Below are 56863 nucleotides of genomic sequence, written 5' to 3'. Positions count from 1 at the left end.
CTCGAAATTGAGCAAGGGCTCGCCCATGCCCATCATCACGACGTTGGTGAGCTTGCGGTCCTTGTGCGGGACATTGCCCAAGTGGCGCGCCGCGACGAACACCTGACCGATGATCTCGGCGGCGGTCAGGTTGCGATTGAAGCCCTGTGTCGCGGTGGAGCAGAACTGGCAGTTCAGCCCGCAACCGACCTGGCTCGACACGCAGAGCGTTCCGCGGTTCTTGTCCGGGATCAGGACGGTCTCGACGGCATTGCCCGCATCCATGCCGAGCAGCCACTTGTGCGTGCCATCGGTGGAGGGCTTGTCGAACATCACCTTCGGCGGGCGGGCCTCGCAGCGGTCTTCCAGCTTCGTGCGCAGCGCCTTGCCGAGGTCCGTCATGCCACCAAAATCGGTGACATGGCGGTGGTAGATCCATTTCATCACCTGGTGGGCGCGGAAGCGCTTCTCGCCTAGCTCGCGCTCGAAGAAGTCCTCCGCGGCCACCCGGTCGAGGTCGAGCAGGTTGACGCGCGCCACCGACGCCGGAGGAACCGGCGGCAGCACTACGGCAGGAGCGTCAACCGTACCCATCCGTGCTTCAGCGCGCGCAGAGCTCGGTGGCGCTGAAGAAATACGCGGTCTCGATCGCGGCGTTCTCGAGGCTGTCCGAACCGTGGACGGCGTTCGCGTCGATCGACTGCGCGAAATCGGCGCGGATGGTGCCCGGCGCGGCGTCCTTCGGGTTGGTGGCGCCCATGAGATCACGGTTCTTGAGGACGGCGTTCTCGCCCTCCAGCACCTGGATCATCACCGGGCCCGAGATCATGAACTCGACCAGCGCGTTGAAGAACGGGCGCTCCTTGTGGACCGCGTAGAAGCCTTCGGCTTCCTTGCGCGAGAGGTGCTTCATCTTCGCGGCGACGATCTTCAGGCCGGCGTTCTCGAAACGCGCGTAGATCTGGCCGATCACGTTCTTCGCGACGGCGTCGGGCTTGATGATCGAAATGGTGCGCTCTACAGCCATGTTTGCAAACCTTTGTCAATAGGGAAACAGCTAAGGCGGAGAGTATAGGCAGCGAATATCAAAAAAGACAGCGGGTTACGGCACATTCCGCAGTCCGGACTGAGGGTGTGAAGACGCCCGGAACCGCGCCGCGCCCGATGCCCCCCACCCCAAGGGAGGTTCGCGATCGTCCGCTTGATTCAATCAAGCACTTGACAGCCACCCATCCGCCGCCGGAGCATCGAACAAGCGTTTGAAACGAGGCCCGCATGAGCACCACCCACTTCAACACCAAGGAACGCATCCTCGGCGCCGCCGAGGAGCTGTTTGCCATCCACGGCTTCTCCGGGACCTCGCTCCGCCAGGTCACCAGCCGCGCCGACGTGAACATCGCCGCCGTCAACTACCACTTCGGCTCGAAGGAGAACCTCGTCAACGAGGTCTTCCGCCGCCGGATGGACGACATGAGCGAAAAGCGGCTGAAGCACCTCGTCGAAGCCCGGCAGGCCCATCCGGGCAACCTCGAGGCCGTGCTCCGCGCCTTCATCGAACCCCCGCTCGCGCTCACGCTGGATCGCCAGCACGGCGGCGCGGCCTTCGTGCGTGTCCTTGCCCGAGCGTTCGCCGAGAAGAACGACGGCCTGCGCAAGTTCCTCTCGGACAACTACGGCCATGTGCTGCGCGAATTCGCCAAGGCGATCGCCGAGTGCGTGCCGGGCCTGCCCAAGGAAGACCTCTACTGGCGCCTCGACTTTGTCGCCGGTGCCCTGACCTACGCCATGGCGGATTTCGGCCTGATCAAGCGGCCGGCCGGCACCAGCGAGAAGCAGCACTGCGAAAAGGCCGCCCAGCAGCTGGTGCGGTTCGCCGCCGCCGGTCTCCGGGCCGGCTGATTCCCGATCCGCGGTCACCCGGCCCCGGGTTGACCATACGGCGGCGTATCTTTAACGTACGGCGGCGTACGCTCCAGCGTTCCACACGATTTTCCCGTTCTCCTCCCCACCGGAGTTCCTCATGTCCCAGCTTCGTATCCGCAAAGTGGCGGTGCTCGGCGCCGGCGTGATGGGCGCGCAGATCGCCGCTCATCTTGTTAATGCCGACGTTGACACGCTGCTCTTCGACCTTCCGGCCAAGGAAGGCGACAAGAACGGCATCGTCCAGAAGGCCATCGCCAACCTCGGCAAGCTCTCCCCGGCCCCGCTGGCCGCCAAGGGCAAGGCCGCCGCGATCATCCCGGCGAACTACGAGCAGCACCTCGCGCTCCTCGCCGACTGCGACCTCATCATCGAAGCGATCGCCGAGAAGATGGAGTGGAAGAAGGACCTCTACGAGAAGATCGCCCCGCACGTGGCGCCGCATGCCATCGTCGCGTCGAACACCTCGGGCCTGTCGATCAACGGCCTCGCCGACGCCATGCCGGCCGCGGTGCGCCCGCGCTTCTGCGGCGTGCACTTCTTCAACCCGCCGCGCTACATGCACCTCGCCGAGCTGATCCCGTGCAAGGGCACCGAGGCCGGCGTGCTGGAAGGCCTCGAGACCTTCCTCACGACCACGCTCGGCAAGGGCGTCGTCTACGCCAAGGACACGCCGAACTTCATCGGCAACCGCATCGGCGTGTTCTCGATCCTCGCCGGCATGCACCACACCGAGCGCCTCGGCCTCGGCTTCGACGAAGTCGACGCCGTCACCGGCCCGCTGATCGGCCGCCCGAAGTCGGCGACCTACCGGACCTGCGACGTGGTCGGCCTCGACACGATGGCGCATGTGATCAAGACCATGCGCGACACCCTGCCGGACGATCCCTGGCACGCGTATTTCAACGCGCCTGCGTGGCTGCAGGCATTGATCGCCAAGGGAGCGCTTGGCCAGAAAACCGGCGCGGGCTTCTACACCAAGAAGGGCAAGGACATCCTCGTCCTCGATCTCGCCAAGCAGGATTTCCGCCCCAGTGGCGCGGAAGCGAATCCTGAAGTGGTCGAGATCCTGAAGATCAAGAACCCGGCCGAGAAGTTCGCCAAGCTGCGCGCGCACTCGCACTCGCAGGCGCAGTTCCTCTGGTCGATCTTCCGCGACCTGTTCCACTACGCCGCCTTCCACCTGCACTCGATCGCCGACACCGCGCGTGACGTCGACTTCGCCATGCGCTGGGGCTACGGCTGGAACCTCGGCCCGTTCGAGACCTGGCAGGCCGCCGGCTGGCAGCAGGTCGCCGCGTGGATCGCCGAAGAAATCGCCGCCGGCAAGACCATGGGCACGGCCCCGCTGCCGGCTTGGGTGACCGACGGCCGCGCCGGCGTGCACGGCAAGGACGGCAGCTTCAGCCCCGCCCGCAACGCTGCCCTGCCCCGCTCGGCGCTGGCCGTGTATGGCCGCCAGCGCTTCCCGGAAACCGTCATCGGCGAGGCCTCGGCCAACCCCGGCACGACGGTGTTCGAAACCGACGCCGTGCGCCTGTGGACCGACGGCGACGGCATCGCGGTGCTGAGCTTCAAGACCAAGATGAACACCGTCGGCGACGGCGTGCTGGCTGGCGTCCTGCAGGCGATCGACATCGCCGAGAAGGACTTCCGCGGCATGGTGATCTGGCAGCCGAAGGGACCGTTCTCGGCCGGTGCCGACCTGGCCGGCGCCCTGGGCGCCCTGCAGGCCGGCAAGCTGGACGAGTTCAATGCGATGGTCGCCACCTTCCAGGCGGCCAGCCAGCGCATCAAGTACTCGCTGGTGCCGGTGGTCGCGGCCGTTCGCGGCCTCGCGCTCGGCGGCGGCTGCGAGTTCCAGATGCATTCGGCTCGTACCGTGGCCCACCTCGAGAGCTACATCGGCCTCGTCGAAGCCGGCGTCGGCCTGCTGCCCGCGGGTGGCGGCCTGAAGGAGTTCGCCGGCCGTGCCTCGGCCAAGGCGAAGAACGGCGACGTGTTCGCCGAGCTGAAGCCGCTGTTCGAAGCCGTCGCGATGGGCAAGGTCTCGGCCTCCGCCCTTGAAGCGAAGGAACTCGGCCTGCTGCGCGACAACGACATCGTCGTCTTCCACGAGCACGAGCTGCTGCACGTGGCACGCCAGACCGCGCTGGGCATGGCCGAATCCGGCTACCGCCCGCCGCTGCCGAACCGCACGATCACCGCGGCCGGCGATGTCGGCATCGCCACCTTCAAGATGATGCTGGTGAACATGCTCGAGGGCCGGATGATCAGCCCGCACGACATGGAGATCGCCACGCGCATCGCGACCGTTCTCTCCGGTGGCGAGATCGACCGCGGTGCGACCGTGGACGAGGACTGGCTGATCCGCCTTGAGCGCGAGCACTTCGTCGCGCTCGCCCAGATGCCGAAGACGCAGGAGCGCATCGCGCACATGCTGAAGACCGGCAAGCCGCTGCGGAATTGACCCTTTGTGCCGGCGGCCAAGGCCGCCGGCGCGCCCGACTTCGGAGTTTCCTCCATGAGCAAGCAAGTTCAAGACGCCTACATCGTCGCCGCCACCCGCACCCCGGTCGGCAAGGCCCCGCGCGGCTTCTTCCGCAACACCCGCCCCGACGACCTGCTGGCCCACGTGCTGAAGAGCGTCGTGGCGCAGGCCCCGGGCATCGACCTCTCGCAGATCGACGACGCGATCATCGGTTGCGCCATGCCCGAGGGCGAGCAGGGCATGAACGTGGCGCGCATCGGCGTGCTGCTGGCCGGCCTGCCGAACACCATCGCCGCGCAGACCATCAACCGCTTCTGCTCCTCCGGCCTCCAGGCCGTGGCGCTGGCGGCCGACCAGATCCGCCTCGGCAACGCCGACCTGATGCTGGCCGGCGGCACCGAGTCGATGAGCATGGTGCCGATGATGGGCAACAAGGTCGCCATGGCCCCGAGCGTGTTCGACAACGAGCACGTCGCCATCGCCTACGGCATGGGCATCACCGCCGAGAAGGTCGCCGAGGAGTGGAAGGTCAGCCGCGACGACCAGGACGCCTTCGCCGCCGAATCACACCGTCGCGCGCTCGCCGCTATCGCCGCCGGCGAGTTCAAGGCCGAGATCTCGCCCTACGCCGTGCGCGCCCGCGTGCCGGTGCTGGGCGGCAACACGGTCAAGCTGATCGAGAAGTCCGTCGACACCGATGAAGGCCCGCGCGCCGACACCTCGGTCGAGGGCCTCGCCAAGCTCAAACCGGTGTTCCGCATGGGTGGCTCGGTGACGGCGGGCAACAGCTCGCAGATGAGTGACGGCGCCGGCGCGGTGCTGCTGGCCTCGGAGAAGGCCATCAAGCAGTACGGCCTGACCCCGCTCGCCCGCTTCGTCAGCTTCTCGGTCGCCGGCGTGCGCCCGGAAGTGATGGGCATCGGCCCGATCGAGGCGATCCCGAAGGCGCTGAAGCAGGCCGGCCTCACGCAGGACCAGCTCGACTGGATCGAGCTCAACGAAGCCTTCGCCGCGCAGGCGCTGGCCGTCACCCGCACCTGCGGCCTCGACCCCTCGAAGATCAATCCGCTGGGCGGTGCGATCGCGCTGGGCCATCCGCTGGGCGCGACCGGTGCGATCCGCACCGCGACGATCGTGCACGGCCTGCGTCGCCGCAAGCAGAAGTACGGCATGGTGACGATGTGCATCGGCACCGGCATGGGCGCGGCGGGCATCTTCGAAGCGCTCTGACCCCGAGCTGATCCGAAACGAAAAGGCCCGGCATCGCCGGGCCTTTCTCGTTCAAGGGCGCGCTGCCCTACCCTCGCGCCAGTCCTTCCACGCGTCCTTGGCCTGCAGCCACCAGTAGGTAGCCTGTGCGCCGGCGAAGCCCCAGGGCTTCATCGCGGAGGCGAGGCCGTAGGGCGCATAGGCCTGCCACGTGGGATCGCCCTCAGCGATCGCCGAAGCCAACACCTCGCCCGCGACCGTGGTCGGGGCCACGCCGTGCCCACCGAAGGCCTGCGCGTGCCACAGCCCCGCATCGAGTCGGCCAATCTGCGGCATCTCGTGGCGGGCGTAGCTCATCAGGCCGGACCAGGCATGATCGATGCGCACGCCGTCGAGCTGGGGAAACACGCGCAGCACGTCGCGTCGCAACAGGCGTTCGACCTCCATCGCCTCGCGATCGCGCACCGAGATGCGCCCACCCCACAGCAGGCGCGTGTCCGGGAGCAGACGGTAGTAGTCGAAGGCGAATCGCGTGTCGTAGACGGCGGCCTGCGTCTCGAGCACTTCCGCGGCACGCGGCCCCAAGGGTTCGGTCACGATCACGTAGGTCGCGATGGGCAGCACCGAGGCATCGACCTTGGGGACCAGCCCAGCGAGGTAGCCGCCACAAGCCAGCACCACATGCTCGGCATCCACCGAACCGTCCGGCGTCTCCACGCGCCAACCGCTGCCCTTGCTTCGAAGGCCGATTGCCGGGGTGGCGTCATGGACCGCCGCACCGAGATGACGGAGCGTTCCGGCCAAACCCCGCGCGTACTTGAGCGGGTGGAAGTGAAAGGCTTGGGGCTCGAACAGGGCCGCGCTGTAGCGCTCGCTCTTCACCTGCCGCCGCAGTCGCGCGCGGTCCACCGGCTGCCAGTGCGTGTCGAAATGCGTCTCCAGCAGGCGGCGGCGACGCTCCAGCACGTCGCCGTCGCGGAACCAGTTCGCCCACAGCACGCCACCGTCGATCCGGTCGCAGTCGATGGCGTAACGCTCGGTGCGGGAACGTACGAGGGCGACGGCATCCTGGGTCCGCCGGTACGCCGCCCGTGCCGCCTCGGGGCCGAGATCAGCGAGCAGGGCGGCTTCGCCACGCGAATAGCCCGCGAAGACGAAACCGCCGTTGCGCCCGGAGGCGCCGTAGCCGACCGCCTCGGCTTCGAGCACGACGACGTCGGTGACGCCGCGCTCCACCAACCCGAGCGCGGTGTTCAGCCCAGCGTATCCGCCGCCGATGATGCAGACGCGCGCTTCCGTGGCGCCGCGGAGCGGCGCGGCCTCCAAGCCGGGCCCGGCGGTCGAGCGGTAGTAGTCGGTGGCGGTGCGTTCAAGCATGGGCGGGTAGCGCGGGAGGCGATAGCATCAGGGCTCCCCTGCATCTTTCCCGCCGACGATGTCGCCATCAAGCCCACCGGACCGGACCCGCATGATCCTCGTCGCACTCGCCGGCGCCTGCGTGGTGGTCGGCCTGATGTGGGGCCTGCGATGGGTGTTCGAGGACCGCGTGCTGGCGGGGCGCTTGAGCCCTGAAGCGTCCCTCGAGGCGATGGCGGACTTCGTGGCGATGCTCCAGGGCCTCGCCGCGATGATCGCGGCCTTGCTGGCAGCGCTACTGGCGTGGATCGCGAGGCGCACGCGCGAGACGCGCCAATGGCCCCCCTCGGGCCGATGGCCGGCTCCGCGCGCCATCGGGGACCTCGAGATCCAGCGGTACACAACGCGCCTGCACGCCGGCGCCGTGGTGTCCGGCGCCGCGGCCATCGCGGCGCTTGCCGCGGCTCTCGGCTGAGTCGCGCCGTCAGCCCTTGGCCAAGGCCTGACGCATCAGCGCCTTCGCCGCATCGCGGAGGTCGGCGTCTTCGAGCGCGTACTGAAGGGTCGCTTCGATCAGGCCGATGCGGCTACCGCAGTCGAAGCGACGGCCTTCGAAACGATAGGCCAGCGTCTTGTGCGCCTTGAGCAGGGCCGCGATGCCGTCGGTGAGCTGGATTTCCCCGCCAGCGCCCGGTTTGGTCGACTCCAGCAGATCGAAGATTTCCGGCTGGAGGACGTAGCGCCCCACCACCGCGAGGGTGCTGGGCGCCTCCTCGGGCCGCGGCTTCTCGACGATGGCGCTGATTTCGCCGTGGCTTCCGGTGAAATCACGCGTCGCGACGATGCCGTAGCTGCGCGTTTGTTCGATCGGGACGTCCTGCACCGCGATCACGCTCGCCTGTTGCTGCGTCGCAAGTTCGACAAGTTGGCGGGTCGCGCCGGCACCCCGGCTCCAGATCAGGTCGTCCGGCAGCAGCACCGCGAACGGCTGGTCGCCGACCACCGGTCGGGCACAGAGCACCGCATGGCCGAGGCCAAGGGCTTCCGCCTGGGTCACGAACACCGCCCGAACATGGCGCGGCAACACGTCGCGGATCGACGCGAGCAGTTCGGACTTCCCCGCGCGCTCGAGCTTCTGCTCGAGCTCGTAGGCCTTGTCGAAGTAGTCAGCGACAGAGTGCTTGTAGCGGTTCGTCACGAAGACGAGCGTGTCGCAGCCGGCTTCGATGGCCTCGTCGACGGCGTACTGGATCAGCGGCCGATCGACGACCGGGAGCATCTCCTTCGGCACAGTCTTGGTGGCGGGAAGGAAACGCGTGCCGAGACCGGCGACGGGGAAGACCGCACAACGGACGCGCGCACTCATGGCGTGCGGCCGCCGCGGATGACCTGCGGGCGGAACGGCCCGGTGATACGGCTCGCGGCCGTGGCGGCGAATTCGGGGATGGCTTCGGCAATCACGCGTCGGATCTCACTGTCGTCGTCGCGCTGCACGGCTTGGCGCAGCGCCTTCAGGGTAGCGTCCACCTCGGCGAGGTCGACGGGCCGTGGTTCGGCCAGGAAAATCTTCGGATGCACGGTCTGCGAGTAACTCTCGTCGGCGTGGAACAACTCCTCGTGGAGTTTTTCGCCGGGACGCAGGCCGGAGTAGCTGATGTCGATGTCTCGGTACGGCGCGAAGCCGGCCAGCCGGATCATCTGTTCGGCGAGCACGCGGATCAGCACCGGACGGCCCATATCGAGGGTGAAGATGCCCGAGGCCTCGCGCAGGGTCGTGGCCTGCAGGATCAGCTGGCAGGCCTCGGGAATCGTCATGAAATAGCGAGTGACGTCCGGGTGCGTGACCGTCACCGGCCCGCCGCGACGGATCTGCTCGCGGAACAGAGGCACGACGCTGCCTGCCGAATCGAGCACGTTGCCGAAGCGCACGGTGACTAGCCGCGTCGAGGAGCCTTCACAGCGCGCGAGGCAGGCCAGCTCCGCGAGGCGCTTGCTGGCACCCAGCATGTTGATGGCGTTGACGGCCTTGTCGGTCGAGATGAGCACGAGGGTCTTCACCGCGCCGGCGACGGCCGTCCTCGCCACCACTTCGGTCGCGAACAAGTTGTTGCGCACCGCCTCGCGCGGCTGCGCTTCGAGCAGCGGAACGTGCTTGTAGGCGGCGGCATGGAACAACTCATCGGGGCGCCACTGCTCGACGAGTCGGCGCATCAGCGCCTCGTCGCCGCAGTCGCCGAGCACGTACTCCGCCTGCAACCGGGGGAAGCGGGCACGCAGGTCGAACTGCAGCTCATGCAGCGCCAGCTCCGAGCGCTCCACCAGAACCAGTTGGCCGACGCCGACATTGGCGCACTGGCGCGCGAGCTCCGAACCGATCGACCCGCCCGCGCCGGTGATCAGCACCGAGCGACCGGCGAGGGTTTCGCGGATCGCGGCCCAGTCCGGCAGCACCGGATCACGACCGAGGAGATCCTCGATGGCGACATCCTTCAGGGCGCCGTGCATCCACTGGTCCTGAAGCACTTCCTCCGGGGCGGGCATGCGGCTGAAGCGCAGCTTCAGTCGCTCGCACTGCGCCGCGATGCGGCCCAGCTGCTCGCTCTGGTCACCCGGCAGGGCGATCGCGACGTGCGTGACCGCCGCTTCCTCCGCGATATGCGCGAGGTCCTTGATGCGGCCCAGCACCGGCAAACCGTAGATCTTGGCGCCCTGGATGCTGCCATCGTCGGCGAGGAAGCCGACCACCTGGTAGCGGTCGCTGCGCTGGAGGTCGCGTGCGAGGCTTTCCGCCGTCGGGCCGGCACCGAGGATCAGCAGGCGTTCGCGCTGTCCCGCCGCGGCGCGCAGCGCCTGGCCGTCCTTCCAGGCTCGGTAGAGCAGCCTCGGCGCCCCCAAAAGGACGGCCAAGGCCACCGGGTAGAGCACCAGCGCCACGCGCGGCACGCCTTCCGCCCGATCCCGGAACAGGAACAGCAGGATGGCGACGAGCAGGCCACCGAGCATGGTGCTGAACAGGATGTTCTTCAGGTCCGGCAGGCTGGCGAACCGCCACAGTCCCCGATACAGCCCCATGCGCCAGAACACCGTCAGCTGCACGGCGACCACGATGGCGGTTTCGACAAGGAACCCGTGCATCGGCACGCTGGAGCCGATGGACGCGTAACGCAGGGCGATCAGCGCCTGCCACGCCAGCACGACCATGAGCACGTCGTGCAACACCACGAGGACACGGCTGATCGGGAAGCGGGGTGGACGGGGGGAACTCACCACTGGCCACGCTCCTTGAGATGCGATGTGAAGTGTCGTTGCAGCCACCACCACGCGGAAACCGTGGAGAAGAAAACCAGCGCCGCGGCGATGGCTTCGAGTCCTGCCTGCTGGGCCATGACCATCCCTACCCCACTCGCCAGCATCCATGCCGCGTACGCCATCGTCACGCGGGCGTGACTGTAACCGCTGCGCGTGACGAGCTGATAGAGGTGCCGGCGGTGGGCGGACGCCAATCGTTCACCATCGCGGGCGCGCAGCACGAGGGTGCCGAGCACATCCACGAGGAAGGCCGCACTCGCCACCAGCGCCACCCCGGCGATTTCCAAACGGGGCGAGGCCAGCACCAGCACCGCCAAGCCGAAGCCGAGGGCATGGCTGCCACAGTCCCCCATGAAGGCCCGAGCCTTCGGGAAATTCAGCGGCAGGAAGCCGAGGCAGGCGGCGAGCAGACCCATCGCGACGGGGGCGACGAGCGCCGCACCGCTGCTGATCGCGACGGCGAGGACGCTGGTGCAAACCGCCACGGCGGCCCATGCGGCGATGCCGTCGATGCCGTCCATGAAGTTCCAAGCGTTCACGAACAACAGCACGACGGCCACGCCCGCCGCCGTCGCAACGACGGGCGGCAGGACAACGGGCAGCCCTTCCGGAGCCAGTGGCAGCGCGATCGCGACGGGAAGCGCCGCGAGGGTCTGGCCAGCGAACTTCCACGACGCCCGCAGCGGGCGAAGGTCATCGACCAGCCCCACCGCCGCCGCCATCAAGCCGCCGAGCAACACCGCATCGCGCGCCGTACCTAGGGGCGCCCAGAGCACCACGGCCAACGCGAAAGCGGTCGCGATGCCGATGCCCGCGCCCCGCGGCGTGGCGACGGCATGGCTGCTGCGATGTCCGGGCACATCGAGCACGCCCCGCCGAAGGGCCAGCCGACGCCAAGCCTCGGCCACCACGAAAGCGACGGCGGCCACCAGCAACAGCCGCGGCCATGCCATCAGCAAGGCCTCGAACAGCGGACTCACCGTCCCCTCACTCGATGGCCACGTGCGGCAGCGGCTTGATCGATGCCCACTGCTTGCAACTCGGGCATTGCCAATGGTGCGCACGCGCACCAAATCCGCAGCTTTGGCAGCGATAGCCCGGCGAGCGGACGATCAGTTGTTCGTTGATCTGTTGCAGGGCGACCAGCAACCCACGCGCGTCGTCGCTCTCGCTGCGCAGCGCGAGTTCGATCAGCGCCGCTTCGCCACGGATCGACGGCCGCTGCCGCAGGTGCTTGCGCAGGAACTCCAGGGCCACGCCGGCCCCCTCCTCGGTTTCGAGGCGGCGCGCCAAGGCCAGCGCCGGCGAGACGCCGCGATAACGCTCGACCATCTCCAGCAGGAAGCTCCGCGCCCGCGCCGGGTCGTCGCCCCTGTCGTAGGCCGCCAACAGCGGCGGCAACACTTCGGGGAGGAATTCGATGTCTTGCCGCGCGGCCCGCTCGTAGGCGCGGATCGCCGCGCCGTCGTTGCCTTCAGCCAATTCGATCTGTCCTTCCAGCAAGGCGGCGCGCACGCTGTTGGCGTCGGCGGCATGCGCCCGCTCGAGGTGCTGCCGGGCCAGCGCCCCATCACCCTTCAACCGCGCTTTCTCGGCGAGCTCGCATTCGAACTGGGCGATCAGCTTGCCCATCGGCTCGTGCGTGGCCTGCTCGTAGCGACGCGCGTGGTCGATGGCCTGCTGCCAGTCGCGCTCGGCCTGGTAGATCGACATCAGGTGGCGCAGGGCCTGGGGCGCCGCCGAGCCCAGCTTCACCAGGTCGGCGAACAGGGTTTCCGCGCGGTCCAGCAACCCGGCACGCATGTAGTCCTCGCCCAGCGCGAGGATCGCGCGCGTCTTCTGCTCGTCCGAAAGACCCGGGCGCGAGATCACGCTCTGGTGCAAGCGGATGGCACGGTCCACCTCGCCGCGACGGCGGAACAGCGTGCCGAGCGTGAACTGGGTTTCGAGGGTTTCCTTGTCGCGCTCGGCGATCTGCAGGAAGACCTCGATGGCCTTGTCCTGCTGCTCGTTGAGCAGGTAGTTCAGGCCGCGGAAATAGGTGGCCGACAGCTTCGAGATGCGGGCGCCACCGCGACGCTCGCTGCCACGCTGCCCGAGGTACCACCCGGCCATGCCGATCGCCGGCACCAGCAGCAGGACCCACCAGACGCTGATCATCCGGCCGACGCCTCGTCTTCGGCCGGAGCGGCCGGTGTGGACTCGCCACGCGACAGCAAGGCGGCCATGCCGCCCAGCAGGGCGCCGAGCAGCAGGACAGAGAGCAGCAGCAGACCCAGGGGCAGGGAGAACTCGATCCACAGCAGGTCGAGGTGCACGGCCTCGGCGTTCAGCGCGACGACACCAATGCCGAACGCGATGCAGAGGAAGGCCAGCAGGATGCGGATCAGACGCATGCGACCACGCCGTTGCGGAGGGATCGCGGGATTATCGACGGATCAGGGCGATTCTGGAACCACGGGGTTCACGCGCTCGCGAAGTTCCTTGCCCGGCTTGAAGTGCGGGACGTACTTGCCCGGCAGCTCGACGCTCTCGCCGGTCTTCGGGTTGCGGCCCAGCCGCGGCGGGCGGAAATGCAGGGAGAAACTGCCGAACCCGCGCACTTCGATGCGCTGCCCGGTCGTGAGCGAGTCGCTCATCATCTCGAGCAGGGACTTGACCGCCAGCTCGACGTCTTCGGGCTTCAGATGGGGCTGGCGCAGCGCCAACGCCTCGATCAATTCGGACTTGGTCATCGATCCCTTCGACGGCCGCATTCAGGGGCAGCGGCCCGGGCGAACCCGGGCCGCCGTTGTCGCTTCAATTACTCGCGGTTGCCCAGCTGCTCGCGCAGCAGCGCGCCCAGCTTGGTGGTGCCGCTGGAGGCTTCCGCCGCCGACTTGTTGTACTCGGCGAGGGTTTCCTGCACTTCGGCCTCGTCCTTCGCGCGGATCGAGAGCTGCAGCACGCGGCTCTTGCGGTCCGTACCGACGATCTTGGCTTCGATGCTGTCGCCGACCTTCAGGTGCTGGCTGGCGTCTTCCACGCGCTCCTTGGCGATGTCCGAGGCGCGGATGTAGCCCTCGACGCCATCACCCAGGTCGACCGTGGCGCCACGGGCGTCCACTTCCTTGACGGTGCCGTTCACGATCGCACCCTTCTGGCGCTGGGCCACGAAGGAACCGAACGGGTCCTGCTCCATCTGCTTGATGCCCAGCGAGATGCGCTCGCGCTCCGGGTCCACGGCGAGGACGACGGCCTCGACGGTGTCGCCCTTCTTGAAGTTGCGGACGATGTCTTCGCCGGTGGTGTTCCAGCTGATGTCCGACAGGTGCACGAGGCCGTCGATGCCGCCTTCCAGGCCGATGAAGATGCCGAAGTCGGTGATCGACTTGACCTGGCCCGAGACCTTGTCGTTCTTCTTGTTCATCGCCGCGAACGCTTCCCACGGGTTCGGCGTGCACTGCTTCATGCCGAGCGAGATGCGGCGACGCTCCGCGTCGACGTCCAGGATCATGACCTGGGTCTCGTCGCCGAGCTGGACGACCTTCGACGGGTTGACGTTCTTGTTGGTCCAGTCCATCTCCGACACGTGGACGAGGCCTTCGACGCCCGGCTCGATCTCGACGAACGCGCCGTAATCAGTGACGTTCGAGACCTTGCCGAACACGCGGGCGCCGTTCGGGTAGCGGCGGGCGATGTTGTCCCACGGATCTTCGCCGAGCTGCTTCAGGCCGAGCGAAACGCGGTTGCGCTCGCGGTCGAACTTCAGCACGCGGACCTGCAGCTCGTCGCCGACGTTGACGACTTCCGACGGGTGGCGGACGCGCTTCCACGCCATGTCCGTGATGTGCAGCAGGCCGTCGATGCCGCCGAGGTCCACGAACGCGCCGTAGTCGGTGAGGTTCTTGACCACGCCGGTGACGATCGCGCCTTCCTGCAGGCGCTCGAGCAGCTGCTCGCGCTCTTCCGAGTGCTCCGACTCGACGACGGCGCGGCGCGACACGACCACGTTGTTGCGCTTGCGGTCGAGCTTGATGATCTTGAACTCGAGTTCCTTGCCCTCGAGGTAGACCGGGTCGCGGACCGGACGGACGTCGACCAGCGAGCCCGGCAGGAACGCGCGGACGTCGCGGATGTCGACGGTGAAGCCGCCCTTGACCTTGCCGCTGATGCGGCCGGTGACGGTCTCGGCCTTTTCCATCGCTTCTTCGAGCTCGTCCCACACCATGGCGCGCTTGGCCTTCTCGCGCGACAGCACGGTTTCGCCGAAGCCGTTCTCGAGCGAGTCCAGCGCCACCTTGACGGTGTCGCCGACGCTGACTTCCAGCTCGCCGGCTTCGTTACGGAACTGTTCGATCGGGACGATGCCCTCGGACTTCAGGCCGGCGTTCACGACGACGACGTCGTTGCGGATCTCGACGACGACGCCCGACACGATGGCGCCCGGCTTCAGCTTGTTGAGCGCGGTCTGGCTCTGTTCGAACAGTTCGGCAAAAGATTCAGTCATTGGAGTTTCTCTGGTTGGACATCAGGCTTTCGTCCGCATTCCTGCGCGACGCGCCCACCTGCAATGCATCTTGCGATGCGTGGGAAAACCGGCGTGCGGGATGCGCGCCGGAGCGGTTCTTCGGTACGTGGTCCCGGCGGACGATGCGCGCCGTCGTGGGCCCTCAGGGCCGTCGCATCGATTCGGGAACGAGCGCCAGCACATGCTGGACCACCTCGCCGATCGACCGACCGGTGGAATCCAGGAAAAGCGCATCGGATGCGGGTTTCAGGGGCGCCACCGCACGGCTGGCATCGCGTTCGTCGCGAGCCGAGATTTCGTGCAGAAGACTGTCGAAGTTAACAGAAACTCCCTTTTCCTTCAACTGCTTATGCCGCCGATGGGCGCGCTCTTCGGCGCTGGCGGTCAGGAAGACCTTGAAAGGGGCTTCGGGGAAGATGACCGTCCCCATGTCGCGACCGTCGGCCACGAGGCCGGGATCGGTGCGGAAACTGCGCTGAAGATCGGTCAACGCGCTTCGAACGGGCGGGTGTGCGGCGATCGCGGAGGCCGCGGCCCCGGCGGTTTCCATGCGCAGCTGGTGGGTCGCGTCCTTGCCGTTCACCCAGACCTTGGGCTCGCCCTCGCCGTCGCCATCGAAGCGGATGACGGTGCGCGAGGCGCAGGCCGCCACGGCCTCGGCATCGGAAAGGTCGATCTGTTCCCACGCAGCCGCCAGGCCGACCGCTCGGTACAGCGCGCCGGAATCGAGGTAATGCCAGCCGAGCGCATGGGCAACCATTCGGCTGACGGTGCCCTTGCCCGACCCGGACGGCCCGTCGATGGTGAGGACTGGCGCTGTCGCGCCGGCGGCGGTGGCCGGATCGCGGCCGCGGGAGGTCGAAGGACTCATGCGGGGCGGCAGTCTACGCGAGTCGCAGCCCGAACCCGACCCCACGCGCCAACGCGTCGAAGCCCGGGAAGGAGGTCGCGACGTTCGCCACGTCATCGATGACGACCTCGCCCGCGGCGCACTGGGCGGCGATGGCCAGGCTCATCGCAATGCGGTGGTCGCCACGGCTGTCGGTCTGTCCGCCGCGGAGTCGCCCGGTTCGCGACTCGCTGGGCGTCGAGGCGGCGTTCGCGGTGAAGCCGCTGCCGGTGATGACTGCACCGTCCGGGGTTTCGTCGATGACCGCCCCGAGCGCACGAAGGCCCGCTGCCATCACCGCGATGCGGTCGGATTCCTTCACCCGAAGCTCGGCCGCGCCGCTGACGATGGTCGTGCCCTCGGCGAGCGCAGCGGCGGTGAACAGGGCCGGGAACTCGTCGATCATGTCCGGGACCAGCGCTTCCGGGATCGCAGCGCCACGCAGGCGGGCGGCCCGGACCTCGATGTCGGCAACAGGCTCCCCACCTTGCTCGCCCGCCGGGCGAACCGTGAGGTCAGCGCCCATCAAGCGCAGGGCCTCGAGCAGACCGGTGCGACGGGGGTTCACTCCGACCCGTTCGAGCACCAGGTGCGAACCGGGGATGACGCTGGCCGCCACGAGGAAGAAGGCCGCCGAACTGAAGTCGGCCGGGACATCGACCGAGGTGGCCCTGAGCGCCCGACCGGGGCGCAAGGTGGCGACGCCCGGGGCGAAATCGATGTCCGCACCGAAGGCCGAGAGCATCCGCTCGGTGTAGTCACGGGTCGGATGCGGCTCGCGGACGGTGGTCGGTCCACTGGCGTACAGGCCGGCCAGCAGGATGGCCGACTTCACCTGCGCGCTGGCGACGGGGCATTCATAATCAATGCCTTGCAAAACACTCTTCGCGTGGATTCGAAGTGGCGGCAGGCCGCCTTCGCTGTCGATCCGCGCGCCCATCCGCGCCAAAGGGTCGATGACCCGGCGCATCGGCCGCTTGCTCAGGGACGCATCGCCGACCAGCACGCTCTCGAAGGCCTGGCCGGCCAACAGGCCCGCCAACAGCCGCATGCCGGTGCCGGCGTTGCCGCAATCGAGCGGGCCTTCTGCGGGCCGCAGGCCCTGCAGACCGACGCCATGGACGATGCGCTCCCCCTCGCCGGATGCCTCGATGCGCACGCCGAGGCGTTGCAGGATGGCCGCGGTGGCGATGGTGTCCTCGCCTTCGAGGAAGCCGGTAATGCGAGTGATGCCCTCGGCGAGGGCTCCGAGCATCACCGAGCGGTGCGACACGGACTTGTCCCCGGGGACGCGGAGCCGCCCGGTCAGCGGACGGCCCGCGGCAGCGATCCAGGCCGCGCTGCCGCCGCTCATGCGGAAGCTCCCGCGCCGAGCGCCGACAGTCCGGTTTCGGCCATCACGGCATCCAGCGCCTTCAAAAGCCGGGCGTTCTGCTCGACCTTGCCCACGGTGATGCGCAGGCACTGCGGCAAGCCGTAGCCGCGCATGGGCCGGACGACGATGTCGCGGGCCAGCAGGCCGCGGTCGATGGCGGCGGCGGTCTCCGGCGTGCCGAAGTCGACCAGCAGGAAGTTGGTCTGCGACGGGTGGACGAACCAGCCGCGGGCCTTCAGCTCGATGGCCAGCGCCTCGCGGTTGCCCGCCGTCTCGTGGAGCACAGTGGCGATGTGCGCCTCGTCCTTCAGCGCCGCGGCCGCGGCGGCAAGGCCGGGACTGTTGACGTTGAAGCTCTCCCGGACGCGCTCCATGACGGCCACGACGCCCGGGTCGGCGACCAGCACCCCGACACGCAGCGCAGCCAGACCGTGCAGCTTCGAAAACGTGCGCGTCACCAATAGATTCGGATACTTACGCAACAAACCTAAAGCAGAGTCGCAGCCCGGCTGGGCGAGGAACTCGCCGTAGGCCTCGTCCAGTACCACCAGCGTGTCCGGCCCGGCGGCCTGCAGCAGGCGCTCGATCTGCGCCGTGGTGAGCCAGGTGCCGGTGGGGTTGTTCGGGTTGGCCAGCATCACCAGCCCATGGGCTGGCGTCAGGGCGGCGATCATCGCGTCGATGTCGTGGCCCCGGGGCTGCGTGGGGTGCTCCTTCGGCAGCGCCTCGACCACGTCGAGCCGGGCGTTGGCCGCCTGCGCGGCCAGCGGGTACACGGCGAAGCAGTAGCGCGACACCAGTACCGGGCGCTCCGGCCCGGCGAAGACCTGCGCCACCTGCATCAAGAGTTCGTGGGTGCCGTTGCCGAGCAGCAGCTGCTCGCGCGCCACCCCGAACGCTTCCGCGAGCGCGTGCTTGAGCACGCCACCGCGCGGGTCCGGGTAAAGCTCGAGCGTGTCGAGCTCCGACCGCAGCGCGGCCATCGCCAGCAGGCTGGCGCCCCAAGCGCTCTCGTTGCCGCCCAGCTCAAGCAGGCCCTGCTCACCGGCCTTGTTCCGCAGGGCCACGATGTCGTGGCCGGGGTCGTAGCTGGCGAGACCTCGGATGCCCGGGCTGGCCAGGGCGCCGAAATCGCGCCCCATCAGAGCACCGCCACCGGGTAGGAACCGAGGATCTTCACCGTGGAGGCGAACGCGCCGAGCTGCTGCAGGGCCGCCTGCATCTCCGGCTGGTCCACGTGGCCGGAGACGTCGATGAAGAAGGCGTACTCCCAGCGCCGCGTGTGCGCCGGACGCGACTCGATGCGATTCAGGGACAGGCCGACGTCGGCGAAGGGCTTGAGGATGCCGAACAGCGCGCCCGGCTGGTCGTTGACGAAAACCAGCAGGGAGGTGCGGTCGTGGCCGCAGGTCGGGAGCAGCTCGCGGCCGAGCACGAGGAAGCGCGTGGTGTTGTCGGCCCGGTCGTTGGCCGGCCCGGCGATCGTCTTCAGACCGTAGACGTGGCCGGCGGACTCCCCGGCCAAGGCCGCGGCGTCATCGGCATTGCGGGCGCGGCGGGCCGCGTCGGCATTGCTCGGCGTCGGGACGAGTTCAGCCTTCGGCAGGTTCGCGCGCAGCCAGGCTTTGCACTGGGCCAGCGACTGCGGATGCGCATAGACGCGTTCGATGTCCTCGATCCGGCCGGTGCGCCCCAGCAGATACTGGTGGATGCCCAGTTCGACCTCGCCGCAGATCTTCAGCGAGGAGGTCAGGAACATGTCGAGCGTCGACTGGATGGTGCCCTGCCCCGAGTTCTCGACCGGCACCACGCCGAAATCGGCATTGCCGGCATCGACCTCCTGGAACACCTCTTCGATGCTGGCCAGCGGCAAGCCCTTGGCCGAATGGCCGAAGTGCTTGTGCACCGCCTGCTGCGAGAAGGTGCCTTCCGGGCCGAGATAGCCGACTTTCAGCGGCTCCTGCTGGGCGAGGCAGGCAGACATGATTTCGCGGAACAGGCGCACCAGCACCTCGTCCGCCAGCGGCCCCTCGTTGCGGTCGACCACGCGGCGCAACACCTGCGCCTCGCGCTCGGGGCGGTAGTAGTCGACGGCGGCCTTGAGCGGGCCCTTGGCCCGACCGACCTGCTGCGCCCAACGGGCGCGCTCGGCGATCAGCTGCTGGATGGTCTCGTCGATGCCGTCGATGCGGGCCCGGACCTGGCCGAGGTCGAGCGGGCTACCGCCCTCCCCGGCCGTCGTTTGCGGTTCGTCAGCCATGGCTCACCCGTGCCGCTTGGCGAAGTCGCCCATGAAATCGACGAGGGCGGCAACGGCCTCGTACGGCAGCGCGTTGTAGATGGAGGCGCGCATGCCACCGAGGTCGCGATGGCCCTTCAGCGCCAGCAGGCCGGCGGCCTCCGATTCCTTCAGGAAAGCAGCGTCGAGCGCGGCGTCCTTCAGCATGAAGGGCACGTTCATCAGCGAACGGGCGTCCAGCGCCACCGGGTTGCGGTAGAAGCCGCCGCTGCCGTCGATGGCGGTGTACAGGGCTTCGGCCTTGCGGCGATTGTTGGCTTCGAAGGTGGCGAGACCGCCCTGCTCGAGCATCCACTCGAACACCAGGCCGGCGAGGTACCAGCTGAAGGTCGGCGGCGTGTTGAGCATCGAGCCCTGCGCCGCGTGCTCCTTGTAGCTGAGGATCTTGGCGCGCGACTGGCCGGCCCGCTCCAGCAGGTCCTTGCGGATCACCATCACGACGAGGCCCGAGGGCCCGATGTTCTTCTGCGCGCCGGCGTAGATGACCCCGTACTTCGAAACGTCGATCGGGCGCGACAGGATCGACGAGCTGAAATCGGCCACCAGTGGCACGCTGCCGGTGTCGATGGCATCGGGGAATTCGACGCCGTGGATCGTCTCGTTGGCCACGAGGTGCACGTACGCGGCCGACGGATCGATCGTGTAGCTGCCGGGCGCCGGCAACGTGGTGTACGTCGACGCAGCGGTATCGGCGATAACGCTCACCGCCGCATGGGGCTTGGCCTCGCTGGCGGCCTTCTTGCTCCAGGCGCCGGTGACGAGGTAATCGGCACGCTGGCCGGCGGCGGCCAGGTTCATCGGCAGCAGGGCGAAGTGCGTGGTGGCGCCGCCCTGCAGGAACAGCACGGCGTAATCGTCGGTGATGCCCATCAGCTTGCGGAGATCGGCCTCGGCCTTCTCAGCGACGGCGATGAACGCCTTGCCGCGGTGCGACACTTCCATCACCGAGGCGCGTTCACCGCCCCACTCGAGCAGTTCGGCCTGCGCCCGGCGCAGCACCGGCTCCGGAAGCACGGCCGGACCGGCACTGAAATTGAATCCCCGCGACATCACCACACCTCCCATGGACGAAAGAACGACGCTAGCACGCGTCGACATTCCATCGACAGTAGTGAAGGGGATTAGAGTCGAATCTCGAAATGCCCGTTTGGGCATCAACGCGCCGCGGGATCAGCCCTTCGGCGCGTAGACGAAGAAGGCCGTCAGGGCAGCGGCCAGCGCGGCCGCGGCGGCGACCAAGAGGTAAAGGCCACTGAGGTCGCGCTTCGTCGCCGGCGTCGCCGGGACCGGATGCGGCACGTTGATCGATGGCATGGCGGTCGGCGTCGACGTGTCACGGCGCGCCGGCACGGGTGTGTCGCCCGCCTCGCCGCCCTTGCCGAGGCCGGGGGCCTCGAGGACGAATCGCTGGTCGCCGAGTTCCAGCTGGTCGCCCTGCGCCAGCACCGCGGCACGGACCGCATGCCCGTTGACCCGCACCACCGCGGTCGGCGACAGCGTGCGGAGCACCGCCACGCCATCCTCGATGTCGATTTGCGCGTGCCGGTCCTGCAGGCCGGCGCCGTCGAGGCGGACATCACTGCCTGCACCGCGCCCCAGCACGCGCGGCGACGCCAGCGGCAGCGAACGGCCGAACCACGCACCGCTGAGGCCACGCAATGACGCCCTCGCGACACCGGACGCGAGGCCATCGTCGGGTGCCCGGCGGCGGCTCGGCATCTCGGCGCTTGTGGGTGCCGCCGGCGGCTGATCCGATTCCATCCGCACCTGCACGCCAGCAAGGCACACGAGGTCACCGGCGCGAAGAAAGGCGATGCGCTTCACGGGACGGGCATTGACGATCACCGTGGCGTCCTGCGGCACGGTCAGCCAGCTGCCGCGGCGGCCGGTCGCGAATACGGCGTGCAAGGGCGAAAGACCCGCGATGGCGACGGTCGTCCCGCCGCCGGCGGCGCTTCCCACGCCGACCTGTCCGTGTTCGAGATTGACCGCGGCATGCTCGCCGTTCGGAAACGTCAGTCGCATTGGGCCTCCTGCGCGGCGAAAGGTAACACAGGCTTCACGGGCTGGCCGACGCGCCACGGCATGGCACAGAATCGCGGGCCAGGAGGGTCCCATGACCGACATCGATATCCGCCGCAGCCATGCGGTTCCGTTGAAGGAAGCGAAAGCCAAGGTGGAGCGCATCGCCGAACGCATCGCCGAGCGCTTCGACGTGGACTACGGCTGGAAGGGCAACACGCTGCTGTTCACCCGCAGCGGCGTGGAAGGGCAGATCGCGGTCAGCGCGAAAGAGGTGCACGTGATGGTGCGGCTCGGCTTCCTGCTGTTCGCCCTGAAGGGCTCGATCGAGCGCGAGATCGACCGCGTGATCGAAGAGCAGTTCCGCTGAAGCCGGACTTCGCCGCCACCGCCTAGGGGCGGAAGGGATCCGGGTCACCGGCGAACAAGCGGCGGCTGACCTCGCCTTCGCCACGCGCCACGCGGTCGAGGAATCGGTCGGCGCCGTCGAGCTTCGCGAAGGCGTCGAACCCCCGCTCGAGGAAGCCCTGCAGCTCCGAGAGTCCCGCGGCCCGCGCCGGCAGCCGCGAGGCACGAAGCAGGCGATGGACGCCGTGGCGCTGCACGGCCGCGTCGAGACTCCGCCCCACCGACACCACCAGCGCGATCTGGCGTCGACGCAGCCGCGGCTGGCCGGCTTCGCGGTAGACCTCGGCGTAACGCGCCGCATCCAGCTTCGACAAGCGACGGCGGTCCATGGCCCGCACCATGCGCAGGTCGAGCGCGTGGCTCAGCACATGCAGCTCGATGGCGTCGCGCGCGGCGCGCAGCATAGTTTCCGGCAGCAGGTGGACCATGATCGGCATGATCCGGTCGACGTCGCGGTCGCGGCCACTGAAATCGCGGTCGGCGTAGAGGTCGCTCAGGAAGAACCGGCCCGCCGCGTGCATGCGCGGGTCGGCCAGCACGTCCTCGAAGCTGCGCTCCAGCCGCTGGGTCTGCCAGGCCCGCAGCACGGCGAGGCGAGGCGAGGTGTTTTCCTTCCGCACGGCGTGGAACGCCTCGGAACGCCATTGGAGGCGGCGCGCGATGGCGGATTTGAGTCGGGCGCGTTGGTGGGCGTCGTCGGTCATGGTGGCGGGCAGCCGTCGGGATCACGATGATGCGGCGGCCGTGACGCAGGCGCCAGAACGGCGTGCCGGGTTCGTGGGTAGAATCGGGAAGTTTCTTCACCGCCTGCGAATCGATGCTCGTCGTCCAGCCCGCCCAACCCCGAACGCCCAGCCAGGGCCGCATCGGCCTCGCCATCGCTGGGGGCGGCCCCACCGGGGGAATGTACGAGCTCGGCGCCCTGCGCGCGCTCGACCGCGCCATCGAGGGCCTGGACCTCACGCGACTCGACTGCTACGTCGGCGTGAGTTCCGGCGCATTCATCGCCGCGGGCCTCGCGAACCGCCTGAGCACCGAGGAAATGTGCCGCATCTTCCTCACCGGCGACGCGGACGTGCACTTCCGCCCGGAGATGTTCCTGAAGCCGGCCATCGGCGAGTACCTGCGCCGTGCGGCCAGCGCACCGAGCCTGCTGCTGAACTGGGCTCGCGAGTCACTGGCCGACCCCGCCAACGCCTCGCTCGGTGAGCTGCTCACGCGCATGGGCGGCGTGATCCCGAACGGCCTCTTCGACAACACCGACGTCGAGACCTTCCTGCGCCGCCTGTTCACCACGCAGGGCCGCAGCAACGATTTCCGCGAACTCGAACGTCCGCTCTATGTCGTCGCCGTCGACCTCGACAGCGGCAAGGCGGTGCGCTTCGGGTCCCGCGACTGGGACGACGTGCCGATTTCGCGCGCCGTGCAGGCCAGCGCCGCCCTGCCAGGCCTGTATCCGCCGGTGTGCATCCGCGACCACCACTTCGTCGACGGCGCGCTGCGGCGAACGATGCATGCCTCGGTGGCGCTCGACAAAGGCATCGACCTGCTGCTGGGCGTGAACCCCTTCGTGCCGTTCAACGCCAGCCGCGGCGGCAAGCGCCCCGCCGGTCTCGACCGCCTCGCGGAAGGCGGCCTCCCGGTCGTGCTTTCGCAGACCTTCCGCACCTTGCTGCAGTCGCGCGTGCAGGTCGGGCTGGAAAAATACGCCCGCCAGTATCCGGACACCGACCAGATCGTCATGGAGCCGGACGAGGACGATGGCGAGATGTTCTTCACCAGCGTTTTCAGCTACGACAACCGGGTGAAGGTCTGCGAGTACGCCTTCCGCGCCACGCTGAAGGACCTGCGCGAGCGCCGCGAGCAGTTGGGGCCGATGTTCGCCCGCCACGGCCTGCGGCTGCGCGACGAGATCCTTGACGCGCGCGGTCTGTCGATTCTCGATGGCGTCGGTCGCCGTCGCCCGCAAACCGAAACCACGGCCCGGCTGCGTCGCTCGCTCGACGACGTCGAGGCCATGCTGCAGCGCGAGGTGGCCCCGGCGAAGCGGGCGACCACGCGGCGTCGCGCCAGCGCGCGCAAGGCGCGTCCCTGAGCGCGCCTCTGGTGTGAATGCTCTAGGCACGCTCCCGAGACTGCGCGCACATCACGCTCACCCAAGGTGCAGGAAAGGCTCATGGCCAAGCTGAAAAAGACGACCCGCAAGTCCCCCTCGGCCGCGGCGTCCAACGCCGACCTCCAGGCCAAGGCCGAGCAGCTCTCTCGCGGCCTTGCCGATTCGGCGCAGCAGATCTGGCTGGCCGGCGTCGGTGCGTTCCAGCGCGCCCAGCACGAAGGCTCGAAGCTGTTCGATGCCCTCGTGAAGGAAGGCTCCACCATCGAGACGGCGACCCGCAAGCTGGCCACCGGCCGCGTCGACGCGGTCCGTGACGCCGTCGAAGAGCGCGTGGGCACCGTCCGCGAGCGCGCCGTCGACACCTGGGACCGCCTCGAGAAGGTGTTCGAAGAGCGCGTGCAGCGCGCCCTGACCCGCCTCGGCGTGCCGAGCCGCGAAGACCTCGTCGAGCTCACCGAGCGCGTCGACCAGCTCACCCGCGCCCTGAAGCAGCGTGGCGCCGCTCCGGCCGCCAAGGCCCCGGCGAAGGCCGCGAAGAAGCCCGCCGTGAAGAAGGCCGCGGCGAAGCCCGCCAAGAAGGCGGCCAAGCCGGTGAAGAAGGCGACGACCAAGGCCGCCGCCAAGCCAGCCAAGGCCCGCAAGGCTGCGCTCGCGCCGATCGCCGCTCCCGACGCGCCGCAGGGCTGAATCCGGTTTCGCCCGCCGTCCTGGGGACGTAGGCTCCCTCCCCGCACACGGCCCCCGGATCGCGGGCACCCTGATGACACGACGCCTCCGGGCGTCGTGTTTTTTTGTGCCCATCGGCGGGCTACCCTCTGCGTCCGTTCCAACTGCGGGTCCCCATGTCCATCGTCGTTTCGATCCTCATCGCCGTCGCGGTCGCCATCGCGCTCGTGCTCGGCAGCCGGCTCTGGTTCGACCGCGTGCAGAAGCGGGCCCACGCACAACGCATCGGCATCGAAGCCCTCGACGGCCGCCGCTGGCGGGAAGCCCTCGACCTCCTGGTCCAGGCGCTGGGAAAAGACGGGTACACGCAGGCCGCGGAGGTCACAGGCCCGAGCGGGATGCCGCTCGCCGAGCGCCATCTTTCCCGCGGCAGCAGCCGCGTATTGCTGATCTACAAGCACGGCACCAGCTACCTCATCGGCGCAGCCGCCTTGCTGGACGCCGAACGCCGCCGCCAGGAGGCGGAGATGGACGAGGTGATCGTGGCGACCCTCGGCAGCCTCGACAGCGACGCGCTCGCGCAGGCGGCACGGATGAAGGTGTCCTGCCTCGACGGCCCGGCCGTGTGGTCGAAAGTGCGGGACGTCCTCGACACCGCGACGCAGGAAGCCGTGGCCACGGAAGCGGAGGCCCTGGTCGAGCGTCCGCGGCGCTTGGCCACCATCGGCGCCTCCGTGCTCGGCCTCGCCATCGTGGTGTGGGGCGGCAACCTCGACCCGTCGTCGATCGCCTCATTCGCAGCACCGGAGCCATCGCCACCGATCGCGACTCCCGCACCCTCACCCGCCGCTTCTGCGGAACCGAGCGTTCCCCCCCCAGCGGCAAGCCCGGCTGCCGACACACCGGCTGCCCCGCAAGCCATGGCCGCCGGCAGCGACGAGGAACGGCGTGGCGCGCTGGCGAAAGCCATCACCGCGCTGCCCGAGGTCCAGCGGGCCAGCTGGTCCAGCGGCAGCACCATGATCGTCGCCCTGCGGCCGCGCATCGGCATCGACCGCGGCATGGAAGCGATCTGTGCGCTCGCCGTGACTTACCCGCTCGTGCGCGATGTGCGCCTGCAGATGGAGGCCAGTGGCGGGGCCGAGGTGCGCTGGCGCCGCTGCGCCTGAGGCGCCCCCGCCATCGTTGCCCGGAAAGCAGAAGGCCCGCTTGCGCGGGGCTTCGCCGTTTTCCGTCTTCCGGAGCGTTTACCAGTGCACGCCGCGCATCAGCGCCGCGAAGGCAATCTGCTCGTTGGAGGGCTTCTCGCCCTCGCGCATGCCCTTGATGCCCTTGGCCGCCGCCGAGTCGGGGAACAGCTCGTAAGCGGTGTTCATCACGATCTCGTAGGCCTTCGGCGCCACCGAGTTCAGCACCGAGGCGAAGATGCCAAGGCGCGTCGCGACGCGGCTGTTGCGGGTGATCACCGCATCGACGATCAGGTCGGCGGCCTCTTCCGGCGTCAGGGTCGGCACCGAGTCGTACATCTTGGTCGGCGCGATCATCGGCGTCTTCACCAATGGCATGTTGATCGTGGTGAAGGCGATGTTCTTGCCCGACAGCTCGCCCTGGGCGCAGCGACTGAAGGCGTCGAGCGCGGCCTTCGAAGCCACGTAGGCCGAGAAGCGCGGCGAATTGGCGAGCACGCCGATCGACGAGATGTTGATGATGTGGCCGCCGCGGCGCTCGATCATCGCCGGCAGCACGCCCATGATCAGGCGGAGGCTGCCGAAGTAGTTCAGCTGCATCGTCCGCTCGAAATCATGGAAGCGGTCGAAGCTGAGTTCGATGGAACGACGGATGGAGCGGCCGGCGTTGTTGATCAGGATGTCGACCGGGCCGATCTCGGCCTGCACCTTCTGGATCAGTTCGTCGCAGCTGGCGAGGTCGGTGAGGTCGGCGGTGTAGGCGAAGCACTTCCCGCCCTTGGCCTTGATCTCGTCACGGGCCTTGAACAGTTCCTCCTCGCCGCGAGCCACGATGACGACCTTGCCTCCGGCATCCGCGATCTTGTGGGCGGCGGCGAGGCCGATGCCCGACGAACCGCCGGTGATGAGCACGACCTTGTTCTCGACCTTGCCGCGCAGCGAGCGATCGATGAACAGGTCCGGGTCGAGGTGGCGTTCCCAGAAGTCCCACAGGCGCCAGGCGTAGGTGTCCAGCTTCGGCACGGTGATGCCGCTGCCCTTGAGCGCGCGCTCCACTTCGCGGGTGTCGAAGCGCGTCGGGTACGTGATGTAGCCCAGCGCCTCGCGCGGGATCTTCAGGTCCTTCAACACGGCCTTCGAGAAGCGCTGCACCGGCGGCAGGTTCTTGATGGCGCTGCGGATGTAGCCCGGCACCACGGCGAACATGCGCGCATCGATGCGCATGCTCATTTCCGGCGCGTGGGCGGCGCGGGCGAAGGTGTTCATCACCTCGCCGATGCGCTCCGGGTCCGGATCGACCAGGTGGAAGCACTTGCCGTCGAGGCCGCGCTTGTGGGCGATGTGGTCCATCGCGTCCACCACGAAATCGACCGGCACGAGGTTGATCTTGCCGCCCTCGATGCCGAGCGTCGGCATCCACTGCGGCAGGGTCTGCCGCATCTTCTTGATCAGCGAGAACAGGTAGTACGGGCCGTCGATCTTGTCGATCTCGCCCGTCTTGCTGTGGCCGATGACGACGCCGGGGCGGTAGATGCGGTACGGCACCGGGCAGGACGTGCGCACCAGCCCTTCGGAATCGTGCTTGGTGCGGAAATACGGGTCGTTCAGGCCTTCGGCCTCGTCGAACATGTCCTCGCGGAACACGCCCGGGTACAGGCCGGCTGCGGCAATCGAGCTGGTGTGGTGGAAGCACACGGCCTTGACCGCGCCGGCGAACTCCATCGCGTGCTTGGTGCCTTCCACGTTCGCGATGCGCTGCGATTCGGCGTCGGCGGTGAGGTCGTAGATCGCCGCCAGGTGGAAGACGTGCTTCACCTTGCCGGTGAGCGCCTTGAGCTGCGTGGCCGTTAGGCCAAGCTTCGCCTTGGCAAGATCACCGACGACGGGGAGCACCCGCTTGCGGTCCCAACCCATCTTCGCGGCGGTCTCTTCGAACTTCTTCTGCGAGCCCTTGCGGACGAGGACGTGGATCTGCCCTTTGCGCGCCAGCAATTTGCTGACCAGGAACCGACCGATGAAGCCGGTGCCGCCGGTCACGAAATACGTCATGTCACCCTCTCCCCGGAACGACCATGGATCAAGTCCCGCAGGCGTGCGGGATGCCCGGTTACGTTGCCAGAGGCGCAGGGAAACGACAAACGGCGCGGGTGCGTTGACCAGCCCGGGGGGGCGTGCTATCTCAGCGTTCGCTGTCAGCCCCGGATCGCCGCAATGCCCGACCTCAAGACCCAGTTCGAACAGGCCAAGGACGCCGTGATGGCCCTGGCCGAGCGTCCCGACAACGACACGCTGCTGCGCCTCTACGCCCTCTACAAGCAGGGCTCCGAGGGCGACGTCAACGGCGCGCGGCCCGGCTTCTTCGATTTCGTCGGTAACGCCAAGTACGAGGCCTGGGAGAAGCTCAAGGGCACCAAGCCGGACGAGGCGATGAAGAAGTACGTCGATCTCGTGAAGAAGCTGACGGCCTGACGGCCGGCACGCGACCACCCCGATGGCTCCCCAGACCCGGCAACGGATCCTCGACTGCGCCTTGGCGATGTTCAACGCCCAGGGCGAGCCGAACGTGACCACGAACCACATCGCCGACGAGCTGGAGATCAGCCCGGGCAACCTGTACTACCACTTCCGCAACAAGGACGACATCATCGAGCAGCTGTTCGGGCGCTTCGAGGAGCGCATAGGCGAGGCGATGACGGTTCCGGAAGGCCGCCTGCCCGGGCTGGAGGACATCTGGTTGCAGATGCACCTCGTCTTCGAGTGCATCTGGGACAACCGCTTCCTGTACCGCGACCTCGTCGACATCCTGAGCCGCAACCGCCGGCTGCGGATGCGTTTCGCGCGCATCCTGAAGCGCGCGACGGACAACGCCAGCTCGGTGATCCGTGGCCTCTCGCAGGCCGGGGTCCTTCGCGCCTCGGCGGCGGAGATGGACGCACTGGCGACCAACATCCTGCTGGTCGCCACCTTCTGGCTGAACTACGGCGCTGCGCGCGGCGACCAGGACGAGGCGAAATCCATCCGCCAGGGCATCGTGCAGATGATGATGCTGATCTCGCCCTTCCTGCGCGATGCCGAGCGTGTCCACTTGAACACGCTCAGCCAGGCCTACCAGGACTGACGTCTCAGGCCCGGCGACGGGCCTTCACCGCCTTCTTCGCGACCGGACGCTTCACCGCGGCCTTGGCGGCGCGCTTGGCCGGGGCCTTGGCGACGATCTTCGGCAGGCCGACGCGGGTGAGCAGCGGGTTCAGGCGCTTGGCGGCTTCGGCAACGCCCTGGACGCGGGCGGCGTCGATCTGGGCGCCGAGCTTGTCGGCCTCGCGCTTGAGCGGGGCGATGCGCGAACGCGCGGACTTGGCGAGCTTCTTCACTTCGCTGCGGGCGGTGTCGACCGCGGCATCGGCGCCTGCGCGGAGGCGCTGCGGCACTTCCGCGGCGTCGGACGCGAGGCGCTCGGCCTGGCGACCGGCGAGCACGGCAACGCCGAGGCTGGCGAGGAAGACCGTGCGCGGATTGACCGGCGCGGCGACAGCGCGGGGGCGCGTGCTGCTGCGGGTGCGGGTGCGGGAGGACGAACGTGCCATGGGACCACCGTTGGATTCGCGCCGGAATGGCGTCGGCGCGAGTTTTGGTTCGCGGCGCAGAGCTTTCACACTAGACGCGAGCGAGATATCGCCGCAGTCTGCGCGCTGGATCGAGGAGACCCCAACGATGGCGACGAAGAAGAAGTCCGGCTGGGCCACCCTGCCCGCCAAGGCCCCGAAATTCGACTTCTCGGGCGATGCGCTCAAGAAGGCCTGGAAAGACCTGCATGCCGGCGACGCCGAGCCCTATCCGGACGCGAAGCGCGCCGCGGCACTGCTGAAGGCAGCCGGCAAGGCAGCGCCGAAGGATCTGGACGCCGATGGGGTCGCCACGCAGCTGCAGGAGGGCTGGCGCGCGTTCCATGAAGGCCGTTTCGAAGCCGCCCACGAGGCCGGACGTGCGCTCGGCGTGCTGGGCGCCTCGTTGGCGACGAAGGCGCTGGGCATCCATGCCGCCTACCTCGTCGATGACGATGCAGAACGCCTGCAGCGCTTCGAGTTCGTCACCGCCATCGCCGAGCAGGCCGTCGATGCCCTGCCCGCTGAGGCGAACAGCCACTACCGCCGCGCGTTCGGGCTGGGCCGCTACAGCCAGGGCATCAGCATCGTGAAGGCGCTGAAGCAGGGGCTGGCCGGCAAGGTGCGCGAGAGCCTCGACAAGACCCTGGCCATTGAACCCGACCACGCCGAGGCGCGCCTCGCGATGGCCGTGTATCACGCTGAAGTCGTTTCGAAGGTGGGCGGACTGATCGGCGGCATGACCTACGGCGCGAAGGCGTCGGAGGCCGAAAAACACCTCGCTGCCGCGCTCAAGCTGATGCCGAAGTCGCCAGTGGCGCACCTCGAGCAAGGCAATGTCGCCCTGCTGCTGCATGGTTCGAAGGGCGAGGATGCCGCCGCCGCCGCGTACGAGAAGGCTGCGGGACTGAAGCCGCGCGACGCGATGGAGTGGCTCGACGCGCGGCACGCGGCGAGCCAGATCGAGTAAGCCTCAGGGCGCGGGACAGCTCAGCGTCTTGGCCCGCTGGAACAGGTCCGGCGGCAGCTGGACCATGTAGGCGTCGACGTCCTGGGCGCTGGTGCTGCCCCAGTTCGAGGTGAACAGCACGCGGGTGAAATCACGGTTGACGCTCGCGTGTGGCTCGGTCCAGTAGCCATTAGCGCGACTCTGGTGGTGCGCGAGTTGGATGATCGTCGGGCTGGCCTGGAGCTCCACGGCCATGATGCGTTCGTGCAACCAACGCTCGGGACCGCTGTAGGCATAGGTCGACAGCAACATCCAGCCCGGCACATTGAAGTTCTTCGCCGACACGTGATACGCCGTGCCACTGCCGTCGAGGTAGGTCCGGAACAGCGCCGTGCGCACGCCGGTATCGAGGTTGACCATGACGAGGTCGCCGGCATTGCTCTGGTAGTCGACGAAAACGAAGATGTCCTCGCCGCTCGGGCTCAATCCCAGGTCGGAATGCTCGGACGTTGCGTGCAGCTGCCGTGAGCTGGTGAAGGTTCGATTCCAGGCCACCGTGCCGCCCATGCCATTGAGACTGCTCACGACGCAGTGCCGGCCGCTGGCGGACATGCTGATGTGGTCGGGGCGCGCGGTCATCGCACGTGTGCCCACGACCGTCTGCGTCTGCAGGTCGTAGGTGAACACGCCGAGGATGCCGAAATTCGCGTTCTCGGCATGGAAGCACCAGTAGCGAGCGTCTGCAGAGGGGCTACCCTCCGACCTCGTCCAGACGCGCGCCACGCCGGCCCAAGGCAGCTTGCCGGTGAAATCGGCCGCCAACGTCGTGACGTTGGTATTGACGTCCAGCACTGACATTCGCATGCCGCCATTGGTCGGCAGGTAGTAGAGCCGATTAGGATCCGTGGGGTGCCACTGCGGCTCGGCGTCGCCCGCCGGCCCGCTCAGAACGCGAACGTGGGCCAGGCTGTTGGCGTCGTAGAGGTGCCACGCGCCGTCGAAGGCGTAGACGATGAATCGCGAGTTGTCGGCGTTGAAGGCTTGGCGGCGCGAGTAGTCGTTCCGCGCGAAACCGGAGGGCGGCTCCGCGGCATGGTCGGTGGCACGCACCACGCAGGTGCCGAAGAACGGATCACGTTGTGCCACGCCTTTGGCCGGGCGTGGACTGGCCCTGAACGGCGCCATGACTTCGCCAACGACGGGCGTGTAGCTGGCGGAATAGAAATTCAGGCACGGACCGGTCGTCGGCCCCGGGGCCGACTGCGCACCCACCGCGCACGCGCCGAGCAGCGCGGCGAAAGCGAAGAAGGGGCGAAGGAACGAGCGGGCGGAATCGAACATCAGCAACGTGCTCCGATACGGGGGGATGGACTCATGGTGCAGTGCCGCGGCGGAGTCTGCCCCAGATGCCGGCAGCGATCCATTGCAGGTCGGGCTGGCGCAACCGCCACGCGCAGGCAAGACCGGCGACACCGGCGACGAAGGCGATGGCCATCGCTTCGACGGCATGGAAAAGGCGCGTCTCGGGAAGCGTCGGCCACACCAGCGGCAGGAGCAGTAGGCCCACGGCCGCCATCGCCGCGGCGACGGCAGCGAGCTTCCCGAGCTCCGGCCACAGCCCTTTGGGCCAGCGCCAGCGCAGCACCCAGAGCGCGGCGAGCAGCGAGAGCAGCGCGGACTGCAGCATGGACACCGAGGCCGCCCAGGCCACGCCCACCGCGCCGCCACTGTCGCCCCAGAGATGGCACAGCCCGAGGTGGGTGGCCACGCCAAGCAGGCCGATGCCGACCTGCAACCACGGGCGCACGGCGGCGTGCAGCACGCGATAGTTGAAGAACGCGGCGGAGCGGAAAATCAGGCCGAGCGCCAGCACCTCGGTGATGTCGGCCGTGAGCTCGGTCTGCGCCGGGGTAAACGCACCGCGCTCGAGCAGCAAGGCCACCAGCGGCTCGGAGAACAGCATCAGCAGGATGGCCGCCGGCAACGTGAGGAAGAGCAGGAAGCGCAAGCCATCGGCGAAGGCCTGCGCGGCCTCGTCGACCTCGCCGCGGGCGAAGTGCCGGCCGAAAGTCGGATAGAACGTGGTGATCACGGCCTGCGCGAACACCTCGACCGGCAGGAACGCGAACATCGCCGCGTAGGCCATCGCCGAGATCGCGCCAGTCTCGCCGTGCGAAAGGAAGTACTGGTTGATGAGGCCGGTGAATACCGAACCCACCGATCCGACGAAGAGCGGCAACAAGTGCGCCGCCGGGGCGCGGAAATCCGGGTGCCCGAACGCCAGCTTCGGCCGGATGCTGCGCCGGAGATCATCCCGGTTGCCCCACAGGAGAACGCCGGCCTGCAAGACGAACCCGGCGAGCACGCCCAAGGTGAGCGCCATCACCCCGAGATGGGTCGCCAGCATCAGGGCCGACGCAATGATGGTCACGTTGGTCAGCACGCCTTCAAGAGCAGGCAGCACGAATCGTTCGCGCGCATTGCTCAGGGCCGACAGCACGGACGACAGCGTCAGCAGCGGCACGCAGGGCAGCAGCAAGCGACTGAGCGACACCGCCTCGCCGCGGGCCTCCGCCGCCAGTCCGGGCGCCAACGCACCCACCAGCGCGTCGGCGAAGACGAACATCACCGCCGACGCAATCAAGCTGACGCCCACTACGACGGTGAAGAAGGTGTTCGCCCCCGCCCAGGCCTCGGGGCCCTCGCGCCCCTCGAGGTTCGCCATGAACCGCGGCACGAAGGCCACGGTCACCACCGTCGTGAGCAGGGAAGGCAGCAGCAACGGCAGCGAATACGCGACCCAGAAGGCATCGAGCGACGCGCTGGCGCCGAACAGCGCGGCGACCATCATCGTCTTGCCGATCGCCAGCAACTTGCTGGCGCCATTCAATGCCGAGAGACCCAGCGCCTTGTGATGGCCGGAGCGACTCACGCGCGCACCATGGGCCGAGCACGACGCGGCGGGGGAGCGGCCTGCACGTGGGCGCTTGCGGCACGCAACTGCGACTGCCGCTCCACCAGGGCGGCCAAGGCCCAGAAGATGCCCATGACCGTGCCCTCGCTGAAGGGACTGCCGTAGATGTTGCCGAGCGCCATCGCCAGCACGGCGATACGGAATCCGTGGGCGAGGGTCAGCGCCTCGTGGTCGCGCGCCTCGCGCACCAGCCGGCTGCCGAGACGCCAAAGCGCGAATACCAGGACAAGCAAGGCGATCAAACCCTGCAGACCGGCCTCCGCCAGCGTCAGCACGAAGTAATTGTGCGCGTCCTTGCCGGGATTGTTGGAGTACTCACCGATCAGGTCCTGGAAGCGGTTCGCGCCGACGCCGATCGGACTCTCCGACCACATGACGACCGCCCCCCCCCAGATGTCCCAGCGGCTGGCCGTGCTGTCATCGACCGCCTCCTGCCCGAATTCGTCGACCTGCTGCGTTTCCTGCACGCGCTCGAACGCGCCGGAGGGCAGCATGGGCAGGGCGATCGCGAAGACGATGGCGCAGAACGCGGCCACCAGGACGCTGCGGCGGATCGCCATCAGCGCCAAGGCCAATAGCGCAATGAAATAGCTTTGTCGCGAGTAGGTGAACAGGATGGCCGCGGCCAGCACCAGCAGGCCGCCCAAAGCGACCATGCGCCAAAACGGCTGCCCCTTCAGGAAGAACACCGGGGCCGCGAACAAGGGGATGAACATGGCGTAGAACACGCCGGCGCGGTTCGCCGAGCGGTAGTCCGGGCCGAATGGTCCCGCGGCACGCTGGGTTTCCGAATAGCCGCCGATGCCGTAGTCGAGCCCTTCGCGCACGGCCTCGAGGCCCGCGACGGCCGCCACGACGAACACCAGCAGGATCAGCCGGCGCGCGGTCTTGAGGTCGCGCACCGCGTAGTAGAAGAGGAAGTAGTAGAGCGGATAGAACAGCAGCGTCTTCAGGTAGGTGAGGTCCTCCATCGGCGACTGCGGGCGGGCGATCATCGCCACGAGCGTGGCGATGGCGGCCGCCGCGAAGTAGATCCGCAGCGGGCCGCCAAGGGAGGGCTTGGCCAGCGGGGCTCCTCGGCCCTGGAGCACGAGGGCGGCCAGCGCGGCGCCGAACACCAGGTTGATGACGTTGACCCCCGGGATGCCGAGGTCGATGTCGAAGTGGAACTGGTTGACCGTGTAGACGAGCAGCACGGCCAGTAGCAAGCGCAGGATCATGTCAGGGCATGTCCATGAAGCGACGCGCCCACAGCTCCAGCACCAGCACCTGCCACAGCGGCTCGGCGTGGTCGGCGCGGCCACTGCGATGCTCGGCAAGCAAGCCGTCCACGATCGCCGGCTGCACCCAGCCCCGTTCGCGGAACGCGCGGCTGGCGAAGACATCGCCGGCCATCGCGCCCAGCTTCGCGCGGAACCACTCCGGCAGAGGGATGGCGAATCCCTGCTTCGGCTTGTCCAGCACGTCGGACGGCAGCCAGCGCCGGGCGACTTCGCGCAGCACGTGCTTGCCGCGTCCGGAGCGAATCCGGAGGTGCGCAGGCAGCCGAACGGCGAACTCCACCACCCGATGATCGAGCAGAGGCGCCCTGCCCTCGATCGAGGCCGCCATCGTCATGCGATCGAGCTTCACGAGGATGTCGTCCAGCAGGTAGCTGCGGATGTCGGCGTCGACGATGCGATCGATCATCGGCCGGGTATCTCCGGGCGGGAACAGCGGATGCAGCGAGGCGTAGCCTTCCGCGCCTGCCGGGCCGAGCAGCGCACGCATCTGGTCGGGCCGCGAGAGCGCCACGCCACTGAGGTAGCTGTCGGGAAAGCGCTCGCCAAGGCGCTGGCCGATGCGCCGCAGGCGCTGGCCGAACAGCCCCGGCAGCACGCCGCCGGCCGCACGAAGACCAAGCGCCGCGGGGCCGCGCAGCGGTCCCAGGCGTTCGAGCGCGAGGAACTTCAGATAGCGCTCGTAGCCCGCGAAGGCTTCGTCGCCGCCGTCGCCCGAGAGCACCATCTTCACGTGCGGACGAGCGAGTTCGGAAACGAGGAAGGTCGGCAGCGCGGAGGAGTCGGCGAACGGTTCGTCGAGATGCCAGACCAGCGTTTCGATCAGCTCGGTGGCCTCCGGCTCGACCACCAGCTCGTGGTGCTCGGTGCCGAGGATGTCGGCGACGCGACGGGCGCCGCTCAACTCGCTGTATCGCGCTTCCTTGAAGCCGATCGAAAAGGTCTTGACCGGCCGGGTCATGCGTTGCGCCATCAGGGCGACAACGACGCTGGAATCGAGTCCGCCGCTGAGGAAGGCACCGAACGGCACGTCAGCGACGAGTCGGTCGTCGACCGATGCCTGCAGGCGTTCGTGCAGCTGTTCGACGGCTTCGGCTTCGCTGCCACGGAACGTCGGCGAGAAATCGAGGGCCCAGTAACGCTCCTCGCGCAGCCGGCCGTCGCGCCAGACGGCGTAGTGCCCGGCGGGCAGCTTGCGGACATCGCGGAAGATCGACTTCGGACTCGGCACGTAGCCGAAGGCGAAGTAGCCGGGCAGGACAGAGGTGTCGACGTCACGGCGGAAGCCGGGCAGCGCCAGAAGGGATTTCAGTTCGCTGGCGAAGCCGATGCCATCGGGCCCCTCCCACAGGAACAGCGGCTTCTTGCCGAGGCGATCGCGGGCCAGCAGCAGGTGGCCGCGTGCCCGGTCCCACAGCGCGAAGGCGAACATGCCTTCCAGCCGCGCGACCGCGGCTTCGCCCCAGGCCTCGTAAGCGACGAGGATGACTTCCGAATCCGAATCGGTACGGAACCGGTGCCCCAGCGCCAGCAGCTCGGCGCGCAGCCGGCGGAAGTTGTAGATCTCGCCGTTGAACACCAGCACGCGTTGGCCGTCGGCGCTGGCCATCGGCTGGTGGCCACCGCCGAGATCGATGATGGCGAGCCGACGCATGCCCAGCAGCACGGCGTCCTCGCGATGCACGCCACCGTCGTCCGGACCGCGATGCACGATGGCGCTGTTCATCGCTTCGCCCACCCGGGCCTCCGGCGCCACGCGGCCCGGGGCCGCGGCAAAACCGACGATGCCGCACATCAGGCGGTCTCCCCGGCGTAGAGCGGCATCAGCTGGGCGATGACGGCCGGCACGGAGGCCTTGGCGAGGACGTCGGCACGTGCGGCATCGCCCATGGCACGACGGGCTTGGGGCGTCAGGTCCATCGCCTCGGCGAGGGCAGCGGCGAGGCCAGCGACGTCATCGACCTCGCACAGCCAGCCGTTGCGCCGGGGGATCACCAGGTCCTCGCTGCCGCTGATGCGCGTGGCGATGACGGGAAGGCCGGCGGCCATGTATTCGAGCAGGGTGTTCGAGAGCCCCTCGAAACGCGACGGCAGGATGCCAACGTCGGCGCTCGCGAGTTCACGCTCCACCGCGTCGCTCGGGCCGGGCAGATCGACGTTGTCGGCGACACCGAGCGTGGCGGCCAACGCCCGCAGCGCTGCATCCTCGCCGCCGCCACCGACCAGCCGAAGTCGCCAGCCCGGACGGCGAGACGTCGCCCACGCCCTCAGCAGGCTGTCGAGCCCTTTCTCGGGGACGAGCCGGCCCACGAAAACGACGGTCGGCGGCGTGTTTCCCGCTTCGGGCCGCGTGATGCCTTCGAAGCGCGCCGTCTTGACGCCGTTCGGCAGCCAGTGGATCCGCGAGGGGTCGAACCCAACCGCCTGGAGGTCGCGCGAGATGCGCGTGCTGATCGCCTGCACGGCCGTGGCCTGCCGCAGCATCCGTCGCGCCAGCGCGGCGCCGGGCCCACCATGCGGGCGGAGGCAGCCCTTCTCCTGCTCCCACCAGCCGGAGAACTTCACCACTACCGGCTTGCCGAGGAGGCGCCCCATCACACTGGCGACGGCGCCCATGTTGTGGGCGATGTGCACGTGGATGGAGTCGTAACGGTGGCGCCACGCGAAGAGCAGCCACGCCAGGCGGACCATCAACAGCAGGGAACCGATCCATCGGAGGGGCGGATAGCCCACGCGCCACACGTCGAGACCACCGTGGCGCGAGGCGCCTGACTTCTGCGAACTGTCGACGCGGGGGACGACGACGGTAACGGAATGGCCGAGGCCGACAAGCGCCTGCGACAGCGTTTCCACCTGGCGCTCGGCACCACCCATGGCCGGGAACTGCCCTTCCAGCAGCATGAGGATCGACAGGCTCACGGCACGTCGCCTTCGAGGTTGTTGCGCACCCACAGCTCCAGCACGGCGAGGGACCAGAGGTGGGCCGAGTAGTCCCAGCCTCCGGCCTGATGACGATTGAACAGGTCGGCGACGTACGCCGGCTCGAACCAGCCACGCTGACGGGTGCGCTCGGACAGCAGCAGGTCGCGCAGCCATTCACGGAACGCGGGACGATCGCGCATCCACACGCTGATCGGCAAGCCGAAGCCCTGTTTCGGCTTCTTGAGGATGGCATCGGGGAGGATCCCCACCGTGGCCTGCTTGAACAGCACGCGCTTCTCCATGCCGCTGACCTTCCAGTGCGCCTTCAGGCGACCGGTGTAGGCGACAAGGTCGGCATCGAGGTAGGGGAAGCGGACGGTGACGCCGGCATGCCGGGCCGCGCCGTCCACCTTGACCAGATCGTTCTGCGCGATGGCCAGCTCGAGATCGAGCGCCATCAAGCGATGCAGTTCGCTGCGCGCGTCGCAACCCGCGTACATCCCGCGCAACAGCTGCAGCGAGAGATCGGCCGTCACCGACGAGCGGAACGAGGCGGTCAGGAGCTCGTCGAAGCACTCCGAGGCAAAGGCATCGTCCGTGTAGAACCGGTCCGGGTTCGGCAGGCTGCTGCGACGCGTGAAGTTGTCGATGCGGTTGAGGAAGCGGTTTGAGCTGCCGCCGACGGTGCGGCCGATCACGCGACCCAGCGTCTTCACCGCGTTCGGCAACTCGAACCACCGCTGCATGATCATGTCTTTCGCGTAGCGCTCGTTCCCGCCGAAGATCTCGTCGCCGCCGTCACCGGCCACGAGGATCGAGCGACCGTCCGCGGCGGCCATCGCCGCACAGGCGAGCGTCGGCACGGCGGAGGCGTTGCCGAAGGGCTGGTCGAACAGCTCGGGGAGGTGCGGAAGCACGGCCAGCGTTTCGGCTTCGTCGATGCTGCCGAAATGGCCTTGCGCCCCGCAGGCCGAGGCGGCGATGCGGGCGAACTCCAGTTCGTCGAAACCGGCTTCGGCGAAGCCGATGGAGAAGCTGTGCACGTCCTCGCCCGGCACCTGACGCGCCAGCACGGTGGTGATGCTGGAGCTGTCGGTGCCACCGCTGAGGAAGGTGCCCCAGCGCGTTCCCGACGCGGGCCGGCAACGCTGTACGGCGGCCACCAGCCGCTCGCGGAGTCCGCTTGCGAGCGTCGTCGCGTCGCCATCGAGGTCTTCGGCATACGCCGGGCGCCACCAACGCTCCACGCGCCCCTGTCCCGCACGCCAGCGCAGCAGGCTGGCCGGCGGAAGCCGCTGCACGTCGGCGACGATCGTGAGCGGCGCCGGGATGCAGGCGAAGTTTAGGAAATGGAACACCGCTGCCGGGTCGGCGCGGCGCGCCACCCAAGGCGCGCGCAGCAGCGGCTTCAGGTGCGAGGCCACCAGCAGCTGCTCGCCCTTGGCGGTGTGGAACAGCGGCACGGTGCCGAAGTGGTCGACCACGGCGCACCACTCGCCACTCGCGCGATCGTTGCGCACGAAAGCGAAGCGTCCGCGCCAATCCATCCACGGCCGGAGATCGACGCCCTGCAGGGCGTCCTCGGCCCGGCCAAGCAGCAGGTCGAAGACCCCGACGACCGTGATGTCTCCGTCCTGCAAGACCCGCACGCGGCCTTCGCCAAAACCGTGGACGGCCCCAGCGCCTTCGAGCGATGCCAAGCCGGCAGCCACGGCCTCCACGCCCGCGCCCTGCCCGACCAGCCAACGAGCGACCGTCGGACCCGGCGCGACGCGAACGTCGAGAACGCCGTTGAGCGCCTGGGTCGGAGCATCGGCCGTCGCCGCCAGCGACGACGCGCTCATGCCGCCACCTTCCCGCCGACGATGCAGCGGTCGTAGATGCGCGCGGTGTGCTCCACCATCGCGCCCAAGGTGAAGCGCGCCTCCGCCTGCGCGCGCGCCGCCGCGGCGAGGCGACGCCGCTCCTCGGCGTCGTCGGCCAGCGCCGCGATCGTGGCCGCCAGCGCCGCGGCGTCGTCGCTGGGCAGCAGGCGCCCGGTGACGCGATCGTCGATCAGTTCCGGGCTGCCGCCCACGGCCGTGGCGATCACCGGCAGGCCACTGGCCATGGCTTCGAGCAGCACGTTGGAGAGGCCCTCCTCACGGGACGGCAGCACCAGCAGGTCGGCGGCATGCATCAGGCGACGGATGTCGCTGCGCTCGCCGAGCAGGCGCACGACCTCGCCGAGCCCGTGCCGCGCGATTTCGGTCTCGACACGGCCGCGCTCCGGGCCCTCGCCAGCGAGCCACACCCGAGGGCGCCGGGACGGTGCCATCCGGGCGACGGCGTCGATCAGCAGGGGGAGGTTTTTCTCCGGCACCAGACGACCGACGAAGAGCAGCAGCGTGTCGCCATGGGGCAGGCCGAGGTCGCGACGGGCCGCCTCGCGATCCGCCGCCGCGGGCAGCGGCGGGAGTTCGAGCCCGTTCGGCACGATGTCGATGCCATGGACGGGAACGGCGCAGCGTTGAGCCACGAGTTCGGCCCCGGCGCGCGTGTTCGAGATGACGGCCGACGAGCCCTGCACGATCCAGCGCTTGGCGCGCCAGTGCCAGTCCGGGCCCGCCAGGCCGAGGCCGCGCACCGAACTGACGAGCCGCAAGCCCGGCACGAAAGGAAGGACAAGGCGCACCCAGAGCTCCGCCGTGATCGAAAACGCGTGCACGACATCGAACCGTCCCGCGCGAAGGAAGCGCTGCAGGCGCAGCACGAAGGCCGGATCGATGGCACCGCGCTTGTCGATGCGATGCACCGGCACGCCATCGGCCTCGAGGGCGTCGACGAGGTGGGAGCGCTCGCGGAAATACAGGAGTTCGGCATGGCGGCCACGGGCGTGCAAACCACGCAGCAAGTGCACGATCTGGCGCTGGCTGCCGCCGACCTCCATTTCGTCGGTGACGACCAGCACCCGCTCAGCGCGCATGGGCGAGCGCCTCCGGGGCGACGCAGCGGACGCCGATCTGCGCCAAAAGCCGGTCGGCCTCGTGGCGGGCATCGAACTCGGCGGCGACGAGCGCACGCGCGGCAAGGCCGAGGCGATGGCGCAAGGCTTCGTTGCCCAGCAGGCGCTGCAGGGCGTCCGCCAGCGCGCGGGCGTCGCCCGGCGGCACGACGAGCCCGTTGCGCTCGTGGTGCACCAGTTCCGGGATGCCCGAGACCTGGGTGCTGACGACCGCACCGGCGGTCGCCATCGCTTCCATCAAGGCCACCGGGATGCCGTCCTGGTTACCTTCGGGCGTGGTGACGCTCGGCATCACGAACACGGTGGCGTCGTTCAACGCGGCGCGCACGGCTTCCTGCGGCTTGGCGCCGACCAGCGCCACGCGGTCGGCGAGGTTTTCCGCGGCGATCTGCGCCTCCAGCTCACGACGCTGCGGGCCCTCGCCGATGACGGTGCAGCGGAAGGAGACGCCGCGTCGCTTCAGCAGGCCCAGCGCGGGGATCAACGTGTCGAAGCCCTTGATCGGGTCGAGCCGGCCGACCGTGACGAGATGGTCGTCGGCGCGGCCATCGAGGTTCTCCGGGAGCTCGGCGAAATCGACGCCGCAATGCACGACCTGCAGGCGCTCGCCGAGCTGCTCCGCCCCCCAACGGGCGAGGTACCGCACGTTGTAGCGGGAAATCGTCACGGCCAACGCCGCATCGGCAAGCTTCGGAGCGACCAACTGGTCCTCGACGAAGATGTCGTGCGCGTGCGCGGTGAAGGAGAACGGCACGCCAGTGAGTTTCGAAAGCGCCCACGCGACGGTCGACGGGTACGTGGCCCAGTGCGCATGCAGCCACTGCGGGTCGAAGCGGCGGATGGCCGGCAGCGCGGCAAGGCCGCGCCACACCGCGACGGCGCTCTTGCCGAGGGCGGCGGGCTGCTTCCACAGGCCAAGCAGCAATTGCGCGGCGACGACGAGCACAGCGATCGGGTGACGCAGCACCTCGAGGAACACGGTCGGCAGCTCAACCAGCGGATGGCGCGGGCCGATCACGCGGTCCATCAGGGCTTCGGCGCGCTTCTGCACCAGGCTCTCGGACGGGGGCTTCAGGGAGAGGATGCGGACATCGACGCCGCGCTCCACGAAGCGCTCGATCTCGCGGACGATGAAGGTCTCGGACCAGCAGGGAAACAGCGAGACGAGATAAAGGACGCGGTCGGGCGTCGGCGTGGAGCGACTCACGGTCATGGGGGGCTCGGGGGGATGACGGACGGCGCCGCGGCCCAGAGGTGGGCGTCACGGCTGCGAAGAAAATCGATGAAGCCCAGCACGGCGTAGGCGTTCATTTCGAGGAAGGCCGACGCGAGCTTCACCGGCAGCAGCGCCCGCAGCGCCGGCCACTGGAAGCCGGCCAGGGCGAGGGCATAAGCGGCGCACTGCGCAGCGAACAGTGCGATCGCCAGCTTGCCCTGCCCCAGCAACGCCGCGTTCGCGACGAAGGCACCGAGCAGGAAAAGCGGAGCGACGAGGCGCAGCAGCTTGTGGTGGATGAAGCGCCAAGCCAGCGGATGCCGTCCCGGGAGGGTGATCGCGGGCCAGTGCGCCAGAAGCTGCCAGTTGCCGGAGAGCGTCCGGCGCTTGCGCGCGGATTCCACCGCGGCGCTGGCGGACGCGCGGTCGAACGCGACCGCAGCGGTCTCGAGGCCGATCCTTCCGCCGTTCGCGGCGATGCGCATCGGCACCCAGACATCGTCCAGCACCAAGCCCGGCGGCGGCGCCGGCATGTCGTTCCGGCGAACGGCATAAAGCGCGCCGCTCACGCCCACGACCGAGCCGGTGGCGGCTTCGGCGCGGCGGATCGCGGTTTCGTACTTCCAATAGGCATCGACCGCCTGCGCATAGCCGCCGGCATCCTCGAGCCGGAGCTGCCCGCTGACCGCAGCGAGTCCGCCACTGGCCAAGGCATCGCAGAGCGCCTGCACGCTGCCCGGCGCCAGCCGCTGCCGAACGTCGGTGAACAGCAGGACGTCGCCGCGGGCGCGGGCGATCGCATCGGCGAGGCAGGCCGTCTTGCCGCGACGCACCGGGGCATCGATGGCCACCAAGCGATCCCCGCTCCGCTCGCGCAGGCGGGCACCGGTGCCGTCGGTGGAGCCATCGGACACCATGACGAGGTCCAACCGATCGGCCGGATAGTCATGGGCCAGCAGGCCGTCGATCTTGGCGTCGAGGTGGGCCATGCCGTTGTGCACGGCCATGCAGACCGTGACGTGCGGCTGCCACTGGCGCGGTGCCACCGGCCGCGGCCTCAGGCGCGCCATCACCAGCAACCAGACCGGGTAGCCGACATACGTCCACCCGAGCACGAGCAGGCAGCCCGCGAGCACGGCCCAAGCCGCGAGGATCACGCCGTCGCTCCCAGCGCCCGGCCGCGCCAACGCTCGTAACGCTCGTCGCCCAGCACCGCTTTCGCGGTGGCCAGGACCCGATGCCGCATCCGCAGGCGACGCAGCGCGGCCGGGCCACCCGTGGCCCAGGCCGAGACGGTGTCCACTGCATGCCCGGCGGTGACGGCGACGCGCGGCAGCGGACGGGAGAGATCGCGCCCGGCCACGAGCCCCGGCGTCGAATCCAGCACCGCGCGATAACCGAGCGAACGAGCGAGCGGCACGAGGCCGCGCGGCACACGCCCGCCGGGCGGCGCCAGCAAGGTCACGGGTTGGCCGAGACCCTGTTCCAACTGGTCCTTGGAGACGCGCAGTTCCTCGCGCAGGGCGGCTGCGTCGAGGTGCGTGAAGTAGGCGTGCGTGTGGCCGTGCGACTGCAGGCTCATGCCCGCGGCCGCCATCTGGCGCAGCTCAGCCCACCCCATGAATCCCGGTCGCCCGACCCGCGCGGGCGTGATGAAGAAATCGGCATTCAGGCCGCGCTCGGCGAGCAATGGCAGGGCTTCGAGCGCATTGCTGGCGTCGCCATCGTCGAACGTCAACCAGACCGGTTGAGGCGAGGTGGTGTCATCGAGCAGGTCGCGCGCTGCGCCCAGCGTGCAGCCCGCGGCGCGCAGGGCGTCGAGCATCGCGGCGAAGCGCATGGCATCGACCGTGTAGTGCGCGTCCGCGGCATAACCGACGGCCCGAGAACGCGGGCCATCGACGCCATGGAACATCAGGGCGAGCGCCGGAGGCATCAACGCACCAGGTTGAAGGTGACCAGCGCGCGGTTGTCGTCGAACACCTGCTGCGCCTCGGTGCTGCTGCGTTCGCCATGGCTGAGCTCGAAGCTCAGGCCGGTGCGCCGCGAGGTCCGCCAGTTCGCGATGAGGGCGACGCGCGAATCGCGGTCGCGGCGCTCGATCGCGCCGAAGCGCCGCCACTCCACGCCGGCCTGTGCGCCGAGCGAGAACGTCGCCCGCACCTGGCGGTTGGCGGATACCGTGAAGCCGCGAATGGTCTGGTCGAGACCCGTGGCCCGCAGGTACTCCTGGCGACGCCAGCGGCTATCGACGCGGAGATAGGTGGCCTCGGAGCGATGCGAGAGGCCAAGACGCGCCCCGGTCTCCTCGAAGAGATCCGGCGAGAGCGTGGCATCGCTCAGCGCCGCACGCCCGATCGGCAGCGCGTAGTCGGCCGCGCGAGGCGCGCCGTCGAGGAGATCCTGCACGCTGTCGCCGAAGCCGCGCTGCAGATCCGCCTCCAGGCGGGTGATTTCGGTCAGGGCATACGTCAAGCGAACGCGGGCCAGCGGCGAGGATTGCTTCCGCGCGAATCCGGCCACCACGTCATCGAAGCGCACCTGGCTGTAGCCGACGTCGGCATTCCACTCGCCGCGGGCGCCCATGCCCGCATAGCGGACGAAGGCGTTGTCGCGGCGATAGTCCGGCGCGACTCCCGCGCGATCGAACTGGGCGTCAACACTCTCGAACTCCGCCGAGAGGGCCGTGAGCGGGCTGCGCTGGTAGAGCAGCCGTGCGGCGGCAGCGGCACGCTGCCCGTCGAACTCCGGCGTGAGTTCCGCGCCGGTGTCCATGAAGCGCAGTTCGCCGAGCAGCCGCACGTTGGTCGAGGGCCGGACGGCCAGCGTCGGGCCGGTCACCAGCACCTGGGTGCGCTGGCGGTTGTCCGGGGCATCGACGCCGAAGGGATTCACCGGCTGGTCGGTGACCACGGCCTGCAGCGCCCACGAAAGCCGCTCAGGCGCCAGCACCCAGCGGCCGTCGAGGCCGATCTGCTGAAGCAGCTCGTCGTCGAAACGCTCCTGCTGGTAGTGCCGGTAGGTCGCGCTACCGGCCGCTTCGAACTCGCCGCGCGCGCCCTGCATCAGGTAGGCGAACGCCAGCGTCGGCGCGATCACGGTGTCCGACACGGCGACCGGGCGGCGGGCCATGTTGTCGCTGTGCTCGACCGAGAGGCCGAGGCGCCAGTTGAGGCCGTCGGGCGCCGCCTGGGCCTGGGCGCCGGCCGCCGCGACGAGACCGACCACACCCAGCGTGTTGCGAAGGAGCGTAGTCATGTCAGGGCACCTTGTTGAAGACGACGCCGGCGAGGCGACTGGGATCGAAAACGGCGCTGGCATCGCTGACGGCCGCCGCGGTGTCGCGGCCGTAGCCTGCGACCAGCACGGCGAGATCGGCGAAATCCGACGCGATGCGCGCATCGGGCGCACTGCTGACGGCCGCCGCATCGAGCACGACGGTGACGCGCTCGCCGGAATTGCGCAGGTCCTCGATGGCCTGGCGCATGCGCGCCGAAGCCAGCAGCTCGCCGGACGCCTCGCGACGCTCACCGGCGGGCACCAGCAGCAGGCGCGGCAGGGCCGTCGGGTAGACCACGTCGCGCAGGTCCTCGACCCGCCCTTCCAGCAGGTCGACCAGGCCGCCGCGCTCGGGCGTCACGCCGAGACGCTCGTGCAGGATGGGCGCGCGCAGGTTGCCGTCGACCAGGATGGCGACCCGGCTCTCGTCGAGGGCGATGGCCGCCGCGAGGTTGGTGGCGACAAAGCTGCCACCACTGCCGCGACGAACCGGAGCCACGAGGATCACGAGGCCATCGGTCCGGGACCGCGACAGCAGCTGGGTTCGCAGGTCGCGGAAGGCATCCGCGGGCCGCGGGTCGCCCATGTCGTGGCCCACCAACCGGCGAGCCTGCCGTTGCGCGAGATTGAAGGGGGCCGGCACGGCCTTGTCGGCCATGAGCGCCTGCAGCGTGCCGCGTCCGGTAGTCAGCGCGTTCATCAGGCGAAACTCCCTTTCTGGATGGCGACCGCGAGATAGATGGCGAGGCAAGCGACGACCACGCCACCGCCCATCGCCCAACGCAGCGTGTCGCGCCGACGATCGGCCGCCGTGCTGAACTCCGGGATGCTCACCAGCACGGGCAACGGTTGCTGGTTGGCCAGCGCGGTGGCGCTGCGCGGACGCGGGTCGTAGAACAGGTAAAGGCCCAGCAGGCCCAGCGGCGCCAGCAGGCCGAGCACGAGGCCGGCGAGGGCGAAATGCATCAGGCGGAGGCCGCTGGGCTGCAGCGGCAATGCGGCCGGCTCCTGCACGCGGAAGGTGAGGCCGCGCTTCTCGGCGTCGAGGTTCATCGACACGCGGGCGTTCTCGCGCCGACGCAGCAGGTCCTGGTAGATGTCGCGGTTGACCTCGTAATCGCGGGTCAGTTCGGCGAGATCGGCTTCGGAATCCGCCACCCGACGCCCGCGATCCAGCTCCTGCCTCAACAGGGCCTCGTTCTCGGTGATGCGCGCGGCGAGGCCTGCGGCATCGCTGCGCGCGCGGGCGAGGTCGGAGCGCAGCTCCTGGTACAGCGGGTTGCGCATGGCCGCGGCCTCGTCGCGCTCGCCATTCCGCTCGCTGGCGCGGGCCTCGACGATCGCGTCCTGCAGGTCGTCGATCTGGTGGCGGAGTCGGACCACATCGGGGTACTCGTCGGTGTACTCGAGCCGCAGGCGGTCGAGCTGCCCCTGCAATTCGGCGAGACGGATCTGCATCTCGCCGGAGCGGGTGCGGGCGCCGCTCACTTCCGCTTCGCCGCTGAGCTGGCCCTGCACCGAGGATTCACGCATGCGCAGCTCGGACAGGGCCGTGCGCGCCTGCTCGATGCTGGTGCGCAGCCCAGCGATGCGCGTGCGCACATCCGTGTCGCTGCCCGGGCCGGCATCCTGGTTGCTGGCGCGGAACTCCTTCAGCCGGTCTTCGGCATCGGTGAGCTTCGCGTGGTACTCGCGGACCTGGGAGTCGATGAATTCGTAGGCTTCGCGGCTTTCGCGCTCCTTCGCGGCCAGGCTCTCCTCCATGAAGAGTTCGGCGAAGCGCTGCGCGACCTTGAAGGCGCGCTCGGGCTCCTTGTCGGTGTAGGTGATCTCGATCAGGTTCGCCCCGGGGCTGGACACCCGCGTGCGCTGCTTGATCTGCTCGGCCGCCCGTTCCCGGGCGATCGGGTCCTCGAGCTCTTCGGTCCAGCCGCCAGCGGCGAGGATCTCGCCCATCACCTTGCGGCTGAAGATCACCTCGCGGGCGATCCGGGCGCGGTCGGCGACGCCGGTGGGCACCGCGCGGCCTTCCATGAGGGGCGTGATGATGTTGGCCTCGCCGGCCAAGATCGTCGTGCCGGAGACGTACTTCTTCGGCACCAGCAGCCCCACCATCAGGGCGAGCAGCGCCACCGCGGCGAAGCCGATGCACAGGCCGAACACGCGGCGGCGCAGCTCCGCCAGCAGCACCGGCAGGAGCTGCAGCCATTCCGGCTGACGGGTGGGTCCTTCCAGGAGAATCGGTTGGTTCACAGCGCGCGCTCCGGCACGGTGATGACGTCGCCAGGGCGGACGTCGAGGTTGGATTCCAGCTTGCCGCCGTCGAGGATGTCGCCGAGGCGGATATCGCGCGTTTCCACGGCACCGTCGGCGTCGCGACGGTGCAGGCGCGAGCGGTTGGCGGCGGCGAAGTCGGTGACGCCGCCGGCCTGCAGCACCGCGTCGAGGACGGTCATGCCCTGGCGGTAGGGCACCGACACCGGCTGGCGGACCGCACCGGTCACGCGGACCCGCGAAATGAACTCATGGCTGCGGAGGTCGACCAGGATCACCGCCACCTTGGGATCGCGCACGTAGGTGGCCAGCTGCTTCTCGATGTCCGCGGCCACTTCCTGCGGAGCCCGGCCACCGGCCATCACGTCGCCGACCAAAGGCACGGAGATGCGCCCATCCGGGCGCACGGGCACGGTCACGCTCAGCTCGGGGTTGCGCCATACCGAGACCTGCAGGCGGTCATCGACGCCGATCCGATACAGATCGGAAAACTCGCCGGAAGCGGCTTCGGCTGGCGGGGGTGGGGAGGCCGGTTCGGCGTCCTCACGTTCGGCCTGCGCCCATGCCATCGACGCCATCAGGAAGACGGCGAGAACGAATAGGGTTCTGGTGGCTTGAATCAACATGGGATGCCCTGCTCCTTGGGCGTCCGGGGGGCAACAGGACTGCTTCCGGGCGCACTGTCGTGTTGTGGGGGTGGAGTGATGATACGCTGCTTCCGGACGATTCTGAGAATCAGGTCACAGTTTTTAACCTGACGCACCATGTCCCCTCCCTTCCGCCCGATTGATGACCTGACCCGCCTGGGCCTGCCCCCCGGTGCGCCGATTGACGCCCTCAAGCCAGCTTGGCGCCGGGCGGTGTCGGCACTGCATCCGGACCGAAACGGGCCGCAGGCAGACCGGGAGCTGGCCGAAGTGAACGCGGCCTTCCAGCGCCTCCAGGCCTTCGAGCGGCGGCACGGCCGCCTGCCCGGGCACCGGGACGCCGTGCCACGCCCCTCACCCTCCGTCCGGCGCGGTTCGCCGCGCTGGGTGGTCGGCGTCGTGGCGATCGCCGCCGCCGTCCTCATCCTCTGGCCGCAGTCCCATCCTGGCGACGGCCCCAATCGTCCCGGCGACGAGGGCGCCATGGACGCCTCGGCACCCAATCCCGCCGTCGCTTCGCACCCCGCCGGCATCGGCCTCCCGCCGGATCGCCTGGAGGTTGGCCTTGAAGCGGAGGCGGTGGAGCGCCTCGCCGGCCCTCCCCTGTTCCGGTCCGCCGAGCGCTGGGAGTACGGCCCGTCCGAGGTCCGCTTCACCGACGGGAGAGTGTCCGGCTGGTACAGCTCGGCACTTCGCCCGCTACCGGTCGGCGACACCCCGAGCTTCCCGGCACCAGACCACCACTGAGCGGCATGGCGCTCAGCGCGCCCCCTTGCCGAACAGGACCACTTCGACCGTCTGCAGCAGCACCAGCAGATCGAACATCAGGCTCTGGTTCTTGACGTAGTACAGGTCGTACTTGAGCTTCTCCTCCGCGTCCTTGACCGAGGCCCCGTAGGCGTAGCGCAGCTGCGCCCAGCCCGTGATCCCGGGCTTCACCGCGTGGCGCAGGCCGTAGTACGGAATCTCGCGCTCGAGCTGCTCGACGAAGGTCGGGCGCTCCGGGCGCGGCCCGACGAAACTCATCTCGCCGCGCAGCACGTTCAGGACCTGCGGAAGTTCGTCGATGCGCAGCTTGCGGATGACCCGGCCGACGCGCGTCACGCGGTCGTCGTTCGAGGTCGCCCAGCGCGCAACGCCGTCGCGCTCGGCATCGGTACGCATGCTGCGGAACTTGATCACGCGGAAGGTCTCGCCGCCCTCGCCGACCCGCTCCTGCAGGTAGAAGATCGGGCCGCTCAAGCCGCTCTCGAGCTTGATCAGCACGGCGGTCAGGAGCATCAGCGGCATCGCGAGGAGCAGCAGCAGCGACGAGGAGGCGATGTCGAATACGCGCTTGCTGGCGGAACGCACGACGCTGCGGTCGAAGCCGGAATCGAACACGATCCAGGATGGGCTGAGCGCGTTGATGTGGGCGCGGCCGGTCTGGTTCTCGAGGAAGGTGTGCAGGTCGTTGACGTGGACGCCGCGCAGGCGGCAGGCCATCAGTTCGTCCAGCGGCAGGCTGCCGCGGCGGCAGTCCGGCGCCACGACGATCTCGTCCACGCCCAGCAGGTCGACCATCGCCGGCAGCCCCTCGCTGGGGCTCAGGCGCAACTCGGCCGGCACCCGCTCGGCATCGCCCTGCACCGGGACGTACCCCACGATGCCGAACGTGCGGCGATCGCTGTCGCGCCGCAGGCGCGAATGGATCAGGTCGGCCTTTTCGCCCACGCCGAGCACCAGCACCTGGCGGCGGAGGAGCTCGCCCTGGCCCACGCGCAGGGCGAAAGCCCGCGCCACCATCACGCCTGCGAAACCGAACCCGAGGGCCAGCACCATGACACCGCGCCCGATATCGTCGACCGGCGTGAGGTACTGCAGCGCCATCAAGGTCAGGCCGCCGGCGAAGAAGGCCACCAGCGCGCGGACGACGTGGCCGCTCCAACCGTCGCGGCTGTGGGTGGCGTACAGGCCCATCGAGGTCATCGCCAGCATGAGCACGCCGGCGAACACCAGGCCACGCAGCGCCATGCTGCCGCCGAAGGCCTGGTCGATCAGGTCGAAGTCGCCGAAGAAGCGGACCAGGACGGCCGCCTCGAAGGCCAGGAACAGGGCGACGAATTCGGCGGAGGCGAGGAAAAGAATCCAGCGGCGAGCGGGATGGAGGGCGTCCGAGATGGAGCGCATGTGAATTCCTGCAAATGCATTGGGGGGCTTCCGGAACCGTCGGGGGCCGTCGAAAGCCCGCCGCTGCTGGCGGCGTGCCCTTCGTGGGGTCCGGAATCGTCGCTTTGGGATCACGAAGGCGTGTAGCCAAGGTGAAGCCCATGACGGGTACTATGAGAACCCGGTCACATTGCAGACACAAGTCCATCCCCCCCAGCTATGACAAACCCTGACAGTCTTCACATCGGAATCATCGGCCTGGGCTACGTCGGCCTGCCGCTCGCCGTGGAATTCGGCAAGCAGTTGCCCACCACCGGCTTCGACATCAATGCCGCGCGCGTCGCCGAACTCAAGGGCGGCCACGACCACACCCTGGAAGTGGATGCCGATGAACTCGCTTCGGCGAAGTTCCTGAAGTATTCGACGGCGTTGGCGGATCTTGAGTCCGTGAACGTCTACATCGTCACCGTGCCCACGCCGATCGACCAGGCCCGCCGGCCGGATTTCGGCCCCCTGCTCTCGGCCAGTCGCACGGTGGGCAAGACCCTGCGCAAGGGCGACATCGTGGTGTTCGAATCGACCGTGTATCCGGGGGCGACCGAGGAGGTCTGCGTGCCGGTGATCGAGCGCGAATCGGGCCTGACGTACAACGTCGACTTCTTCTGCGGCTATAGCCCGGAGCGCATCAACCCCGGCGACAAGCAGCACCGCCTGCCGGACATCGTGAAGGTGACCTCGGGCTCCACCCCGGAAATCGCCGACCGGGTCGACGCCCTTTACCGCCGCGTCATCCGCGCCGGCACCCACAAAGCTTCGAGCATCCGGGTGGCCGAAGCCGCCAAGGTGATCGAGAACACCCAGCGCGACCTCAACATCGCGTTGATGAACGAGCTGGCGAAGATCTTCTCCCGCCTCGGCATCGACACCCTCGAAGTGCTCGAAGCCGCCGGAACGAAGTGGAACTTCCTGCCGTTCCGCCCCGGCCTAGTGGGTGGCCACTGCATCGGCGTGGACCCGTACTACCTCACCCACAAGGCGCAGGAGATCGGCTACCACCCAGAGGTCATCCTCGCCGGCCGCCGCACCAACGACGGCATGGGCCCGCACGTGGCCCATCGCGTGGTGAAGCTGATGAGCCAGAAGGGCCTGCACGTGGTCGGCGCCAAGGTGCTGGTGCTCGGCCTGACGTTCAAGGAGAACTGTCCGGACCTGCGCAACACCCGGGTCACCGACGTGATCGCTGAACTAGCCGGCTTCAACATGGCCGTCGACGTCTACGACCCCTGGGTGAGCGTGGACGAGGCCAAGCACGAGTACGACCTGGACCTGCTCCGTGAAGCGCCGAAGGCGGGTGACTACGACGCCGTCGTGCTGGCCGTCTCGCACCGGCAGTTCCAGGCCATGGGGCCGGCGGCGATCCGCGGCCTGTGCAAGCCCGACGGCGTGCTGTTCGACGTGAAGAGCGCCCTGCCCTACGGCACGGCGGACGGCCGGCTCTGAGGCAGCCCGGGCCCTCCTCGGCCGCGGGCTTGTCAAAAAGTGTGATGGAGTAGTCAAAAATCCAGCCGGGCGCGGTATCGTGTCAAGACTGGATGAATCCCCCCTTCCGGGCCGCATGACGCGGCCTCTTGGAGTTCCCGATGCGTGTCCTCATCACCGGCGCTGCCGGCTTCATCGGCTCGACGCTGGCCCATCGCCTGCTGGACCGCGGCGACGAGGTCCTCGGCTACGACAACCTCAACGACTACTACGACGTCCGCCTGAAGCAGGCCCGGCTCGACCGGCTGACGCCGCGTGCCGGCTTCTCGTTCGTGAAGGCCTCGCTGGAGGACCGCGAGGCCCTCGACGCCGCGTTCGACGCCTTCAAGCCGCAGCGGGTCGTCAACCTCGCGGCCCAGGCCGGTGTGCGCTACTCGCTGGAGAACCCGCGCGCCTACATCGACGCCAACATCGTGGGCTTCCTGAACGTGCTGGAAGCCTGCCGCCACAAGGGCGTCGAGCACCTCGTCTACGCCTCGTCGAGCTCGGTCTATGGCAGCAACCGCAAGCTGCCGTTCGCGGTCGAGGACAGCGTCGACCACCCCGTCAGCCTCTACGCCGCCAGCAAGAAGGCCAATGAGCTGATGGCGCACACCTACAGCCATCTGTTCCGGCTGCCGACGACCGGCCTGCGCTTCTTCACGGTCTATGGCCCGTGGGGCCGACCGGATATGGCGCTGTTCCTGTTCACGAAGAAGATCCTCGCCGGCGAGCCGATCGACGTCTTCAACTTCGGCAAGCACACGCGGGATTTCACCTACATCGACGACATCGTCGAGGGCGTCATCCGCACGCTGGACCGCGTTCCGGGGCCGGATGCCGGCTTCGATCCGCTGGCCCCGACCCCGGCCACCAGCGCCGCGCCCTACCGCGTCTACAACATCGGCAACCACACGCCGGTGCAGCTCTCCCGCTACATCGAGCTGATCGAAGAAGCGACCGGCAAGACCGCGACGAAGAACCTGCTGCCGCTGCAGCCCGGCGACGTGCCCGACACGGAAGCCGAAGTCTCGGCGCTGATGCGGGACACCGGCTACGCCCCGGAGACGCCGGTCGAAATCGGGGTGAAGCGCTTCGTCGAGTGGTATCGGGCGTTCTACGGCCAATGAAGGGATAGCCCACCGCCGCCGATCGCGGGGGTCGGCGTGAGTCAGACGGCACCGGGAGAGCGAGCGTGGCAATGATTACCGAGGACAACGATAGGGCGGCCACGTCCCTGCGCACCTGGCTGCCGCACTGGGCTGGCTCCGACCCGACGCACCCGGCCCTGGTGAACGCCATCGACGGCACGACACTGGACGTCGGCTCGCTTTGGGCCGCGGTGCAGGCGGCGTCCACGGAACTGAGGGCCGCCGGCCTATCGGCCGGCGATCGCCTTGGCATCGCCGCCGCCCGCCATGTCGACACCGTGGTCTGGATCCTCGCGGCCGTCGATGCCGGCGTGGGCTACGTCCCCTTCGACCTCGACTATCCACCGGCCCGGTTGCGAGCCATGGCCGAGGACGCCGCGCCGCGGGCCTTCGTCGGAAGCGCGGCCGCCCTCGCCTCGCTGTCGCGCGTGCTCGCCTCCCTGCCCACGCTCGAGCATCCTGCGCCCCGCGTCGACACCCACGGAGCGGAAGCGGATCTCGCCTATGTGCTCTTCACGTCGGGCTCGGGCGGACGCCCCAAAGGCGTGGCGATGGGTCAAGGCCCGATCGCCCAATTGATCGACTGGCAGGCCGCGCATCCGCGCCTCGGCCAACCCGCTCGCACGCTGCTGTTCGCGCCTTTCTCCTTCGACGTGCATGTGCAGGAGATCTTCGGCGCGATCGCCACGGGAGGCACCCTGGTGCTGGTCGACGACGCCACACGTCGGGACCCGCAGGCACTAGCCTTGGACATCGCGCGCCTCGGGGTGGAGCGACTGTACTTGCCCTACGTCGCACTGCAGATGCTGGCCGATGCCGCGGGGGACATCCGGTTGCCGCTTCGCGACGTGATCAGCGCGGGCGAACAACTCGTACTCACACCTGCCATCCGGACCCTGTTCGAGCGTTGCCCGGGGGCGCTTTTGCACAATCACTATGGCCCGACGGAAACGCATGTCGTCACGGCGCACACGCTGCCGGAGGATGTCCGGCGCTGGCCAGCCGTCGCCCCGATCGGAGTCGCCCTGCCGCACGCCCACCTCTGGCCGGGCCCGCAGGGCGAGGACGGACGACGTGAACTGCGCTTTACTGGCGCCTGCCTTGCCCATGGCTACCTGGGACAGCCCGCGCTCGAGGACGGTCGTTTCATCACCCTCCCTGACGGTCGCCGCGCCTATTGCACCGGCGATCTCGCCGAATGCGGTGCCGACGGCGAATGGGTCTACCGGGGGCGAAGCGACGCGCAGCTGAAGATCGACGGATTCCGGATCGAGCCCGGCGAAGTGGAGGCGGCCCTGCTCGATCTGCCCGGACTTTCGGAAGCCGCCGTGGATGCGATCGAGCAAGGCGGCCTGCGATCGCTGGCCGCATGGCTGGTGTGCCGCGACGGCGCGCCCGCGCCCGACGTTGACGCGGTCCGGCGACACCTGCAGGACCGCGTTCCGGATGCAGGGATCCCGCTCCACGTCTTCCTGCTGCCGGCATTACCGAAGACGCCCAGCGGCAAACTCGATCGGCGCGCCCTCCCACGGCCCGAGGCCGCCCCCACCACGCCCCGTGGCGGCGCGAATCCGCCAACAGACTCGGCAGGGCGTCGCGCCATCCTGCTCGCTGCATGGCGCGAGGCCTTGGGGCAGGCAGAACTCGGCCCACAGACGTCGGTCTTCGATGCCGGTGCGCGCTCGCTGATGGTGCTTCGCGTGCTGGCCAGGCTGCGGGAGTCGGGCATCATCAGCCTCGGCGTGGCCGACCTCTACGACGCCCCGACCGTGGCCGCACAGGCGGCAACTCTGGAGTCACGGCTGGGCGAGGCCGACACGGCCACCCCTCGAGCCGCCCTCAGGGACGTGAACCATGTGAGAGGCGACCGGTGCGACATCGCCATCGTTGGGATGGCCCTGCGGGCGGCCGGCTGCCCGGACGTCGATGCCTTCTGGCGGGCTCTGCTCGAAGGCCGAGACGGCCTCACCCGTTTCGATCCCGCCGAACTTGACCCCAGCGTGCCCGCGGCCCTGCGCGCGCAGGCGAATTACGTGCCCTCGCGCGGGGTCCTCGAACAGGCGGAGTGCTTCGATGCCGCACTGTTCGGCGTTCCTGCGCGCGAGGCGCGCCTGCTCGATCCCCAGCAACGTCTGCTGCTCGAGCTCTCCTGGGCCGCGCTTGAGCACGCCGCCATCGACCCTGCACGCGAGCCTGATATCGGCGTCTGGGCCGGCACGGCGAATAACAGCTACGCCACCGCACTGCGCCGCGAGTCACCGCAACTGATCGAGCAGTCCGGCGAGTTCGCCGCGATGCTCGCGAGCGAAAAGGACTACGTGGCTACCCGCATCGCGCATCGGCTCGACCTGCGAGGACCGGCCGTCAGTGTGCAGACCGCTTGTTCGACGGGTCTCGTGGCCGTTGCCGAGGCCGTCGAAGCCCTGCGCGCCGGCCGCTGCGCCGTCGCCCTCGCGGGTGGAGCTACCGTGCTCGTGCCCCAGGCCGAAGGCTACCTGCATGTCGAGGGGGGCATAGAGTCGGCGGATGGCCAGTGCCGCCCCTTCGACGCTGGCGCTTCAGGCACCGTCTTCGCAAGCGCGGGCGCAGTGGTGGTGCTGAAGCCGCTGGCGCAGGCGCTCGCCGATGGCGACCGCGTGCACGCGATTATCCGCGGCGTCGGCGTGAACAACGACGGGGGCGCGAAGGCCAGCTTCGCCGCGCCCTGCGCGAGAGGACAGCGGGACGCGATCCGTCGGGCGCTGGACGACGCCGACCTGCCGTCCTCGGCCATCGGCTTTGTCGAAGCCCATGGCACCGGCACGGTCCTCGGGGATCCGATCGAAGTACGTGCACTGGCCGAAGCCCACGGCCAAGAGGCGAGCGGCACGCCGTGTTGGCTGGGATCGTTGAAATCTGGGTTCGGCCACACCGTCGCCGCGGCGGGCGTGCTGGGCCTCGTCAAGGCGGCCCTAGCCCTGCGCGAGGGGGTAGTCCCGGGCACACGCCACTTCAAGACCCCCAACCCCGCGATCGGCCTCAAAGCCACGCGGTTCCGCGTCTCTGCCGACGCGCAGCCTTGGCCCCGCGGTGACGCTCCACGTCGGGCGGCCGTCAGCTCGTTCGGCGTCGGCGGCACCAACGCCCATCTCATTCTCGAAGAAGCGCCGCAGAGGGTTTCGAGCGCCGTCGGCCAAGCCCCCGCCACCGCCCGCCTGCTGCCCCTCTCGGCAGCAACGGAGGAGCGCCTCGCGGCCGCGGCCACGCGGCTGGCGGAGCGACTCGAGACCCTGCCGGAAGGGACCGATATCCTTGCCGAGGTGCAGGCCACGCTGGTTCGAGGCCGCCGCGCCCTTCCGGTGCGGACCTGCGTCGTTGCCGACACCGCACAGGCCGCGGCCGCCGCGCTTCGTGCGCGGAACGCCGGCGTGCGCGCCGCCTCGTCACCCCGGCCGATTTGGCTGTTCCCCGGCCAAGGCGCCCAGCATGCGGGCATGGCCAGCGCCCTGGTCGAGGCCTTCCCTGTCTTCCGGGCGGCGCTCGACGAGGCCCTGGACGCGCTGGCACCGTGGCGCGGCCGCGGCCTTCGCGCTTTGTTGCTGGATCCCTCGACGCCATCGGCAGAGGCGGCACTGGCCGACACCGCGATGGCGCAGCCCGCGCTTTTCGCCGTAGGCGTCGCCATGGCGCGTTGGCTTGAGGCGCAGGGCGTGCGCGCCGACGCGATGATCGGCCACAGCATCGGCGAGATCACCGCCGCTTGCGCGGCCGGCGTCCTGACGCTGGACGACGCAGCCCGGGCCGTGTGTGGCCGCGCCGATGCGATGGCGAGGCAACCGCGCGGCGCGATGGCCGCGGTCGCAGCATCCGCCGAGCACGTCGCCGCGCGCCTCGCCCCCGGCCTAGACATCGCCGGCATCAATGCCCCGATGCTGACCGTAGTCGCGGGGCCCGAGGCCATCCTTCGCGACTGGCTGGCCTCGCTGGATGCCGAGGGAATCGAGGCGACCAAGCTCCGGGTGTCCCATGCATTCCACAGCGCCAGCATGGACGGTGCGCTGCCTGCGGTCGCCGCAGCCTTCTCGGACCTGCGCTACCGACCCGCCTCGACAACGGTCTACAGCTGCCGGACCGGGCGCCCCCACGACGCGAACAGCCTCGCGGACGCGGAGGGCTGGGCGAGG

Annotated in this window: 49 protein-coding genes (2 of these 49 only partly in view); 15 read left to right on the top strand and 34 right to left on the bottom strand. The window is 68.9% G+C overall.

Features of this window, described 5'->3' with window-relative positions; translation table 11 throughout:
• Together rlmN and ndk are read right to left on the bottom strand one after the other, a co-directional pair.
• Positions 1-573: the 5' portion of a 23S rRNA (adenine(2503)-C(2))-methyltransferase RlmN gene (gene rlmN, locus O9280_RS04835; protein ID WP_298339510.1), read on the bottom strand. Its footprint begins 615 nt before the window's first position; the window shows 573 of its 1188 coding nt (coding positions 1-573); it begins with the start codon at positions 571-573; its stop codon lies beyond the left edge, outside the window.
• 7 nt (positions 574-580) lie between these two features.
• Positions 581-1006 (bottom strand): nucleoside-diphosphate kinase, encoded by a 426-nt coding sequence (ndk, locus tag O9280_RS04830; RefSeq protein WP_297866271.1) that lies wholly within the window; start codon positions 1004-1006, stop codon positions 581-583.
• Between the two features lie 248 nt (positions 1007-1254).
• Between ndk and O9280_RS04825 the strand changes: the two genes are divergently transcribed.
• The 3 genes from O9280_RS04825 (at position 1255) to O9280_RS04815 (ending at position 5620) form a co-directional block, all read left to right on the top strand.
• Positions 1255-1878, top strand: a complete 624-nt coding sequence (locus O9280_RS04825) for a TetR/AcrR family transcriptional regulator (protein WP_297866272.1) — start codon at positions 1255-1257, stop codon at positions 1876-1878.
• A 121-nt stretch (positions 1879-1999) separates the two neighbouring features.
• On the top strand, positions 2000-4369 hold the full coding sequence (locus O9280_RS04820; protein WP_298339507.1) for a 3-hydroxyacyl-CoA dehydrogenase/enoyl-CoA hydratase family protein: 2370 nt from the start codon (positions 2000-2002) through the stop codon (positions 4367-4369).
• A 54-nt stretch (positions 4370-4423) separates the two neighbouring features.
• Complete coding sequence (locus tag O9280_RS04815; protein ID WP_298339505.1) at positions 4424-5620, top strand: acetyl-CoA C-acyltransferase; 1197 nt, start codon at positions 4424-4426, stop codon at positions 5618-5620.
• 51 nt (positions 5621-5671) lie between these two features.
• On the opposite strand, the gene O9280_RS04810 is transcribed toward O9280_RS04815, so the two are convergent.
• Entirely contained in the window at positions 5672-6976 is a 1305-nt protein-coding gene (locus O9280_RS04810) for an FAD-binding oxidoreductase (RefSeq protein WP_298339502.1), read from the bottom strand.
• A gap of 91 nt (positions 6977-7067) precedes the next feature.
• Here O9280_RS04810 and O9280_RS04805 point away from each other — a divergent pair, with 91 nt between their 5' ends.
• A complete protein-coding gene (locus O9280_RS04805) occupies positions 7068-7430 on the top strand; it encodes a hypothetical protein (RefSeq protein ID WP_298339499.1) in 363 nt (120 codons plus the stop codon).
• Positions 7431-7439: 9 nt separating this feature from the next.
• Here O9280_RS04805 and galU read toward each other — a convergent pair whose 3' ends face one another.
• The 13 genes from galU to O9280_RS04740 form a co-directional block, all read right to left on the bottom strand.
• Positions 7440-8321, bottom strand: a complete 882-nt coding sequence (galU, locus tag O9280_RS04800) for a UTP--glucose-1-phosphate uridylyltransferase GalU (RefSeq protein ID WP_298339496.1) — start codon at positions 8319-8321, stop codon at positions 7440-7442.
• Positions 8318-10222, bottom strand: coding sequence for a nucleoside-diphosphate sugar epimerase/dehydratase (locus tag O9280_RS04795; protein WP_298339493.1), 1905 nt, complete (start codon positions 10220-10222; stop codon positions 8318-8320). The genes galU and O9280_RS04795 overlap by 4 nt, the downstream gene beginning before the upstream one ends.
• Complete coding sequence (locus tag O9280_RS04790; RefSeq protein ID WP_298339490.1) at positions 10219-11244, bottom strand: glycosyltransferase family 4 protein; 1026 nt, start codon at positions 11242-11244, stop codon at positions 10219-10221. Before O9280_RS04790 ends, O9280_RS04795 begins: the two co-directional genes overlap by 4 nt.
• A 7-nt stretch (positions 11245-11251) precedes the next feature.
• Positions 11252-12424 carry a lipopolysaccharide assembly protein LapB gene (lapB, locus tag O9280_RS04785; protein ID WP_297866280.1) on the bottom strand — a complete coding sequence of 391 codons (1173 nt, stop codon included), beginning with the start codon at positions 12422-12424 and terminating at the stop codon, positions 11252-11254.
• Positions 12421-12660, bottom strand: a complete 240-nt coding sequence (locus O9280_RS04780; RefSeq protein WP_298339486.1) for a lipopolysaccharide assembly protein LapA domain-containing protein — start codon at positions 12658-12660, stop codon at positions 12421-12423. Before O9280_RS04780 ends, lapB begins: the two co-directional genes overlap by 4 nt.
• Positions 12661-12702: 42 nt before the next feature.
• Positions 12703-12999, bottom strand: a complete 297-nt coding sequence (locus O9280_RS04775) for an integration host factor subunit beta (RefSeq protein ID WP_297866282.1) — start codon at positions 12997-12999, stop codon at positions 12703-12705.
• Between the two features lie 68 nt (positions 13000-13067).
• Positions 13068-14753 carry a 30S ribosomal protein S1 gene (gene rpsA / locus O9280_RS04770; protein ID WP_297866283.1) on the bottom strand — a complete coding sequence of 562 codons (1686 nt, stop codon included), beginning with the start codon at positions 14751-14753 and terminating at the stop codon, positions 13068-13070.
• 163 nt (positions 14754-14916) lie between these two features.
• Positions 14917-15645, bottom strand: coding sequence for a (d)CMP kinase (cmk, locus tag O9280_RS04765; protein ID WP_298339482.1), 729 nt, complete (start codon positions 15643-15645; stop codon positions 14917-14919).
• A 13-nt stretch (positions 15646-15658) separates the two neighbouring features.
• Positions 15659-17017: a 3-phosphoshikimate 1-carboxyvinyltransferase gene (gene aroA / locus O9280_RS04760; RefSeq protein WP_298339480.1), complete on the bottom strand. Its 1359-nt coding sequence runs from the start codon at positions 17015-17017 to the stop codon at positions 15659-15661.
• Positions 17014-18180 (bottom strand): histidinol-phosphate transaminase, encoded by a 1167-nt coding sequence (gene hisC / locus O9280_RS04755; RefSeq protein ID WP_298339477.1) that lies wholly within the window; start codon positions 18178-18180, stop codon positions 17014-17016. The genes aroA and hisC overlap by 4 nt, the downstream gene beginning before the upstream one ends.
• Positions 18180-19298 (bottom strand): prephenate dehydratase, encoded by a 1119-nt coding sequence (pheA, locus tag O9280_RS04750; protein WP_298339474.1) that lies wholly within the window; start codon positions 19296-19298, stop codon positions 18180-18182. Before pheA ends, hisC begins: the two co-directional genes overlap by 1 nt.
• A gap of 3 nt (positions 19299-19301) precedes the next feature.
• A complete protein-coding gene (gene serC / locus O9280_RS04745; RefSeq protein WP_298339471.1) occupies positions 19302-20387 on the bottom strand; it encodes a 3-phosphoserine/phosphohydroxythreonine transaminase in 1086 nt (361 codons plus the stop codon).
• A 120-nt stretch (positions 20388-20507) separates the two neighbouring features.
• A complete protein-coding gene (locus O9280_RS04740) occupies positions 20508-21362 on the bottom strand; it encodes an FHA domain-containing protein (protein ID WP_298339468.1) in 855 nt (284 codons plus the stop codon).
• 91 nt (positions 21363-21453) lie between these two features.
• Here O9280_RS04740 and O9280_RS04735 point away from each other — a divergent pair, with 91 nt between their 5' ends.
• Complete coding sequence (locus O9280_RS04735) at positions 21454-21729, top strand: polyhydroxyalkanoic acid system family protein (protein WP_297866290.1); 276 nt, start codon at positions 21454-21456, stop codon at positions 21727-21729.
• A gap of 22 nt (positions 21730-21751) precedes the next feature.
• Here the strand turns inward: O9280_RS04735 and O9280_RS04730 are convergent, their stop codons facing one another.
• Positions 21752-22471, bottom strand: a complete 720-nt coding sequence (locus O9280_RS04730; protein WP_298339464.1) for a hypothetical protein — start codon at positions 22469-22471, stop codon at positions 21752-21754.
• Between the two features lie 113 nt (positions 22472-22584).
• Here O9280_RS04730 and O9280_RS04725 point away from each other — a divergent pair, with 113 nt between their 5' ends.
• From O9280_RS04725 to O9280_RS04715, 3 genes are all read left to right on the top strand, one after another.
• Positions 22585-23862 (top strand): patatin-like phospholipase family protein, encoded by a 1278-nt coding sequence (locus O9280_RS04725; RefSeq protein ID WP_298339461.1) that lies wholly within the window; start codon positions 22585-22587, stop codon positions 23860-23862.
• An 81-nt stretch (positions 23863-23943) separates the two neighbouring features.
• Entirely contained in the window at positions 23944-24570 is a 627-nt protein-coding gene (locus tag O9280_RS04720) for a phasin family protein (RefSeq protein ID WP_298339458.1), read from the top strand.
• A gap of 155 nt (positions 24571-24725) precedes the next feature.
• Positions 24726-25718 carry a hypothetical protein gene (locus O9280_RS04715; RefSeq protein WP_298339455.1) on the top strand — a complete coding sequence of 331 codons (993 nt, stop codon included), beginning with the start codon at positions 24726-24728 and terminating at the stop codon, positions 25716-25718.
• A 78-nt stretch (positions 25719-25796) separates the two neighbouring features.
• On the opposite strand, the gene O9280_RS04710 is transcribed toward O9280_RS04715, so the two are convergent.
• Positions 25797-27785 (bottom strand): SDR family oxidoreductase, encoded by a 1989-nt coding sequence (locus O9280_RS04710; protein WP_298339451.1) that lies wholly within the window; start codon positions 27783-27785, stop codon positions 25797-25799.
• 162 nt (positions 27786-27947) lie between these two features.
• Here O9280_RS04710 and O9280_RS04705 point away from each other — a divergent pair, with 162 nt between their 5' ends.
• Both O9280_RS04705 and O9280_RS04700 read left to right on the top strand, forming a co-directional pair.
• The gene (locus O9280_RS04705) at positions 27948-28205 is read left to right on the top strand and encodes an acyl-CoA-binding protein (protein WP_298339449.1); all 258 of its coding nucleotides are present in this window, start codon (positions 27948-27950) and stop codon (positions 28203-28205) included.
• A 22-nt stretch (positions 28206-28227) separates the two neighbouring features.
• Positions 28228-28854 (top strand): TetR/AcrR family transcriptional regulator, encoded by a 627-nt coding sequence (locus tag O9280_RS04700; protein ID WP_298339446.1) that lies wholly within the window; start codon positions 28228-28230, stop codon positions 28852-28854.
• A 4-nt stretch (positions 28855-28858) separates the two neighbouring features.
• Here the strand turns inward: O9280_RS04700 and O9280_RS04695 are convergent, their stop codons facing one another.
• The gene (locus tag O9280_RS04695; RefSeq protein WP_298339444.1) at positions 28859-29320 is read right to left on the bottom strand and encodes a hypothetical protein; all 462 of its coding nucleotides are present in this window, start codon (positions 29318-29320) and stop codon (positions 28859-28861) included.
• A gap of 127 nt (positions 29321-29447) precedes the next feature.
• Between O9280_RS04695 and O9280_RS04690 the strand changes: the two genes are divergently transcribed.
• On the top strand, positions 29448-30308 hold the full coding sequence (locus O9280_RS04690) for a hypothetical protein (RefSeq protein ID WP_298339439.1): 861 nt from the start codon (positions 29448-29450) through the stop codon (positions 30306-30308).
• A gap of 3 nt (positions 30309-30311) precedes the next feature.
• On the opposite strand, the gene O9280_RS04685 is transcribed toward O9280_RS04690, so the two are convergent.
• From O9280_RS04685 to O9280_RS04620, 14 genes are read right to left on the bottom strand one after another with little or no spacing between them, the layout of a single operon-like run.
• Positions 30312-31628: a hypothetical protein gene (locus tag O9280_RS04685; protein WP_298339436.1), complete on the bottom strand. Its 1317-nt coding sequence runs from the start codon at positions 31626-31628 to the stop codon at positions 30312-30314.
• A gap of 31 nt (positions 31629-31659) precedes the next feature.
• On the bottom strand, positions 31660-33219 hold the full coding sequence (locus tag O9280_RS04680; protein ID WP_298339433.1) for a lipid II flippase MurJ: 1560 nt from the start codon (positions 33217-33219) through the stop codon (positions 31660-31662).
• Positions 33216-34481 (bottom strand): O-antigen ligase family protein, encoded by a 1266-nt coding sequence (locus O9280_RS04675; RefSeq protein ID WP_298339430.1) that lies wholly within the window; start codon positions 34479-34481, stop codon positions 33216-33218. The genes O9280_RS04680 and O9280_RS04675 overlap by 4 nt, the downstream gene beginning before the upstream one ends.
• Before the next feature lies 1 nt (position 34482).
• Positions 34483-36336, bottom strand: coding sequence for an asparagine synthase (glutamine-hydrolyzing) (gene asnB, locus O9280_RS04670; RefSeq protein WP_298339427.1), 1854 nt, complete (start codon positions 36334-36336; stop codon positions 34483-34485).
• On the bottom strand, positions 36336-37460 hold the full coding sequence (locus O9280_RS04665; RefSeq protein ID WP_298339425.1) for a glycosyltransferase family 4 protein: 1125 nt from the start codon (positions 37458-37460) through the stop codon (positions 36336-36338). The genes asnB and O9280_RS04665 overlap by 1 nt, the downstream gene beginning before the upstream one ends.
• Positions 37457-39307 carry an asparagine synthase-related protein gene (locus tag O9280_RS04660; RefSeq protein WP_298339423.1) on the bottom strand — a complete coding sequence of 617 codons (1851 nt, stop codon included), beginning with the start codon at positions 39305-39307 and terminating at the stop codon, positions 37457-37459. The genes O9280_RS04665 and O9280_RS04660 overlap by 4 nt, the downstream gene beginning before the upstream one ends.
• Positions 39304-40428, bottom strand: coding sequence for a glycosyltransferase (locus tag O9280_RS04655; RefSeq protein ID WP_298339420.1), 1125 nt, complete (start codon positions 40426-40428; stop codon positions 39304-39306). The genes O9280_RS04660 and O9280_RS04655 overlap by 4 nt, the downstream gene beginning before the upstream one ends.
• On the bottom strand, positions 40418-41680 hold the full coding sequence (locus O9280_RS04650; protein WP_298339417.1) for a glycosyltransferase: 1263 nt from the start codon (positions 41678-41680) through the stop codon (positions 40418-40420). The genes O9280_RS04655 and O9280_RS04650 overlap by 11 nt, the downstream gene beginning before the upstream one ends.
• Positions 41677-42840: a glycosyltransferase gene (locus tag O9280_RS04645; protein WP_298339414.1), complete on the bottom strand. Its 1164-nt coding sequence runs from the start codon at positions 42838-42840 to the stop codon at positions 41677-41679. The genes O9280_RS04650 and O9280_RS04645 overlap by 4 nt, the downstream gene beginning before the upstream one ends.
• Positions 42837-43619, bottom strand: coding sequence for a polysaccharide deacetylase family protein (locus tag O9280_RS04640; RefSeq protein WP_298339409.1), 783 nt, complete (start codon positions 43617-43619; stop codon positions 42837-42839). Before O9280_RS04640 ends, O9280_RS04645 begins: the two co-directional genes overlap by 4 nt.
• Positions 43619-44941, bottom strand: a complete 1323-nt coding sequence (locus O9280_RS04635) for a hypothetical protein (protein WP_298339406.1) — start codon at positions 44939-44941, stop codon at positions 43619-43621. The genes O9280_RS04640 and O9280_RS04635 overlap by 1 nt, the downstream gene beginning before the upstream one ends.
• Before the next feature lies 1 nt (position 44942).
• Positions 44943-45662, bottom strand: a complete 720-nt coding sequence (locus O9280_RS04630; RefSeq protein ID WP_298339403.1) for a CpsD/CapB family tyrosine-protein kinase — start codon at positions 45660-45662, stop codon at positions 44943-44945.
• Positions 45662-47215 (bottom strand): XrtA system polysaccharide chain length determinant, encoded by a 1554-nt coding sequence (locus tag O9280_RS04625; protein ID WP_298339401.1) that lies wholly within the window; start codon positions 47213-47215, stop codon positions 45662-45664. Before O9280_RS04625 ends, O9280_RS04630 begins: the two co-directional genes overlap by 1 nt.
• The gene (locus tag O9280_RS04620) at positions 47212-47862 is read right to left on the bottom strand and encodes an XrtA/PEP-CTERM system exopolysaccharide export protein (RefSeq protein ID WP_298339399.1); all 651 of its coding nucleotides are present in this window, start codon (positions 47860-47862) and stop codon (positions 47212-47214) included. The genes O9280_RS04625 and O9280_RS04620 overlap by 4 nt, the downstream gene beginning before the upstream one ends.
• Before the next feature lie 138 nt (positions 47863-48000).
• Here O9280_RS04620 and O9280_RS04615 point away from each other — a divergent pair, with 138 nt between their 5' ends.
• On the top strand, positions 48001-48630 hold the full coding sequence (locus O9280_RS04615) for a J domain-containing protein (RefSeq protein WP_298339396.1): 630 nt from the start codon (positions 48001-48003) through the stop codon (positions 48628-48630).
• A 12-nt stretch (positions 48631-48642) separates the two neighbouring features.
• On the opposite strand, the gene O9280_RS04610 is transcribed toward O9280_RS04615, so the two are convergent.
• A complete protein-coding gene (locus O9280_RS04610) occupies positions 48643-50052 on the bottom strand; it encodes a TIGR03013 family XrtA/PEP-CTERM system glycosyltransferase (RefSeq protein ID WP_298339393.1) in 1410 nt (469 codons plus the stop codon).
• A 198-nt stretch (positions 50053-50250) separates the two neighbouring features.
• On the opposite strand from O9280_RS04610, the gene O9280_RS04605 reads away from it, so the two are divergent.
• The 3 genes from O9280_RS04605 to O9280_RS04595 all read left to right on the top strand — a co-directional run.
• On the top strand, positions 50251-51531 hold the full coding sequence (locus tag O9280_RS04605) for a nucleotide sugar dehydrogenase (RefSeq protein WP_298339390.1): 1281 nt from the start codon (positions 50251-50253) through the stop codon (positions 51529-51531).
• Positions 51532-51671: 140 nt separating this feature from the next.
• The gene (locus O9280_RS04600; protein ID WP_298339386.1) at positions 51672-52679 is read left to right on the top strand and encodes an NAD-dependent epimerase; all 1008 of its coding nucleotides are present in this window, start codon (positions 51672-51674) and stop codon (positions 52677-52679) included.
• A 71-nt stretch (positions 52680-52750) separates the two neighbouring features.
• Positions 52751-56863, top strand: partial view of a non-ribosomal peptide synthetase/type I polyketide synthase gene (locus tag O9280_RS04595; protein ID WP_298340605.1) — the start only. 5505 nt of this gene lie beyond the right edge of the window; 4113 of the gene's 9618 nt are visible here — the first part of the coding sequence; its start codon is at positions 52751-52753; its stop codon lies off the right edge, out of view.

The sequence above is a fragment of the Silanimonas sp. genome, from assembly GCF_027531545.1.
Classification (GTDB): domain Bacteria; phylum Pseudomonadota; class Gammaproteobacteria; order Xanthomonadales; family Xanthomonadaceae; genus Silanimonas.
Note: the sequence above shows the minus strand (reverse complement) of the source record. Positions and strands in the feature narration are given on the sequence as shown.

Bases quoted from the DNA above. Each gene is read 5' to 3' on its own strand.
- ndk (WP_297866271.1), bottom strand. From the start codon at position 1,006: ATGGCTGTAGAGCGCACCATTTCGATCATCAAGCCCGACGCCGTCGCG.
- O9280_RS04825 (WP_297866272.1), top strand. From the start codon at position 1,255: ATGAGCACCACCCACTTCAACACCAAGGAACGCATCCTCGGCGCCGCC.
- O9280_RS04820 (WP_298339507.1), top strand. From the start codon at position 2,000: ATGTCCCAGCTTCGTATCCGCAAAGTGGCGGTGCTCGGCGCCGGCGTG.
- O9280_RS04815 (WP_298339505.1), top strand. From the start codon at position 4,424: ATGAGCAAGCAAGTTCAAGACGCCTACATCGTCGCCGCCACCCGCACC.
- O9280_RS04810 (WP_298339502.1), bottom strand. From the start codon at position 6,976: ATGCTTGAACGCACCGCCACCGACTACTACCGCTCGACCGCCGGGCCC.
- O9280_RS04805 (WP_298339499.1), top strand. From the start codon at position 7,068: ATGATCCTCGTCGCACTCGCCGGCGCCTGCGTGGTGGTCGGCCTGATG.
- galU (WP_298339496.1), bottom strand. From the start codon at position 8,321: ATGAGTGCGCGCGTCCGTTGTGCGGTCTTCCCCGTCGCCGGTCTCGGC.
- lapB (WP_297866280.1), bottom strand. From the start codon at position 12,424: ATGATCAGCGTCTGGTGGGTCCTGCTGCTGGTGCCGGCGATCGGCATG.
- O9280_RS04780 (WP_298339486.1), bottom strand. From the start codon at position 12,660: ATGCGTCTGATCCGCATCCTGCTGGCCTTCCTCTGCATCGCGTTCGGC.
- O9280_RS04775 (WP_297866282.1), bottom strand. From the start codon at position 12,999: ATGACCAAGTCCGAATTGATCGAGGCGTTGGCGCTGCGCCAGCCCCAT.
- rpsA (WP_297866283.1), bottom strand. From the start codon at position 14,753: ATGACTGAATCTTTTGCCGAACTGTTCGAACAGAGCCAGACCGCGCTC.
- cmk (WP_298339482.1), bottom strand. From the start codon at position 15,645: ATGAGTCCTTCGACCTCCCGCGGCCGCGATCCGGCCACCGCCGCCGGC.
- aroA (WP_298339480.1), bottom strand. From the start codon at position 17,017: ATGAGCGGCGGCAGCGCGGCCTGGATCGCTGCCGCGGGCCGTCCGCTG.
- hisC (WP_298339477.1), bottom strand. From the start codon at position 18,180: ATGGGGCGCGATTTCGGCGCCCTGGCCAGCCCGGGCATCCGAGGTCTC.
- pheA (WP_298339474.1), bottom strand. From the start codon at position 19,298: ATGGCTGACGAACCGCAAACGACGGCCGGGGAGGGCGGTAGCCCGCTC.
- serC (WP_298339471.1), bottom strand. From the start codon at position 20,387: ATGTCGCGGGGATTCAATTTCAGTGCCGGTCCGGCCGTGCTTCCGGAG.
- O9280_RS04740 (WP_298339468.1), bottom strand. From the start codon at position 21,362: ATGCGACTGACGTTTCCGAACGGCGAGCATGCCGCGGTCAATCTCGAA.
- O9280_RS04735 (WP_297866290.1), top strand. From the start codon at position 21,454: ATGACCGACATCGATATCCGCCGCAGCCATGCGGTTCCGTTGAAGGAA.
- O9280_RS04730 (WP_298339464.1), bottom strand. From the start codon at position 22,471: ATGACCGACGACGCCCACCAACGCGCCCGACTCAAATCCGCCATCGCG.
- O9280_RS04725 (WP_298339461.1), top strand. From the start codon at position 22,585: ATGCTCGTCGTCCAGCCCGCCCAACCCCGAACGCCCAGCCAGGGCCGC.
- O9280_RS04720 (WP_298339458.1), top strand. From the start codon at position 23,944: ATGGCCAAGCTGAAAAAGACGACCCGCAAGTCCCCCTCGGCCGCGGCG.
- O9280_RS04715 (WP_298339455.1), top strand. From the start codon at position 24,726: ATGTCCATCGTCGTTTCGATCCTCATCGCCGTCGCGGTCGCCATCGCG.
- O9280_RS04710 (WP_298339451.1), bottom strand. From the start codon at position 27,785: ATGACGTATTTCGTGACCGGCGGCACCGGCTTCATCGGTCGGTTCCTG.
- O9280_RS04705 (WP_298339449.1), top strand. From the start codon at position 27,948: ATGCCCGACCTCAAGACCCAGTTCGAACAGGCCAAGGACGCCGTGATG.
- O9280_RS04700 (WP_298339446.1), top strand. From the start codon at position 28,228: ATGGCTCCCCAGACCCGGCAACGGATCCTCGACTGCGCCTTGGCGATG.
- O9280_RS04695 (WP_298339444.1), bottom strand. From the start codon at position 29,320: ATGGCACGTTCGTCCTCCCGCACCCGCACCCGCAGCAGCACGCGCCCC.
- O9280_RS04690 (WP_298339439.1), top strand. From the start codon at position 29,448: ATGGCGACGAAGAAGAAGTCCGGCTGGGCCACCCTGCCCGCCAAGGCC.
- O9280_RS04685 (WP_298339436.1), bottom strand. From the start codon at position 31,628: ATGTTCGATTCCGCCCGCTCGTTCCTTCGCCCCTTCTTCGCTTTCGCC.
- O9280_RS04675 (WP_298339430.1), bottom strand. From the start codon at position 34,481: ATGATCCTGCGCTTGCTACTGGCCGTGCTGCTCGTCTACACGGTCAAC.
- asnB (WP_298339427.1), bottom strand. From the start codon at position 36,336: ATGTGCGGCATCGTCGGTTTTGCCGCGGCCCCGGGCCGCGTGGCGCCG.
- O9280_RS04660 (WP_298339423.1), bottom strand. From the start codon at position 39,307: ATGAGCGCGTCGTCGCTGGCGGCGACGGCCGATGCTCCGACCCAGGCG.
- O9280_RS04655 (WP_298339420.1), bottom strand. From the start codon at position 40,428: ATGCGCGCTGAGCGGGTGCTGGTCGTCACCGACGAAATGGAGGTCGGC.
- O9280_RS04650 (WP_298339417.1), bottom strand. From the start codon at position 41,680: ATGACCGTGAGTCGCTCCACGCCGACGCCCGACCGCGTCCTTTATCTC.
- O9280_RS04640 (WP_298339409.1), bottom strand. From the start codon at position 43,619: ATGCCTCCGGCGCTCGCCCTGATGTTCCATGGCGTCGATGGCCCGCGT.
- O9280_RS04635 (WP_298339406.1), bottom strand. From the start codon at position 44,941: ATGACTACGCTCCTTCGCAACACGCTGGGTGTGGTCGGTCTCGTCGCG.
- O9280_RS04630 (WP_298339403.1), bottom strand. From the start codon at position 45,662: ATGAACGCGCTGACTACCGGACGCGGCACGCTGCAGGCGCTCATGGCC.
- O9280_RS04620 (WP_298339399.1), bottom strand. From the start codon at position 47,862: ATGTTGATTCAAGCCACCAGAACCCTATTCGTTCTCGCCGTCTTCCTG.
- O9280_RS04615 (WP_298339396.1), top strand. From the start codon at position 48,001: ATGTCCCCTCCCTTCCGCCCGATTGATGACCTGACCCGCCTGGGCCTG.
- O9280_RS04610 (WP_298339393.1), bottom strand. From the start codon at position 50,052: ATGCGCTCCATCTCGGACGCCCTCCATCCCGCTCGCCGCTGGATTCTT.
- O9280_RS04605 (WP_298339390.1), top strand. From the start codon at position 50,251: ATGACAAACCCTGACAGTCTTCACATCGGAATCATCGGCCTGGGCTAC.
- O9280_RS04600 (WP_298339386.1), top strand. From the start codon at position 51,672: ATGCGTGTCCTCATCACCGGCGCTGCCGGCTTCATCGGCTCGACGCTG.